This window comes from Mycobacterium szulgai (assembly GCF_002116635.1).
Lineage (GTDB): Bacteria > Actinomycetota > Actinomycetes > Mycobacteriales > Mycobacteriaceae > Mycobacterium > Mycobacterium szulgai.
In genome coordinates, this window is record NZ_LQPW01000158.1 from 1 (window position 1) to 57,621 (window position 57,621).

General features: G+C 65.0%; 55 protein-coding genes and 4 pseudogenes. 24 read left to right on the top strand and 35 right to left on the bottom strand.

The features are described from left to right. The coding region (locus AWC27_RS23910) for a glycoside hydrolase family 183 protein (RefSeq protein ID WP_139837182.1) at nt 1-1,081 on the top strand (1,081 nt) is incomplete at its 5' end. A 6-nt stretch (nt 1,082-1,087) separates the two neighbouring features. On the opposite strand, the gene AWC27_RS23915 is transcribed toward AWC27_RS23910, so the two are convergent. Then, on the bottom strand, nt 1,088-1,951 hold the full coding sequence (locus tag AWC27_RS23915; protein ID WP_085672793.1) for an oxygenase MpaB family protein: 864 nt from the start codon (nt 1,949-1,951) through the stop codon (nt 1,088-1,090). A 145-nt stretch (nt 1,952-2,096) separates the two neighbouring features. On the opposite strand from AWC27_RS23915, the gene AWC27_RS23920 reads away from it, so the two are divergent. From AWC27_RS23920 to AWC27_RS23935, 4 genes are read left to right on the top strand one after another with little or no spacing between them, the layout of a single operon-like run. Continuing rightward, nucleotides 2,097-2,672: a TetR/AcrR family transcriptional regulator gene (locus AWC27_RS23920; RefSeq protein WP_085672755.1), complete on the top strand. Its 576-nt coding sequence runs from the start codon at nt 2,097-2,099 to the stop codon at nt 2,670-2,672. A gap of 2 nt (nt 2,673-2,674) precedes the next feature. Then, nucleotides 2,675-4,096, top strand: a complete 1,422-nt coding sequence (locus tag AWC27_RS23925) for an adenylate/guanylate cyclase domain-containing protein (RefSeq protein ID WP_085672756.1) — start codon at nt 2,675-2,677, stop codon at nt 4,094-4,096. 19 nt (nt 4,097-4,115) lie between these two features. Next, nucleotides 4,116-6,353: a heavy metal translocating P-type ATPase gene (locus AWC27_RS23930; protein ID WP_085672794.1), complete on the top strand. Its 2,238-nt coding sequence runs from the start codon at nt 4,116-4,118 to the stop codon at nt 6,351-6,353. A 21-nt stretch (nt 6,354-6,374) separates the two neighbouring features. Beyond that, nucleotides 6,375-6,593, top strand: coding sequence for a heavy-metal-associated domain-containing protein (locus AWC27_RS23935; RefSeq protein ID WP_085672795.1), 219 nt, complete (start codon nt 6,375-6,377; stop codon nt 6,591-6,593). Here AWC27_RS23935 and AWC27_RS23940 read toward each other — a convergent pair. Continuing rightward, nucleotides 6,590-8,503, bottom strand: a complete 1,914-nt coding sequence (locus AWC27_RS23940; protein ID WP_245847498.1) for a cytochrome c oxidase assembly protein — start codon at nt 8,501-8,503, stop codon at nt 6,590-6,592. The two genes, AWC27_RS23935 and AWC27_RS23940, sit on opposite strands and share 4 nt — an antisense overlap. A 109-nt stretch (nt 8,504-8,612) precedes the next feature. Between AWC27_RS23940 and AWC27_RS23945 the strand changes: the two genes are divergently transcribed. Next, nucleotides 8,613-9,299, top strand: coding sequence for a DUF5134 domain-containing protein (locus tag AWC27_RS23945; RefSeq protein ID WP_169726853.1), 687 nt, complete (start codon nt 8,613-8,615; stop codon nt 9,297-9,299). Here AWC27_RS23945 and AWC27_RS23950 read toward each other — a convergent pair. The 6 genes from AWC27_RS23950 to AWC27_RS23975 form a co-directional block, all read right to left on the bottom strand. Continuing rightward, nucleotides 9,268-13,383 (bottom strand): AMP-binding protein, encoded by a 4,116-nt coding sequence (locus AWC27_RS23950; protein ID WP_085672758.1) that lies wholly within the window; start codon nt 13,381-13,383, stop codon nt 9,268-9,270. The two genes, AWC27_RS23945 and AWC27_RS23950, sit on opposite strands and share 32 nt — an antisense overlap. Continuing rightward, nucleotides 13,365-13,595 carry an acyl carrier protein gene (locus tag AWC27_RS23955; RefSeq protein ID WP_085672798.1) on the bottom strand — a complete coding sequence of 77 codons (231 nt, stop codon included), beginning with the start codon at nt 13,593-13,595 and terminating at the stop codon, nt 13,365-13,367. Before AWC27_RS23955 ends, AWC27_RS23950 begins: the two co-directional genes overlap by 19 nt. A gap of 4 nt (nt 13,596-13,599) precedes the next feature. After that, complete coding sequence (gene fadD10, locus AWC27_RS23960) at nt 13,600-15,180, bottom strand: fatty acid--CoA ligase FadD10 (protein ID WP_085672796.1); 1,581 nt, start codon at nt 15,178-15,180, stop codon at nt 13,600-13,602. Between the two features lie 14 nt (nt 15,181-15,194). Then, on the bottom strand, nt 15,195-15,749 hold the full coding sequence (locus tag AWC27_RS23965) for an FcoT family thioesterase (RefSeq protein WP_085672759.1): 555 nt from the start codon (nt 15,747-15,749) through the stop codon (nt 15,195-15,197). Continuing rightward, nucleotides 15,746-16,624 carry a (3R)-3-[(carboxymethyl)amino]fatty acid oxygenase/decarboxylase gene (gene scoE / locus AWC27_RS23970; protein ID WP_085672760.1) on the bottom strand — a complete coding sequence of 293 codons (879 nt, stop codon included), beginning with the start codon at nt 16,622-16,624 and terminating at the stop codon, nt 15,746-15,748. The genes AWC27_RS23965 and scoE overlap by 4 nt, the downstream gene beginning before the upstream one ends. 102 nt (nt 16,625-16,726) lie before the next feature. Next, nucleotides 16,727-18,142, bottom strand: a complete 1,416-nt coding sequence (locus tag AWC27_RS23975) for a PPE family protein (protein ID WP_085672761.1) — start codon at nt 18,140-18,142, stop codon at nt 16,727-16,729. Nucleotides 18,143-18,244: 102 nt separating this feature from the next. Here AWC27_RS23975 and AWC27_RS23980 point away from each other — a divergent pair, with 102 nt between their 5' ends. Next, nucleotides 18,245-19,054, top strand: a complete 810-nt coding sequence (locus AWC27_RS23980; protein ID WP_085672762.1) for a class I SAM-dependent methyltransferase — start codon at nt 18,245-18,247, stop codon at nt 19,052-19,054. Between the two features lie 7 nt (nt 19,055-19,061). Here the strand turns inward: AWC27_RS23980 and AWC27_RS23985 are convergent, their stop codons facing one another. After that, nucleotides 19,062-19,772 carry a zf-HC2 domain-containing protein gene (locus AWC27_RS23985; protein ID WP_085672763.1) on the bottom strand — a complete coding sequence of 237 codons (711 nt, stop codon included), beginning with the start codon at nt 19,770-19,772 and terminating at the stop codon, nt 19,062-19,064. Between the two features lie 3 nt (nt 19,773-19,775). Then, nucleotides 19,776-22,043, bottom strand: coding sequence for a heavy metal translocating P-type ATPase (locus tag AWC27_RS23990; RefSeq protein ID WP_211281706.1), 2,268 nt, complete (start codon nt 22,041-22,043; stop codon nt 19,776-19,778). A gap of 126 nt (nt 22,044-22,169) precedes the next feature. Here AWC27_RS23990 and sigC point away from each other — a divergent pair, with 126 nt between their 5' ends. After that, a complete protein-coding gene (gene sigC, locus AWC27_RS23995; protein WP_085672765.1) occupies nt 22,170-22,724 on the top strand; it encodes an RNA polymerase sigma factor SigC in 555 nt (184 codons plus the stop codon). Between the two features lie 10 nt (nt 22,725-22,734). On the opposite strand, the gene AWC27_RS24000 is transcribed toward sigC, so the two are convergent. Both AWC27_RS24000 and AWC27_RS24005 read right to left on the bottom strand, forming a co-directional pair. After that, nucleotides 22,735-23,541, bottom strand: coding sequence for an SDR family NAD(P)-dependent oxidoreductase (locus AWC27_RS24000; protein WP_085672766.1), 807 nt, complete (start codon nt 23,539-23,541; stop codon nt 22,735-22,737). 40 nt (nt 23,542-23,581) lie between these two features. Beyond that, nucleotides 23,582-24,274, bottom strand: a complete 693-nt coding sequence (locus tag AWC27_RS24005) for an SDR family oxidoreductase (protein ID WP_085672767.1) — start codon at nt 24,272-24,274, stop codon at nt 23,582-23,584. Nucleotides 24,275-24,360: 86 nt separating this feature from the next. Here AWC27_RS24005 and AWC27_RS24010 point away from each other — a divergent pair, with 86 nt between their 5' ends. Next, nucleotides 24,361-24,939 (top strand): CGNR zinc finger domain-containing protein, encoded by a 579-nt coding sequence (locus AWC27_RS24010; protein WP_245847469.1) that lies wholly within the window; start codon nt 24,361-24,363, stop codon nt 24,937-24,939. Here the strand turns inward: AWC27_RS24010 and AWC27_RS24015 are convergent. From AWC27_RS24015 to AWC27_RS33355, 6 genes and pseudogenes are all read right to left on the bottom strand, one after another. Beyond that, nucleotides 24,889-25,662 (bottom strand): 5'-methylthioadenosine/adenosylhomocysteine nucleosidase, encoded by a 774-nt coding sequence (locus AWC27_RS24015; RefSeq protein ID WP_085672768.1) that lies wholly within the window; start codon nt 25,660-25,662, stop codon nt 24,889-24,891. The two genes, AWC27_RS24010 and AWC27_RS24015, sit on opposite strands and share 51 nt — an antisense overlap. A 20-nt stretch (nt 25,663-25,682) precedes the next feature. Beyond that, on the bottom strand, nt 25,683-26,150 hold the full coding sequence (locus AWC27_RS24020; protein ID WP_085672769.1) for a winged helix-turn-helix transcriptional regulator: 468 nt from the start codon (nt 26,148-26,150) through the stop codon (nt 25,683-25,685). Beyond that, complete coding sequence (locus AWC27_RS24025) at nt 26,147-26,623, bottom strand: PaaI family thioesterase (RefSeq protein WP_211281302.1); 477 nt, start codon at nt 26,621-26,623, stop codon at nt 26,147-26,149. Before AWC27_RS24025 ends, AWC27_RS24020 begins: the two co-directional genes overlap by 4 nt. 76 nt (nt 26,624-26,699) lie before the next feature. Then, entirely contained in the window at nt 26,700-27,479 is a 780-nt protein-coding gene (locus tag AWC27_RS24030) for a DUF2127 domain-containing protein (protein WP_139837185.1), read from the bottom strand. A gap of 32 nt (nt 27,480-27,511) precedes the next feature. Then, entirely contained in the window at nt 27,512-28,216 is a 705-nt protein-coding gene (locus AWC27_RS33350) for an MmgE/PrpD family protein (RefSeq protein ID WP_372516833.1), read from the bottom strand. A gap of 30 nt (nt 28,217-28,246) precedes the next feature. After that, nucleotides 28,247-28,926, bottom strand: a pseudogene (locus tag AWC27_RS33355) (MmgE/PrpD family protein); the annotation flags it as partial. 219 nt (nt 28,927-29,145) lie between these two features. Between AWC27_RS33355 and AWC27_RS30510 the strand changes: the two are divergent. The 3 genes and pseudogenes from AWC27_RS30510 to ricR form a co-directional block, all read left to right on the top strand. Next, nucleotides 29,146-29,242: pseudogene (locus AWC27_RS30510) on the top strand (PPE domain-containing protein); the annotation flags it as partial. Nucleotides 29,243-29,646: 404 nt separating this feature from the next. Next, nucleotides 29,647-30,027 (top strand): PPW family C-terminal domain-containing PPE protein, encoded by a 381-nt coding sequence (locus AWC27_RS33360; RefSeq protein ID WP_372516834.1) that lies wholly within the window; start codon nt 29,647-29,649, stop codon nt 30,025-30,027. Between the two features lie 47 nt (nt 30,028-30,074). After that, on the top strand, nt 30,075-30,389 hold the full coding sequence (ricR, locus tag AWC27_RS24050; RefSeq protein ID WP_085672801.1) for a copper-sensing transcriptional repressor RicR: 315 nt from the start codon (nt 30,075-30,077) through the stop codon (nt 30,387-30,389). A 665-nt stretch (nt 30,390-31,054) separates the two neighbouring features. On the opposite strand, the gene AWC27_RS24055 is transcribed toward ricR, so the two are convergent. Genes AWC27_RS24055 through AWC27_RS24090 form a run of 8 tightly spaced genes read right to left on the bottom strand, consistent with a single transcriptional unit; the run spans nt 31,055 to nt 39,092 of the window. Beyond that, complete coding sequence (locus AWC27_RS24055; RefSeq protein WP_085672802.1) at nt 31,055-32,455, bottom strand: NADH-quinone oxidoreductase subunit N; 1,401 nt, start codon at nt 32,453-32,455, stop codon at nt 31,055-31,057. A gap of 21 nt (nt 32,456-32,476) precedes the next feature. Then, nucleotides 32,477-33,967, bottom strand: coding sequence for a complex I subunit 4 family protein (locus tag AWC27_RS24060; RefSeq protein ID WP_085672772.1), 1,491 nt, complete (start codon nt 33,965-33,967; stop codon nt 32,477-32,479). Between the two features lie 3 nt (nt 33,968-33,970). Continuing rightward, entirely contained in the window at nt 33,971-35,824 is a 1,854-nt protein-coding gene (locus AWC27_RS24065) for a proton-conducting transporter transmembrane domain-containing protein (RefSeq protein ID WP_245847477.1), read from the bottom strand. After that, nucleotides 35,821-36,123, bottom strand: coding sequence for an NADH-quinone oxidoreductase subunit NuoK (locus AWC27_RS24070; RefSeq protein ID WP_085672773.1), 303 nt, complete (start codon nt 36,121-36,123; stop codon nt 35,821-35,823). Before AWC27_RS24070 ends, AWC27_RS24065 begins: the two co-directional genes overlap by 4 nt. Beyond that, nucleotides 36,120-36,680, bottom strand: a complete 561-nt coding sequence (locus AWC27_RS24075) for an NADH-quinone oxidoreductase subunit J (RefSeq protein ID WP_085672774.1) — start codon at nt 36,678-36,680, stop codon at nt 36,120-36,122. Before AWC27_RS24075 ends, AWC27_RS24070 begins: the two co-directional genes overlap by 4 nt. A gap of 3 nt (nt 36,681-36,683) precedes the next feature. Next, entirely contained in the window at nt 36,684-37,616 is a 933-nt protein-coding gene (locus AWC27_RS24080) for a complex I subunit 1 family protein (RefSeq protein ID WP_085672775.1), read from the bottom strand. Continuing rightward, nucleotides 37,609-38,751, bottom strand: a complete 1,143-nt coding sequence (locus AWC27_RS24085; RefSeq protein WP_245847480.1) for a hypothetical protein — start codon at nt 38,749-38,751, stop codon at nt 37,609-37,611. Before AWC27_RS24085 ends, AWC27_RS24080 begins: the two co-directional genes overlap by 8 nt. Continuing rightward, on the bottom strand, nt 38,748-39,092 hold the full coding sequence (locus AWC27_RS24090; RefSeq protein WP_085672776.1) for an NADH-quinone oxidoreductase subunit A: 345 nt from the start codon (nt 39,090-39,092) through the stop codon (nt 38,748-38,750). The genes AWC27_RS24085 and AWC27_RS24090 overlap by 4 nt, the downstream gene beginning before the upstream one ends. Nucleotides 39,093-39,672: 580 nt before the next feature. On the opposite strand from AWC27_RS24090, the pseudogene AWC27_RS24095 reads away from it, so the two are divergent. The 10 genes and pseudogenes from AWC27_RS24095 to AWC27_RS24140 form a co-directional block, all read left to right on the top strand. Continuing rightward, a pseudogene (locus tag AWC27_RS24095) lies at nt 39,673-39,825 on the top strand (heavy-metal-associated domain-containing protein); the annotation flags it as partial. 313 nt (nt 39,826-40,138) lie between these two features. Further along, the gene (locus AWC27_RS24100; RefSeq protein ID WP_372516831.1) at nt 40,139-40,798 is read left to right on the top strand and encodes a DUF305 domain-containing protein; all 660 of its coding nucleotides are present in this window, start codon (nt 40,139-40,141) and stop codon (nt 40,796-40,798) included. 510 nt (nt 40,799-41,308) lie between these two features. Continuing rightward, nucleotides 41,309-41,758: a putative copper homeostasis (lipo)protein LpqS gene (gene lpqS / locus AWC27_RS33445; RefSeq protein ID WP_483869953.1), complete on the top strand. Its 450-nt coding sequence runs from the start codon at nt 41,309-41,311 to the stop codon at nt 41,756-41,758. A gap of 345 nt (nt 41,759-42,103) precedes the next feature. Continuing rightward, nucleotides 42,104-42,403: a PE family protein gene (locus AWC27_RS24110; protein ID WP_085672778.1), complete on the top strand. Its 300-nt coding sequence runs from the start codon at nt 42,104-42,106 to the stop codon at nt 42,401-42,403. A gap of 30 nt (nt 42,404-42,433) precedes the next feature. Then, nucleotides 42,434-43,585 (top strand): PPE family protein, encoded by a 1,152-nt coding sequence (locus tag AWC27_RS24115; protein ID WP_085672779.1) that lies wholly within the window; start codon nt 42,434-42,436, stop codon nt 43,583-43,585. 326 nt (nt 43,586-43,911) lie between these two features. Then, a complete protein-coding gene (lpqS, locus tag AWC27_RS24120) occupies nt 43,912-44,283 on the top strand; it encodes a putative copper homeostasis (lipo)protein LpqS (RefSeq protein WP_085672806.1) in 372 nt (123 codons plus the stop codon). A 268-nt stretch (nt 44,284-44,551) separates the two neighbouring features. After that, on the top strand, nt 44,552-45,580 hold the full coding sequence (locus AWC27_RS24125) for a PLP-dependent cysteine synthase family protein (RefSeq protein WP_372516835.1): 1,029 nt from the start codon (nt 44,552-44,554) through the stop codon (nt 45,578-45,580). Further along, the gene (locus AWC27_RS24130; RefSeq protein WP_085672781.1) at nt 45,580-46,866 is read left to right on the top strand and encodes an MFS transporter; all 1,287 of its coding nucleotides are present in this window, start codon (nt 45,580-45,582) and stop codon (nt 46,864-46,866) included. Before AWC27_RS24125 ends, AWC27_RS24130 begins: the two co-directional genes overlap by 1 nt. A 112-nt stretch (nt 46,867-46,978) precedes the next feature. Continuing rightward, on the top strand, nt 46,979-47,122 hold the full coding sequence (locus tag AWC27_RS24135) for a type II toxin-antitoxin system VapB family antitoxin (RefSeq protein ID WP_245847489.1): 144 nt from the start codon (nt 46,979-46,981) through the stop codon (nt 47,120-47,122). 53 nt (nt 47,123-47,175) lie between these two features. Beyond that, complete coding sequence (locus AWC27_RS24140; RefSeq protein WP_245847492.1) at nt 47,176-47,493, top strand: PIN domain-containing protein; 318 nt, start codon at nt 47,176-47,178, stop codon at nt 47,491-47,493. A gap of 211 nt (nt 47,494-47,704) precedes the next feature. Here the strand turns inward: AWC27_RS24140 and AWC27_RS24145 are convergent, their stop codons facing one another. From AWC27_RS24145 to AWC27_RS24180, 8 genes and pseudogenes are all read right to left on the bottom strand, one after another. Next, nucleotides 47,705-48,340, bottom strand: a complete 636-nt coding sequence (locus AWC27_RS24145; protein ID WP_085672782.1) for a DUF5134 domain-containing protein — start codon at nt 48,338-48,340, stop codon at nt 47,705-47,707. Nucleotides 48,341-48,419: 79 nt separating this feature from the next. Then, nucleotides 48,420-50,735, bottom strand: a complete 2,316-nt coding sequence (locus tag AWC27_RS24150; protein WP_139837187.1) for a copper-translocating P-type ATPase — start codon at nt 50,733-50,735, stop codon at nt 48,420-48,422. Nucleotides 50,736-50,794: 59 nt separating this feature from the next. Next, nucleotides 50,795-51,082 (bottom strand): DUF1490 family protein, encoded by a 288-nt coding sequence (locus AWC27_RS24155; RefSeq protein ID WP_085672807.1) that lies wholly within the window; start codon nt 51,080-51,082, stop codon nt 50,795-50,797. A 138-nt stretch (nt 51,083-51,220) separates the two neighbouring features. Further along, nucleotides 51,221-51,553, bottom strand: a pseudogene (locus tag AWC27_RS24160) (metal-sensitive transcriptional regulator); the annotation flags it as partial. A 76-nt stretch (nt 51,554-51,629) separates the two neighbouring features. Beyond that, entirely contained in the window at nt 51,630-52,592 is a 963-nt protein-coding gene (locus AWC27_RS24165) for a M56 family metallopeptidase (RefSeq protein WP_085672785.1), read from the bottom strand. Between the two features lie 14 nt (nt 52,593-52,606). Next, nucleotides 52,607-53,284 carry a cation transporter gene (locus AWC27_RS24170; RefSeq protein WP_169726854.1) on the bottom strand — a complete coding sequence of 226 codons (678 nt, stop codon included), beginning with the start codon at nt 53,282-53,284 and terminating at the stop codon, nt 52,607-52,609. A gap of 45 nt (nt 53,285-53,329) precedes the next feature. Then, nucleotides 53,330-53,770, bottom strand: a complete 441-nt coding sequence (locus AWC27_RS24175; RefSeq protein ID WP_085672787.1) for a DUF4189 domain-containing protein — start codon at nt 53,768-53,770, stop codon at nt 53,330-53,332. 122 nt (nt 53,771-53,892) lie between these two features. Beyond that, nucleotides 53,893-54,159 (bottom strand): hypothetical protein, encoded by a 267-nt coding sequence (locus AWC27_RS24180; protein ID WP_245847495.1) that lies wholly within the window; start codon nt 54,157-54,159, stop codon nt 53,893-53,895. A 728-nt stretch (nt 54,160-54,887) separates the two neighbouring features. Between AWC27_RS24180 and AWC27_RS24185 the strand changes: the two genes are divergently transcribed. Next, nucleotides 54,888-55,475, top strand: a complete 588-nt coding sequence (locus AWC27_RS24185; protein WP_085672789.1) for a hypothetical protein — start codon at nt 54,888-54,890, stop codon at nt 55,473-55,475. Between the two features lie 94 nt (nt 55,476-55,569). Here the strand turns inward: AWC27_RS24185 and AWC27_RS24190 are convergent, their stop codons facing one another. Beyond that, nucleotides 55,570-55,947, bottom strand: coding sequence for a BlaI/MecI/CopY family transcriptional regulator (locus tag AWC27_RS24190; protein WP_085672790.1), 378 nt, complete (start codon nt 55,945-55,947; stop codon nt 55,570-55,572). Between the two features lie 723 nt (nt 55,948-56,670). Between AWC27_RS24190 and AWC27_RS24195 the strand changes: the two genes are divergently transcribed. Next, on the top strand, nt 56,671-57,621 hold a 951-nt coding region (locus AWC27_RS24195), incomplete at its 3' end, for a DUF732 domain-containing protein (protein WP_085672791.1).

Sequence of the window (57,621 nt, forward strand, 5' to 3'; positions counted from 1 at the left end):
ACCCAGGCCGGCCCCGCCACCACCCCCGGACGGCGGTCCCGGCCTGGGTGGATCAACGACGTCGCTCGCTGAGTGGGTAACCGGGCCTGACAGCCCGAACAAGACCCTGGACCGCTTCGGCATCTCGGGCACCGACCTCGGAATCCTTTGGGACAACGGCGATCCCGCCAACCATCAGGCGCTGATGATCTTCGGCGATACCTTCGGCTATTGCGCCGTCAACGAACATCAATGGCGGTACAACGTGCTGTTCCGCAGCCAGGACCGCGATCTCGGTGACGGAATCAACGTCACACCCGGCGATCCCGCCAATAGATACTCCGGCTCACCAATGCGGCAAGCGGGCTTCGCCAAACAGCTGATCAGCAGCATCAAGTGGGCGCCGAAAGAGGACGGCATCATCCCAACCGCCGCTGTCTCGGTCGGCAAGACCCAATACGTGAACTTCATGTCCATCAGGGATTGGGGCCGCGACGGCGAATGGACGACGAACTACTCGGGCATCGCAGTGTCCAACGACAACGGCCAGAACTGGGGGGTCTATCCCAACACAATCCGCGCGTCCGGACCGGACAGCGGCAGAGCCAGATTCGTTGAGGGCAACGAGAATTTCCAGATGGGGGCGTTCCTCAAATCCAGCGATGGCTACCTCTACTCGTTCGGCACCCCACCCGGGCGCGGCGGTTCGGCGTTTCTGGCGCGGGTGCCTCAACGGTTCGTGCCGGACCTCACCAAATATGAGTACTGGAACGGAGATTCGAATTCCTGGGTCCCGAACAAGCCCTCGGCGGCCACCCCGGTCATCCCGGGCCCGGTGGGCGAAATGTCGGCCCAGTACAACACTTATCTCAAGCAATACCTGGTGATGTACACCAACGGAGCCAACGACGTGGTGGGCAGAACAGCGCCGTCGCCACAAGGACCGTGGAGCCCCGAGACGATGCTGGTGTCGTCCTGGCAGATGCCCGGCGGCATCTACGCGCCGATGATGCACCCCTGGTCAACGGGTAAGGACGTGTACTTCAACCTGTCGCTGTGGTCGGCGTACAACGTGATGCTGATGCACACCGTGTTGCCGTAGCGGGTGCTATGTGCGGCGCGGGTCGACGCCGGATCGGGCCCACGCGTCGGCTGCCCAGGGTGTGTAGATCAGCCGCAGGGGAAGGCGGCTGATCAACGGATTGAGCGCGCGCATCACCGCGGCAAAGCGTTGAAATCGCTTTTCCCGCTTGGCATTCCAGGGAAGGTCGCATACTTCGCGCATTTGCGGCGGCAAGGTGCCCACCACGACCAGGCGGGCGTAGGCGTTCAGCGGCCCGGACAGGATGCGCCAGATCTGTCCCGGCATCCGGCGGGGACCCGGTATCCCCTTGCGCAGATATCCGGTGCCGTACAGCACGGTTTTGTGCGGGACGAACCGGTCGAGCATGCCGTCCCAGTAGGCGACGAACTCGTCGTAGGTCTGCGGCTGGCCGCGGTCGCTGACGCCGTAGAGGCCGTACCAGACCTTGCTCTCGTTGAATATCTGCTCCTTCTCGGCGCGCGACAGCCGCCGGATGAACATGTCGGTGTTGTAGATCACCTGATCGACGAATGTGGCGTGTGCCCAATAGAACAACTCTGGGTTTAAGGCGTGGTACCTGGACCCGTCGCCGATGGTGCCCTTGATCGGCTTGTGGAAATCGCGGACCGTGCGGCCCCATTTGTACGGGTCGTCGGAGTAGATGGTCTTCATCAGCGGTGGCGCGGTGCGCTTGGCCCTGCCCAAGGTGTCGCTGAAGATCACCGAGTGATCGAACACGCCCTGGGCGAGTTGTTCGATGCAGTTCTCGGTGCCGGCCACCCGCTGGAAGCCGAACAGCTGAGTGCGGTTGTCGCCGTAGAACTTCCAGATCAGTGAGCCGGGACCGAGCCGTGCGACGTCCGCATCGGCACGGTCATCGAGCGGCATCGGCACCGCCTCGCGAACGCCGCTGTCGAAACTCAGTTCAGCCGTCACCGCGAACTCCCCACACGGTTGTGAAACAGTGAAACAAAAGCGTATCTTTGTTCCAGCCTAGCAGGTTGCATCCGATTGCCGTGGGGGTCGTTGATTGATGCCAGACCAAGGCCCGGACGGCAATCTCGACGAAAACATCCTGGACACCGCCCGCGCGATCTTCGAAACCTACGGCGTGCGCCGGGCCAACATCGAAGACGTCGCCGCACGCGCCGGTGTCAGCCGCAGCACCATCTACCGCCGCTTTCCCACCAAGGACGAGCTGTTCGCACAGGTCGTGCGGCGCGAGGGTGAACGGTTCTTCGCCACCCTGGACCAGGCCACTAAGAACCGCTCGGCACAGGAGGCGGTCATCGAGGCGTTCGCCCTCGGCGTGCGCCTGATCCAGGATTCGCCGCTGTATTCGCGCATCGCCGAAAGCGAGCCCGAACTCTTCGGCCTGTTCTCCAGCTCGCACGTATTCCCGATTACCCAATTCGCCGACGGCATCGCCCACACCCTGCGCCGCTGCGGCGCCGAGGTCGCCGACGCCGATCTCGCCAATGTCGCCGACATCCTGCTGCGCGTCGCCGTCGGCATCATCATGTTCCCCACCGACCGCCTCGACACCTCTGATCAGGCGGCGGTGCGGGCATATGCCGCGAGGTATCTGGTTCCGATCATTAGCCTGTAACCGTGGCGCAGGCCCCGAGAACTCGCTACGCCAGGTGCGGTGACGCCGAACAAAGCCTGGATATCGCCTACCAGGTTCTCGGCGAGGGTCCCATCGATCTGCTTGTCGTGCCCGGCCCGTCAATTCCGGTGGACACGATCGACGCCGAGCCGTCGATGTACCGCTTTCACCGGCGGCTGGCGTCCTTCAGCCGGTTGATCCGGTTCGACCATCGCGGCGTCGGTTTGTCGTCCCGGGTTCCTTCCCTCGACCTGCTCGGGCCGCGGTCCTGGGCCGAGGATGCGATCGCGGTGATGGATGCCGCGGGCTGTGAGCGGGCGGCTTTGCTCGGGTCCGGCTTCACCGCGACGACGGCTCTGGTTATCGCCGCCGAATATCCCGAGCGGGTGAGCAGCGTGGTGATCGTCAACGGCTCGGCGCGAACCCTGTGGGCGCCCGACTATGACATCGGAACCCAGCCGGATATCGCCGATCCCTTCATCAACATCGGGACCGAGCCGGACGCCGTCGAACGGGGCTTCGACGTGCTCGGCGTTCTGGCGCCCAGCGTCGTCGATGACGACGCTTTCCGCTCGTGGTGGGATCTGGCCGGCAACCGCGCCGCCTCGCCCAGCATGGCTCGCGCCTTCATCAATGCCGTGCGCAACTGTGACGCGCGCGACTGCCTGGACCGGATCACCGCGCCGACGTTGATCCTGCATCGCAACGACACCCGGTTCGTCCCGTTCACGCACGGTCGCTATCTCGCCGAACACATCGCCGGAGCGCGTTTCGTCGAGCTGGCCGGGGCCGACGCGCTGTACTGGGTCGGCGACAGCGCGGCGATGCTCGACGAGATCGAGGAGTTCATCACCGGCGTCCGGGGCGGCAGCGAGGCCGAGCGGGTGCTGACCACGATCATGTTCACCGACATCGTCGGCTCGACTGCGCGCGCGGCCGCCCTCGGGGACGAACGCTGGCGCGACCTGCTCGATAACCACGACAACCTGGTCCGACACGAGATCCAGCGCTTCGGCGGCCGTGAGGTCAACACCGCCGGTGACGGCTTCGTCATGACGTTCACCAGCCCCAGCGCTGCCATCGCGTGTGCCGACGCCATCGTCGACGCGGTTCACGTACTCGGCATCGAGGTCCGGGTGGGCATTCATGCCGGCGAGGTCGAGATACGCGGTGCCTTCAAGAGCGACGTTGCGGGTATGGCCGTGCACATCGGTGCGCGGGTCTCGGCGCTGGCCGGACCCAGCGAGGTGCTGGTGTCCGCCACGGTGCGCGACATCGTCACCGGCTCGCGCCACTGTTTCGCCGAACGTGGCGAGCATGAACTCAAGGGCGTGCCCGGCCGGTGGCGCGTATATGCGCTGAGCAGAGCAGATGCGGCCGGCGATCGGGCCGAGCTGCGCCGGTACCCTGGCGGTACCGAATAAGCCCGACCTGAGGAGAGCCGTGACGGCGCCGCTTGTAGAGGACTCCCACCTCGCCTCGGCGCGCCGCGTCCAGCTGGAAGTTTCGGGCATGTCCTGCGCGGCCTGCGCCAGCCGCGTCGAAACCAGGCTGAACAAGGTTCCGGGCGTACGCGCATCGGTCAACTTCGCCACCCGGGTGGCGACCATCGACGCCGTCGACATCGACGTCGACCGACTGTGCGACGTGGTGGAGAAAGCCGGATATCAGGCGGCCCCGCGCACGGCCGCAGACGCTCGGGAGGCCAAGGATCCCGACGCCGCGCACGCTCGCAGCCTGCTGCGTCGGCTCCTGGTCGCGGCGGTGTTGTTCGTGCCGCTGGCGGATCTGTCCACGATGTTCGCCATCGTGCCCAGCGCCAGATTCGCCGGCTGGGGCTATGTGCTGACCGCGCTGGCCGCCCCGATCGTGACCTGGGCCGCCTGGCCGTTCCACTCCGTCGCGCTGCGTAACGCGCGCCACCGCACCGCGTCCATGGAGACGCTGATCTCGGTGGGCATCGTGGCGGCCACCATCTGGTCGCTGTCGACGGTGTTGGTTCCTCGACAGCCGCGGCAAACCAACGGCATCTGGCAGGCGATCCTGCACAGCGACTCGATCTACCTCGAGGTAGCCGCCGGGGTCACCGTCTTCGTGCTCGCCGGCCGCTACTTCGAGGCCCGCGCCAAGTCCAAGGCCGGGGGCGCGCTGCGGGCCCTGGCTGCGCTGGGCGCCAAGGACGTCACCGTGCTGCTGCCCGATGGGGCCGAACTGGTGATCCCGGCCGGCGAACTCAAGAAGCAACAGCGCTTCGTGACGCGGCCGGGCGAGACCATCGCCGCCGACGGCATCGTCGTGGACGGCGCCGCGGCTATCGACATGAGCGCGATGACCGGCGAGGCCAAACCGGTGCGGGTCGGCCCGGATGCTGCCGTGGTGGGTGGCACCGTCGCGCTGGACGGCAGGCTGGTCATCGAGGCGACCGCGGTCGGCGCCGATACCCAATTCGCCGCGATGGTCCGGCTCGTCGAGGAGGCGCAGGCACAAAAGGCCCGCGCACAGCGGCTCGCCGACCGCATCTCCGCCGTCTTCGTGCCGGTGGTCTTCGCCATCGCGCTGGCCGCTGGGGCGGCCTGGCTGATCAGCGGGGCCGGCGCGGATCGCGCGTTCTCGGTGACACTCGGGGTGCTGGTGATCGCCTGCCCCTGTGCGCTCGGGCTGGCCACCCCGACGGCCATGATGGTCGCCTCCGGGCGGGGCGCGCAGCTTGGCATCTTCATCAAGGGCTACCGGGCGCTGGAGACGATCCGCGGCATCGACACCGTGGTGTTCGACAAGACGGGAACGCTGACGGTCGGGCAACTGACGGTGACCAACGTGACGGTGATCAGCGGATGGGATTCGCAGCGGGCCCTTGCATTGGCTTCCGCTGTCGAAGCGGCCTCCGAGCATGCGGTGGCGACGGCGATCGTTGCCGCTTCCGCGGACCCGGCTCCGGTGACCGAGTTCGTTGCGGTCGCCGGCCGGGGTGTCTCAGGAGTCGTGGAGGGTCACCGCGTCGAGGTCGGCAAGCCATCCTGGATCACCCGAGACCGGGCGGGCGAGGCGATACTGGAATCCGCCCGGCGCGACGGCGAATCCCGTGGCGAGACGGTGGTTTTGGCGTCGGTCGACGGTATCGCCTGCGCCGCCGTCGCGATCGCCGACACGGTCAAGGCTTCGGCGGCGGACGCCGTCGCCGCATTGCGCGCCCGCGGGCTGCGCACCATTCTGCTCACCGGCGACAACCAGGCCGCCGCCGATGCGGTTGCAGCGCAGGTCGGCATCGACACCGCCATCGCCGATGTGCTCCCGGAAGGCAAAGTCGAAGTGATTCAACGACTTCGCGCCGAGGGTCGAACCGTCGCCATGGTCGGCGACGGGATCAACGACGGGCCCGCGTTGGCCGGGGCGGATCTCGGTTTGGCGATCGGGCGTGGCACCGACGTCGCGATCGGCGCGGCCGACATCATCTTGGTGCGAGACGATCTGCACATCGTCCCGCAGGCCCTGGACTTGGCCCGCGCCACCATGCTGACGATCCGGATGAACATGGTCTGGGCGTTCGGCTACAACATCGCGGCAATACCCATTGCCGCCGCGGGGCTGCTCAACCCACTGATCGCCGGGGCCGCGATGGCGTTCTCGTCGTTCTTCGTGGTGTCAAACAGCCTGCGGCTGCGCAACTTTGCTTCTCACTAAGATGCGACGAAGGATGTGACGATGCCCGAACAGAGTTTCTCCGTCGACGGGCTGCGCTGCGGCGGCTGCGTAGAGACCATTACCAACGCGCTACTTGCGCTGCAACCGGTCAGCGCCGTCGACATCGACCTGGACACCAATGGCACTTCCACAGTGCGAATTTCGACCGATACCGAGCTGACGCGCGATCAGGTTCAGGCAGCCCTTAGCGGTGACGGCAACTTCTCGGTAGTGGGTTAGCGGCGCATCCGCGACAACTCGCGAAGCATCGCGTTGTACGCCTCCAAGTCATCATCGGCGTAGTCGCTGTCGGCGTGCCGGTCCTCGCGCGATGCGACTCGGCGATCCTGGCGCGCCCACTGCGTCACCAGCGCCACGATGACGATAACCACCGGCAATTCCGTTAGCGTCCAAGCGATTCCGCCGCCCAGATGCTGATCGGCGATGATGCTGCCCAGCCAGGGCAGGTTCACCGACCGGTAGAAGGTACCGCCTACCGGTGTGGACATCGTCATCAGCGCCACACCGAAGAACGCGTGGAACGGCATCACCGCGAACAGCAGACCGATCCGGCCGGGATAAGGCAGTCGTCGTGGTCCCGGATCGATGCCGATGATGGCCCAGTAGAAGAGGTATCCGACCAATAGGAAGTGAATGGCCATGAACTCGTGGCCCCAGTGATAGCGGACCAGGGTATCGAAAATCGGTGTGAAGTAGACGATGTACGGCGAGCCAACGAAGAGAACGAACGCAACGATCGGGTGTGAGAAGAACGCAGTCACCCGGGAATGCAGCAGCCAGGTCAGCCACTCCCTGGGACCGGGTGGCTGTCCTTCACCGGCGGCGGGCAATGCCCGCAGCGCCAGCGTGACCGGTCCACCGAGAACCAGCAAGACCGGGATGAACATGTTCAGCGTCATGTGTTCGGCCATGTGCACGCTGAACATCGCCGACCCGTAGCCACGCACACCCGAACTGCTGGTGAATACCAGTGCGGCGCAACCGATCAGCCACGACAGCAGGCGCCCGGCCGGCCACGAGTTGCCGGCCCGCCGCAGCCGGACGAAGCCCACCAGATAGACGAGCGCGAGAACCAGGCCGGCAGTTCCGATCAGACCGTCATAGCGCCAAACCGTAAGCACCGTAATGACGGTCGGCGGTTGCGGTAGTTGATAGCCCAGGAAGACATCCCAGGCCGTGAACTGGTGGGTGATCAGTCGCGGCGCGGTGGTAACGGCCATACCCGAGAGCGCCGCCCCGGCGGTCATCATCGCCAGCGCCGCGACGACAGCTGGAACAGAGCGCGCCGAACGGCCGAACATCCGCCAGCAGTCGGACAGCCACACCAGTGCCACCGCAACGCCCGCGGCAATGCCGAGGCGAGCGAAATCCGAACCGAGATCCCAGCCGGGGATCAATAGATAGAGCAGCGCCGTCCCGTACACCAGCGCCACTGCCCCACTGACAAGCTGCGTGACCTGCACGGCGCGGTTGGGCGTCGCCCCGGCCAAGGCGGCGGTGATCTTCAGCCCGGTCAACATGGCCAACGCGATCGCGAAGACGATGGCGGCGCTGGTCGCGTAGTCATGGTCGGGCCCCTGGCCGGGGTTGCCGGTCACCACCGTGGCGACGACGGCGACCGCGGTGGGGACCAGTAGCACGCAGTGACCAAGCCAACGCGTGCTGAACCGCATCGTCACCGTGACCAGCAGCGCACCGAGGGCTACCAGACACCACGCCGGGGCGGTCTCGGATGCACTGATGGCGTCGGGCAATGCGCCGCTGGACACCAGCCGCCCCGGCGACACCCCGCAGTCGTGCGATGCCTGAATCACCACCATCGCCAGGGCGACGACCAGCCACGCCGGCGAAACCCGCTCTAGCACAAGGTGAATGCGAAAGGCCGCAGGATCGATCAGGCCGTCTTGCTGTGGCCGTGCCGTCATGACCACGTAGCACAACGCGCCAAGAATGATTGCGCCCAGCAGGGAGCCGACGAAGTACCCCACCGGTTCGGCGATGCCGACGAAGGCGCCGGGGTAGGGATTGCCGGCCTCGGCGTAGCGGCCTGGTCCCGACACCAGGCCGTAGCCGGCAAGCGCCGCCGTGATGGCCAGAAAACCAACCAGTAGGCCAACCCGCGCCGCGATCGAGGGTCCGGCGACGTGCGCAGCCGGGGACGCGTCCTCGGCCGGCCGGTCATTCTTCACCCCTGCAGCTTACGGCCGTGCAGCGTCGGTCACCGAACGCATAGTCTTGGTGACCGCTCTATTCGGCACGGTATCCGAACCGCGAAAGCAGGCCCACCACGTGATCGCTGACCTAGCGCTTCGTTGGCTGGTCACCGGCCTGTCCCTGCTCAGTGGCACCGGATTCCTGGTGCTCATCGACCGCCGCTCGTGGATTTCGGTGCTGAGCCACGGTTGGCATGTCGCGATGGCAGTCGCGATGGCGGTGATGGCCTGGCCGCAGGGACTTCAACTGCCCGTGCAGCTGCCTGAGGCCTTTTTCCTGGTCGGTGGGCTCTGGTTTGTCATGACGGCTGTGGTTGCCGCACGGCGGCTGGCCCAGCGACTGTTGTGCGGATACGGCGCGGCGACGATGTTCGCGATGACTTGGATGTATGCCGTGCACGGCCAGCTGGGGCCCGGCCACGTCAGCGTCCCCGAGCAGCACCACGGACATCACCACATGGTGCCGGGCGAGGAAATGACCGCGACAGACGTGCACGCCGCCGGGGATTGGCCGAGCTGGATCGACGCCGGCAACGGGATCTGGACGGCCGTCTTCGTGTGCGCCGCGCTGGCGTGGGGCTACTGGTTCGTCACGCAACGCGGTGCCCGGCGGCGCCGGCGCGTCTGGCGCCTGTCGCTGGGAACTGCGGTTCAGGCGATGATGGCCGCCGCGATGGCGATCATGTTCGGCACGACGCTGCTACAGGGCTGAGGCCGTGGGTTAAGAGCGCCCGCAACGACACTGGAGTCGCGACGAGCTCACCGACAACTACGACGCCGAGGTCGATGGCGGGGTATTGCGCCAAATGCTCGGCGTAAGAGCGCGGCCCCAGCATCCTGCCCAAGCTGGCCCACGCATCCACCACGGACCACCGGCGCGGGTTGCGCTTTGCCCAATCGCTTTGATCCAGCAGGCATTTCCACTGTGTGACGTCGAGTTCATCCAGCCCGTAGCCACTGAGCAGTTCCGCGTAGGCCAGCACTTCCCCGTGAACTACGGTGATGCCGCGGCCCAGCTCCCCCCGAGCCGTCACCTCCGGCAGCAGGCCCAGGATGGTTGTTGCCGCCGCTCGGCCGGTGGTGACCTCTTCGCTCAATGTCAGCTGCGGGTACGCCCCTATCGAGGTACAGGCATCCAAGACTGAGACCAGAACGTCGGAGGTGTCGCGCAATTGATAGTCCTCGCCGAGCACGCGCGGCAGGCGCACGATGGTGAAATCGACCGGTGAGGCGGCTACGACCAGCTCCGCGAGCGACTTGGCGGCCGCATACGGATACGGCGACTCGCGGGGGTCGGTTACTCGCGGCGCGGTGACATCCGCATTGACGACGAACGACGACAACTGCACCAATCTGGTGCCACGGTCCGCGCATGCCTCGGCGAGGGCCGAGACCAGTGCCACGTTCGCCTGGCGTAGTTCGCGGTAGGGCACAACCACATTGGTGTTGCCGATGCAGTTGACGACGGTTCCGGCGTTCCTTAATAGCGCGTCCAGTTCAGCAGCACCGACATCGGCGGGGAGCGTAACGATCCGGACCCCGTCGGCCGACTGGAGCGCGGTCCACGGACCACATTGCGGGAGTCGGGATCTGGTGGCAAAGACCACATCCGGCAGCAGTACACCTGAATGTTTGAGGTCGAGCACCGCTCGAGCGAATCCAGTCCCGAGAATTCCGGACGCGCCGAGTACAACGATTGCCTGCCCGCCGGCAGTGTTCGGCGCCGCCGGGGCCCGCGGCCGCGACAGTGCCGCAAGGTCACACTCGATCTCGGCCGTTATACCAGACCCCCACTCGCAGAGCAGGTTCGAAGCGGTGTCAGCGCTGATCAGATCCAGAATGGAGAGCTGCCGGCCCAGGTACCGCCGAGTTTCGGGCAGAATTCTGATCAGGTCGAGCGAGCCGATCCCCTCATCGAACAGCGATGATTCCGGCCGGATCGTCCGGCCGAGATGCAGGCTCCACACTTCGGCGAGCCCGGTAGCCATCGCGTCCGTCTCGTCGCCTCGTATCGGGGTTGGAGGACCGAATGCGGTGTGCAGACCGTCGCTGTTCACCTTTCCGTTGGGCTTCCTCGGGATATTCGCAACCGCCACAACGAAGAACGACGACACACCCAGACCCACCAGCCTGCGCCTGATACGCGCGGCCACCGCGTCGTCCTCGGCACCCTCCCGAGTTAGCGGGGTTTCGAACCACACCGCGAGACGGCCTCCGTGCAGCTCGACGGCGACATCGGACACCGCAGGATCCGCTGCGATGCGCCGGGCCACCTCGGCGGTATCGACCCGCTTGCCGGAAACCTTGACGATGGCGTCTTTGCGTCCCGCGAACACCGGAAAACCACTGGCGTCAAACGTCACTCGGTCTGCTGTGGCGAACACACGGCGCCGCGAGCCGTCGCCGGCCGTGATGGTGCCGAAGCCGCCGTCGCTGCCGAGATAGCCCCTGGACACCAGGTTTCCGACGATGACGATCTCACCGAAGACGACGAACACCGTGTTCGCTATCATCGGCCGGCCCAGTCTGAGCCAAGTCTCCGCCGCGCCGGCCACCCGGTCGCCGATGACCGGCAAGTGGGTGGCTACGACGGTGGCCTCAGTCGGGCCGTAGCTGGAAATCAGTACAATCCGGTGCCCGGCAACGGTGTTCCACTTTTCGACCGCGCTGGGGCGGATCGCTTCACCGCCGACGACCACCTGCCGCAGGCCGGAGCGGCAGAGCGCCGAGACGGCATCGGCATCTTCGCACAGCAGGTGCCACACCGCGGTCGGCAGATCGACGACGGTCGCCTGGTTGGCGACGACGTCACGCGCGAGTGCCTGCACGTCTCCCGTTTTGGTGGCCGACGAGCGAATCACGTGCGACCCGCAGAACACGGCGCAGAAGATCTCCTCCACACTGATGTCCGACGTCAGCGGTGCGCATTGCAGGATGGTGTCATTCGGACCCCACCCATAGGCACGGCGGGCCGCGTCGCAGAAGAGGGCTAGCGACCCGTGGCTGATCGGGACGAGTTTGGGTGCTCCGGTCGATCCCGACGTCGGCATGATGTATGCAGTGTTGGCGGCCAGCGAGTTGTCTCGGGCCACTTGGGCGATGCGCGCATCGGCCAGCGCTCGCAGCTCATCGCCGATACTCGCCGGGACCCGGGCGGCAGCGATGTCAACCGTGCAAGTCGAAATACCCTGCGCTTCCAGCGACTCCACTCGATCGGGGATCTCCTCGACGGCGTCACAGACGCTGTAGCCACAACCCGCAAGGTGTGCCGCCAACAGCAGGTCGACGGCCTTGTCGGTGTGGTCGTCCGTGCACACCACGACATCGCCGGGCACCGCGCCAATGCGCACCAACCAGGCGACCCATGGATAGACATGGCGGCGCCGCGCAAGGGTGAGCTGGACGCCGGCTGCCGGATCCAGAAACCAGGCGGGAGCCCGGGGCTGGTCTGCGACTGCCCAATCAGCTTGGCAACGCGCCCCTTCCGGGCCGATGCCGATCCACTCGTCGACGGTCATGGCGATCGGCAGCTGCCACATCGTCGCCATCGCTTCCAGCGCCGCGGCGATCCGATGCGCAACCTGGCGCTGTGTCGTTGTCGCGGGCAGATCCGCCCGATCCCAGATTCCGATGTCGAGGGTGCGCTGGCCTTCGTCCAGAACACACGCCACCGTCATGCCTTCGACCGGACCGATATCCGTCGCAACCGGCATTTGCGCCAGGAACGGCCGAAGCCCCGGCGCGCATGGTTCGCGGATGAAGTTGAGCGTCAACGCCTCCACCGCAGACGTACGATTGATCGCCGAATACATTCGGCGGTAATGCTCTTCACGAAGCCACCGGCGCCGTACCGCTTTGACATAGCCACGGTCAAGCGTTCGAACGACATCGCGCACCGAGGCGAATGCAGGGAACCGGACAGAATGCGCAACCGAATTGACCAGACAGGTCGCGACATTCAGCTCAGGATCGCCGAACCTGTTGTCCACCGCGTGCACCAGCAGGCTGGTGGTGTGCTGCCGGAGGCTGGCGTGCACGGCCACCGCGGCGGTGGCCACCAGCACGTTGAGCGGCACCTGCTCGGCATCGGAGAGCTCGCCGAGTGCGTCAAAAGCTCTGCCGGAGAACCGCACCGACTCACACAGCACGCCCCTGGCCGCTGACCCCGGAACCTCGCTCGGCACGTGGTCGCCGTCGCGCGCCTGGTCGACAAGCTCACGTTGCACCACATCGGTCAGGCGCAGTAGCGAGTCCTGCACCTTCGCCGACTCACGGCGATGCGCCTGCTCCAACTTGACCAGTCCGTCTGCACTACAGGGGCTCTCGGACGCGGTCCCGGCCGCGAGGTGCCGGGCCAGGCCGGCCTCCACGATTCCCGTCGCGCCGCCATCGAGCAGGATGTGATGCGTGTAGACGTCCAAGCCCGACACACGACCGTCCTGGTTGGTTCGTACGACATAGCGCACGAGAGGCTGCGCGAGAATCCCGGCCGACCACCCGCGGGTAAGTTCGTCACGGTCCGTTCGGCAGCGATCGTCTGGTCGCACGCCCACGATGTCGTCGAAGTCCAACGACGGCACCAGATCCGGATAGTCAGTTTCGGCCCCAGCAGCCTGGAGCTCACAAAGGTGTACCGGGTTCTCTAGTATCGTCGCCGCCAGCGCGCTCAAGAATGCCGTGAGCTCCAGTGGGTGCAACCGATAGCTCTTGCCGATCAGATACAGCTCGGGATCACTATCCTGCAGTACGCCACGGTAGATGTTCTGTTGCGACCTACTCAGCGGGATCCGTTGCACGCCAACTCCCGAACCCAGCCCGCGATCGACAGGTCTTCGGCTAGGCGGGACGGCAATTCCGATTCCCGGTCGACGCCGAGCCGCTTCATCAGCAGTACGAACCGAACAGAATCCAGTCCGAGCTCCCTCAGATCGGTCGAGTCACCATCAAAAAGATCCGCTTCGTCGACGTACAACACCTCGCATACAGCGGCGAACACCCTGTCCCGCACTGTTTCAACCAGCAACGGTTGCTCCGTTTATCGCCGCCGCCAATGACACCCGCATGACCTTGCCTGACTGCGTTCGTGGGATTTCGGCGACGAGGACGATTGTCGACGGGCGGGCCATCGACTCCGATTCATTGCGGTAGCGTGCCGCGATCGCCTGCTTGAGCTTGCGCGTCGCTGCCTCGTCCAGCTCTGTTGATGCGACCACGGCCAGACCCACCAGGGCACCGAACTCCGGGTCGGGGATCTCGTAACACGCGGCCTCGCGGACCCCCTTGACACCTTCGGCGATGCGGTCCACCTCATCGGGCGCGATGTTCACGCCACCGGAGATGATCATTTCCGACGATCTGCCCTTGATGTAGAAGAAGCCGTCCTCGCGGCGCTCCAGCAGATCGCCGGTGTTCACCCAGCCGTCAACGAGAACCTCTCGGGAGCGTTCGGGATTGTTCCAGTACCCCAGCATGTTCGCCGGTGACTTTATCCACAAGGTTCCGAAGGCAGCCGGCGGCGGTGCTCCAGGTGCGGTTGGGCCGCCACCCTGGGTGCCGGCCAGATACACTTCGACGCCGGGGTACGGGCGGCCTACCGCACCCGCCTCGATCTTGGTGATCGAGGCGGAGTCGGTCGGTAAACACAGTGCGGTGCAACCCGTTTCGCTCAACCCGTAGACTTGAGCGGTACGAACCCCAGTGGACTCGATGAGTCGCACATCGGCGGCAATGGCCCGCGAACCCCCGTAGCCAACCAGGCGCAGCGTCGGTGGAATCGCGGCGTCGCCGGACTTCAATTCGGAAACCAGCTTCGAAAGCAGCGTCGGCACCAGGCATGTGGTCGCCACCGCGTTCACGCTCAGCAACTCCAGCAGGGACGTCGTGTTCTCACCTCCGGTGATACACAACCCGCCGCGCATCAAACAGGTGAGAATCCACCACAATCCGCCGATGTGCGTCGCCGGCAATGGGGAGTAGGTGGTTTCGCCGTCGACCCAGGTGATCCAGTCCAGTTCCGCGTTGCGAAGAATATCGGGGATGGCGTAGAACGTGCGGTTGGCCAGCAGCACCGCCTTCGGCTCCCCCGTTGTGCCGCTGGTGAAGATCATTGCCAGCGGGTGCTCGGCGCCCAGTTCCGCGGACCACGCCAGCTCGACAGGCGAGCCGGGACCCGCTGTGGCAGCGGTCAAATCGACGGTGAGGGCGGGCAACGACCGTAACCCGTCGGGCAGCGCGGTGGCGCCGATTCTGCTCCCTCGCGTAATGAGAACCGCCGCGGGCCCGGTGATTTCACCGAATCGCGCGATGGTGGCGGCTGGCAGGTTGCCGTCCGCCATGACGGCGATGGCGCCAATCCTCGCGCAGGCCAGCACCGACAGGTATGTCTCTGGGCCGTTGTCCGAGATGACGAGGACCCGTGATCCACGGGAAACCGATCGAGCATGAAGATCGGCAGCCAGCCGCTGCGCTTCAGCGACGAGCCGTCCATACGGTACTGCGCTTGTTCCATCGCAGCGGCGCAACGCGGTTGCTTCGGGCCGTTGCTGCGCCTGGTCGTAGATCCGTTCCCACACGGTCGGCCCAGAGTGCGACATGGTGAAGGGATTCCTCACGGGATGTTCAGGGCCGCTAGTTCGATCTCACCGCACGCGGAGCCGCCGTCCTCGTCCCAGAACTCGATGGCACAGGGGACCAGCAGATAGCGCAACGCCCGCTCGATGACTCGAAAGTCCTTGCACAACAGGCGTGCGGAGAACTTCTGCGCGTTGATCGGCCTGCGGAAGCGCGTCGCCGTGGTCTTGATCAGCATGCTGGGCAGCTGGTAGTCGAAGTAGTCCGCGATCGACCAACCCCGAAGCACCGGAATCTCCTCATTGAGGATAGCCGGGGCAAAAGCGCTGTAGGCAAGCTGGTTGAAGCACAGGATCAGCTCCGCAGCGTTGAAGTGCCCGGTGCTGCGAATGTAGGCGGATTCGGCGATGGTGAAATTTCCATATGCCAGAACCGAATCGGCGGTGGCTCGGTATTGCGCGTCGAGCAGGTAGCGACATCCCTTGTAGGAATAGGGCTCCAGGACCCGGCGAAGTAGTTCCTCGGTGATCGGGGCTGTCTTGGCGGATTCCTGCTGCACCGGCGTCGCGTCGGTCAGGTCGGTGGTGCTCATACCGCGTACCCCGGCGTTTTGAGGCCATCCAGCATGGTGAGGCGATGGGTGGTCAGGGTGCCACTGGCGGTGCCGTGCTTAGCGCGATGCATGAGAACCCTGTTGTCCCACAGAATGATGTCGCCCACTTCGTAGTGCTGGGTGTGGATGAACGGCGACCTGTATTCGGTGTCGAGCTGGCCGGTTGCGGCCATGAGCCCTTGCAGCACTGACGGATCCAGCAGATTGCCGTCTTTGTCCTCGATCGACGTGGTACCCGTCGCACAGATGTAGAGGATTTCCTGCCCGGTCTTGGGATGACGAATCACCGTGGGCCACTTGATCGGTGGTGTGGTCCGGTTGATCTCATCCCACACTTCGCCGATGGGCTTGTACACGTCGCGTGGGCGGATCTTGATGTGGCGGCGCGGATCGTGGGTGCTGAACGTTCCGCGGGCCGGGTCTTGCTGTGCGGCAGGCAGCGACTCCCACACCTTGTTCAGGTCGATGAAGTACGTCCCGCGGTCGGGCCCGGGCACCGCCAGCGGCAACACCATGGAAAACGCGAACGGTTCCGGCATGAACATGTAGTCGATGTGCCAGAACGCGCCGGTCCTCGGCACGCCCTGGCCTTCCTCTGTGGACGAGACGAAGATCTGTGGATATTCCTTGTGGTGGTAGACCGGCTCGTAATAGGTGACGATTTCACCGATGATGTTGCCGAGCTTGATGAATTCCTCCGGCGATGGATGCACGTCTTTGAGAACGACGAGTTTGTGTTCGTAGACGATGTCGCGGATCTCGGCCGTGGTGATGTTGTCCAGGTTCTTGGGATCAATGCCGGTGACTTGCGCCCCGAGCCCCTCGCCTTTCACGTTGAGCGTCCTGAGCGTCATGGACTGTCTTCTCCTCGGTCATTTTCGTGGGAGTACGGCGCACCGACATCGGCGCAGCCTCGGGCACTACGAGAACAGTCGGACACGGCGGCGAAAAGTTCCCTATCCGGCTTCGGCCGGCTGGTCCGCGCCGCCTGGCCAGGTAGCGGGAAGCACCGGGACGGTGATGCCGGCGCTGTCGGACTGTCGCTGCATGATTCCGGCGGCAGCCGCACTGGCGCTGGGCGCGGTGCCGGTGAAACCGAGCGCGCCGGCGCCCTGGCTACCGGCCAACAGGGTGTCGAATTCAGCGGTACTGAGCGCGTCGGCCTCGTCGCCCATGGTGGCGGCCGCGTCCAGGAATTCGTCACGGTAACCACGCGCCCCGGACGTGCTCCTGTCGCGCCGCCGGCGCCGCTCCCGGGCGGGGACGCCCAGTCGGCCTGCGGCAGCGGCCGCGACGGTGTCGGTGGCGTGCGCGGCCGTTTCGGTCCCGGCCTTAGGGCCGCAGCCCACCCCGGGGGGCGTCAGACCCGGTATTGCGTAGCCGATGCTGACCGAAGGCGCAGTACTGCCCGCCGTAGCCGAAGCCGGGGTGCCCGGTGCTGTGCTGCTGGTTTGCGACCCCGCGGTGAAGGCGGCCGATCCGCCCGAGGCCGCCACCACCTGGGCGCTCGAACCAGCCTGGTGGCCGGAATTCGGCTCTGCGACAACCGGAATCGATCCGGCCGCGGGCGCTGAGTTCAGCAACAGCGCCAGAGCGCTCAGTGCACTCAATGCGGGCGCGAAAAATGGCAGCAGCAACAAGCCGTACGACGCGTAGTACGGGTACCAGAGAAAGTCGTACAACTGTAGGGCGACGATGGCGAGGACGACGGCAACGGCGGGGCTGAATCCCATTCGCTGGAAGAATTCGAGAAAATATCTATATGGATTTGCGATGAAATCCAGGATGTCCTTGAAGAGCTGAACGAGCCAATTCGGAAGGGCCTGCGGGACGCTTTCGGCTTCGGCTCCGGGCGCCAGGATGGTTGGCGCCGGCTGGGTGGGTGGTATTGCCGACGCCGCCGCCGCACTGACGGCCTGGTAGGCGGCCATGGCTTCGGCGGCTTGCAGCCACATCCGGACGTAATCGGCCTCGTTGAGGGCGATCGGGATGGTGTTTATCCCGAAGAAGTTCGTGGCAGTCAGGACGCCGTGGGCGACGTGATTGGCGGCCAATTCCACCAAAGTCGGCATGACCGCCAGGGCACTGCTGTACGCGGCTGCGACGGTTTCGTGTTGTACGGCGGTGACCGCGCTGTCCATCGAGGCCCGTTCCAGCCAGCCCAGGTAGGGGCCATGCGCGGCCACGTACTGGGCGCCGCTGGTGCCCTGCCAGCTACTGGCCGCGACCTCCGCCAGCAGCTGACTCAATTCCGCAGCTGCAGCCGCGTATTGACTGCTGAGTTCGTGCCACTGCGCAGCGGCAGCGAGCAGCGATCCCGGGCCTTGCCCGGCGCTCAACAGAGTCGAGTGCACCTCGGGAGGCAAAGCCATCCACATCGGGGCTATCTTGAACCTCCTCGCCCTCCATTACTTGCCGTGTAGTCGGCTACTGGAGGGCGAAAGTTCCGGCCGGGCGCTATATATAGTTCATCCGTGCCAGTCATCGATGCCCGTCATCTCGACGGCATATCCGAAACCGCGCTGCTCACACTGCATCAACGGGCCACCGAAGCCGCACGCCCCGACGGGATCATCGTCGACGCGGCGGCCATCGCCCTGCGTGACGGCCTCGGTTACGACTACCAGCACTTCGGCCGGACGCACCAGGCTACTGCCCTGCGGGCCTTGGCATTTGACGATGCGACCCGCCGATACCTGGCCATCAATCCGCGCGCCAGTGTGGTTGCCCTCGCCGAGGGACTGCAGACCAGCTTCTGGCGCCTCGACAACGGCCGGCTGAACTGGCTTTCGGTGGACCTCGAACCCATCGTGCAACTGCGCCGGCAGCTGCTGCCGCCGTCGGACCGGCTGCGTTACTGCGCCCAGTCTGCGCTGGAGTACTCGTGGATGGACCAGGTCGACGACACCAACGGGGTGTTGATCACCGCCGAGGGGTTGTTCCAGTACCTGCAGCGCGAGGCGGTGTTCGATCTGATCGCCGAATGCGCTAAGCGGTTTCCCGACGGCCAGTTGGTATTTGACAGCATCCCGTGGTTCTTGAGCGTGTATTCGCAGCGCCGCGGCTTCCGGCTCAGTGAGCACTACACAGCACCGGCGATGCCATTCTGGTTCACCGCCAACCAATATGACCAACTGCGCGCCATCGACGGCGTCCGCACAGTGCGTGAACTGCCCGCTCCGCCCGGGCGCGGCAAGGTGGCGCGCCCCGTTATTTCATTGCTGTACAAGCTGCGTGCGCTCGACCGGTTGCGAGCGCCGGTGACGGTCGTCGAATTCGGTTGATCCGCCGCTAGGCCGCAGACCCGTCGGTCGGCCACAGATGTCCACGCCGACGCCCGCGAGATGCGTTGGGCGGCAACACGATATCGGCATCGTCGGCCACCCCGTCCAGCGGCGGCCGGGGAGCCGAACCGCTTCGCCACACCGCGATCGCCAGCACCGCGCCAATCAGCACGGGGACGTGGGTCAGGATCCGCGCGGCGGTGACGGCGCCCGACATGGCATCCACGACGACATAGACCGACAGGACACCGACGAACACCGCCAGGACGCCGGCCAGGCCGGCAGCCGCGCGTGGCCACAACGCCGTACCGATCATCACCACGGCCAGTGCCACCGACCACGAGGTGGATTCGTTGAGCAGATGGCTCGCCGAACCGGCCGGGTGCACATGCGCCAGCCCCACTCTCAGCCCGAGCCCCTGTACAACCGCGAGGACCAGCTGCGCGACGCCCACGCCGAGCAACGCCCAGCGCGACCAGCTCATCCGCACCCGCCGCCGCGGCGGGACTCGCCCGATCTCGATGGGACCCAGAGACGTGATCACCGGCCGCGATTCGACCAGTCGGCGCAGCGAGTGAGCCTGGTCTGCTGCCTGATCAAACCAATTGCGGCAGTCGGCACACTCCTCGAGGTGCTCGTCAACGCGCGCCGAGGGCACCGGCTCCCGCTCGCCGTCGAGCCGGGCCGACAACGCTTCGCGCGCCACCTCGCAATCCATGCCTTAATAGTCGCGCATTCGCGGCGAAATGTTCCCGGGATTTCGCGCCCCGAAGTTGCGCAATCGCAAGCTGTTTGACACGACGAAGAATGACGAGAGCGCCATGGCCGCACCGGCGATCAGCGGGTTGAGCAGCCCCGCGGCGGCGATCGGGATCGCGGCAACGTTATAGCCGAACGCCCACAGCATATTCACCTTGATCGTGCGCATCGTCGCGGCGGCCAGACCGAGCGCCAGGGGCACCACGTCGAGGTTGTCGCGAACGAGGATGATGTCGGCGGCGCCGATTGCGACATCGGTGCCACGCCCGATCGCCATGCCCAGATCGGCGCACGCCAGCGCCGGTCCGTCGTTGATGCCGTCGCCGACCATGGCGACGACCCGCCCATGCTCACGCAGCTGCTCGATGACGTCGACCTTGCCTTCGGGCAGGATGTCGGCGATCACCTCGTCGATGCCGACGCGCGCGGCCACCGCGGCTGCCGAGGCCGGGTTGTCACCGGTCAACAGCACGGTTCGAAAGCCACGATCGTGAAGTGCCACCAGCGCGGCGGCGGCCGAGTCCTTCACCTCGTCGGCCACCGCGACGACACCGCACAGGTCATCGTCTACCTCGACGAAAACCGCCGTCTCACCACGGGATTCGGCAAGCCGGCGCGCCGTGACAAGGGCCGGTGAGCCAGATGAGGGAGCGACCCATGACGGTTTGCCGACGCGGACCGTCCGTCCGGCGACGCTGCCGCTGACGCCGCGGCCCGCCACGGCACGGAAGTTGGCCACCGTTCCCCGCTGCTGCGCTGCGGCGGCGATCGTCAGCCCCACCGCGTGCTCGGACGCCGCCTCCACCGTCGCCGCCAGTTCGAGTACCTCCGCGGCATCCCAGCCTGGTGCGGCCGTCACCGCGCTCACCGTCAACTGGCCGGTCGTCAGCGTGCCGGTCTTGTCGAACACGACCGTGTCCACCGCGCGAGTGGCCTCCAACGAGCGATGGCCCTTGAGGAAGATCCCGAGTTGGGCCCCGCGGCCGGAGGCGACCATCATGGCGGTCGGGGTCGCCAGCCCGAGCGCGCACGGGCAGGCGATGACCAGCACGGCGAGTGCGGCCGAGAAGGCCCGGTCGGCGCCGCCGCCGGCGATCAGCCAGCCCGCGGCGGTCACTGCCGCCACCAGGAAAACGCAGGGAACGAACACCGAGGCGATCCGGTCCGCCAGTCGCTGGGTGTCGGCCTTTTGCGCCTGCGCGTGCTCGACCAACCGGACCATGCCGGCGAACTGGGTGTCGGCACCGACGGCCGCGGCCTCCACGATCAGCCTGCCGTCGAGCACGGTGGTGCCGCCGATCGCCTGTGAACCAGGTTCCACCCGGATCGGTTTGGCTTCGCCGGTCATCGCGCTCAGGTCGACGCTGGCCGATCCTTCGACCACCAGGCCGTCGGCGGCGATCGTCTGACCTGGGCGGACCACAAAGCGCTGCTGTTCTTCGAGTTCGTCGGCCGGGATGACCAGTTCCGAGCCGTCGGGCTGCAGCACGGCGACATCCTTGGCACTCAGTGCGGCCAAAGCCCGCAACGCACCGCCCGCCTTGGATTTGGCCCGCGCCTCGAAATAGCGCCCCGCCAGCACGAACACCGTGACACCCGCTGCGACTTCGAAGTAGATGGCATCGCTGCCCAGCAACGCCTGCCATACGCCCCGGCGCTCGGCGACCCGATGCTGGCCGAACACCGTGTACACCGACCAGATGGTGGCCGCGGTGATGCCGACCGAGATCAGCGATTCCATGGTTGCGCTGCAGGTATGCAGGTTGCGCAGCGCCACCTTGTGGAACGGCCAGGCCGCCCAGACCACCACCGGTAGCGCCAGTGCGGTGAGCACCCCCTCCCAGCCGGTGAAACGCGTGCTGGGCACCACCGCGAGCATCACCGACAGATGAGCCAGCGGCACGAAGAACACGGCCGCTACGCCCAGCCGAAGCAAGAGGTACCGGGCGTGCCGGGCGTCGGGATCGCTGTCGTAACTGCCGCCGGCGGTGTGCACCTGGGCCTGGTAGCCGGCCCGCTCGATTGCCTCGCACAGCGCGGCGGTGCTGGTCTGCTCGTCGACGTCGATGGTTGCCACCCGGGTGGCGAAGTTCACCGAGGCCCGCACGCCGGGCAGCGCGTTGAGCGTCGATTCGACCCGGTTGGCGCAGGACGCACACGACATCCCCGTGATCTCGAGCTGTACCAGCTGCTCATGCACCGAATGTGCGTCATTCGCCGCGATCGTCATCGACATCCTGGGCCCTCACCTCCTGCCAACCTCGTCCCGCATAGAGAACTCACATACAAGAGTCGTCACGGCCCGGCAATGAGTTCCCTGCATACTCTCAGCCGTCATGGCCTAGGCTCAACACCCGTGGCGACAGGCGGCGATGACGACCGAATTACTTCCCTCGCCAAATCAGCCGGCCGGGGCGACCGGGCCGCGCTCACGGAATTCATCCGCGCCACCCAGCGCGATGTCTGGCGGACGGTCGCCTATCTCGCCGATCCGGCCAGCGCCGACGACCTGACCCAGGAAACATTCCTGCGCGCGATCGACGCGCTGCCGCGCTTTGCCGGTCGTTCCACCGCGCGCACCTGGCTGTTGTCGATCGCGCGACGGGTGGTAGTCGATCAGATTCGCTACAACAAGAGCAGGCCCCGCCTGTCCCACGTGGCCGACCTCGACGATGCGTTCGGGCGCGACCGGCGTGGCACTCGCATCGAGAACATGGTGGAGATCCGCATATTGCTGGACGGGCTGGAGGCCAACCGCCGCGAAGCCCTGGTGCTCACGCAGGTCCTGGGCCTGTCTTACGCCGAAGCGGCCGAGGTCTGCGGATGTCCCATCGGCACGGTACGGTCCCGGGTCGCCAGGGCCCGCGACGACCTGCTGCGTGCGGCCAGCGAGAGCGACTGCGCCGGCTAATTCGCTTGCACTACTTGCGTTTTAACGCCGGGTGGTTGCGCGCCAGGAAAGGCAGCATCAATTCCGGTGGCGCCACCCGGAACAGCGACGACGAGATCCGGTTGGCCAGACCCGGGACAACGACGGCCTTGCCAGCCGCCAGCCCGTCGATTCCGGCCTGGGCGACTTTGTCCGCGGGGAGCCACATGATCTTGGGCAGCGCGGCATCGGCTTCCTCTTTACTGAAGCCGGCCGCCTCTCCGAATCCGGTGTCCACCGGTCCCGGACATAACGCGGTCGCACTGACGCCGGTGCCGCGCAGTTCACCACGAAGACTGTGGGTGTAGGACAACACGAACGCTTTGGCGGCGCCGTACGCCGCTTGTCCGGGCAGCGGGCCGAAGGCGGCTACCGACGCCACGTTGAGCACGGCACCCCGGTGCCGTTCGACCATTCCCGGCAGGAACCTGCTGCACAGATCGACCACCGCGGCGACGTCGACTTCGACCAGGTTGAGTTCTTTCTCCGGAACCGATTTCGCGACCACTCCGGTGGTGGACAGCCCCGCGTTGTTGACCAGTATGTCGGGGACCAGGCCCAGCGCCGTGACGCGATCCAGCAGGCTCGCCCGGTCGTTTCGGTCGGACAGATCGCCGGGTAGCGGGTGCGCATCGGCACCCAGCCGCCCGGCGATCTCCTCGAGCTTTTCGACGCTACGGGCTACCAGGACAACCTGATAGCCGCGCTGGGCAAGTATTCGGGCGAATTCCTCCCCGATGCCTGACGAGGCCCCGGTGACAATGGCAGCGCGGTCTTTTCCTGGTGGTGGGAGAGCCATACGTGGACCGTACTCGCCAGGCCCCGCGGTCGCACCGGCCTCAGCTCGCCCGCAGTGCTTCGACCGGACCGGACAGGGCGGCCTTGACATTGCGGGTCAGGTCGTCGGCGAGCACCTCGGCCGCGCCGCGCTCGATGCCGTCGAGGATCTCGCTTGCCACCCGCCGGGGGTCGTTCTTGGGCACGTCGTACCCGGACACCATGTCGGTGTCGGTGTAGCCCAAGTGAACTCCGGTGACCAGGGTGCCCTGCGGTTGCAGCTCGATGCGCAAGGAGTTGGTGGCCGACCAGAAGGCCGCTTTGGACGCGCCGTAGCCACCGAACCCACCCACCCACGACAAGACGGAGTGGATGTCGACCAGGGCGCCGCCGCCGTTGCGGGCCAGGATCGGCGCGAACGCCTGAGCTATCCGCAGCGCACCGAAGTAGTTGGTTTCGAACACCGCCCGAACCTCCTCGATGTCGCTGCTGAGCAGCTTCGGCGCGCCAAGGGTGCCGGCGTTGTTGATGACGATCTCAGCGTCGCTTGCCGTATTCGCCAGGGCAGCAACCGATTCGGCTTCCGTCACATCGAGTGGGACACTCACCACGCGAGGATCGTCGCTGGGCTGGGGAGCCCTCGCGGTGGCGTACACCTTGGCGGCGCCGCGGTTCAGCAGCTCCGCCACGATGGCCTTGCCGAGGCCACGCTGCCCGCCGGTAACCACGACTGTCGACCCCTGAATGTTGACCATGATCCGTGCTCCTTGACTTAGGTGAAATGCGTTTGCCTATGTCACCGTAGTTGACCGGCTGCGACATAGGCAAGTAGTCTTTGATTATGTCTGAATGGTTTGCGTCACACCGGTACGGGCTGGCGCCGGCACCCGGCGGACTGGGTCTGGTTCAGGACTTGCTGAACACCGTCGGCATCGGTGACTACGGCCCTGACCTGCTGTCCGATCCGGCGCTTGCGCGCAGCTGGGCGGCCAAGTCCGTACGGACCTGGTCGGCGCTGCGCGGCACGCCGGCCGACCCGCCGAAACTGAGCGACGCGGACGTGCCGAAGCTGCGCGCGTTGCGTGCCGCCGTCGCCGGCCTGGTCGCCGGGGAACCGGCGGCCATCGGCTCCGTCTCGGCATCGTTTGCCCTGACCGACGCCGGACGGGTACGGCTGGAGCCCGAGGGCCGGGGCTGGCGCTGGTTTGCTTCGGCGGTCTGGGCGGAGATTCTGCTGAGTCAGCAAGAGGGCACCTGGCGGCGCGTCAAGCGATGCCACAACCACCAGTGCGATTCCACGTTCTATGACCGCTCCAAGAACAACAGCGGAGTCTGGCACGACGTGAAGACGTGCGGGAATGCGGCGAACCTACGCGCTTCCCGGGCCCGCCGGCGTGAGCGCGGGCAGCACGCACAGTAGGACGCGCGCCGACCTGCCCGCGACGTCTTTGAGGAAGCGCTGGAAATCCAGACCGGAGTCGGTACCGGCCAGATCGGACAGCCCGCGGATGACGAGCCAAGGGACGCCGAAGGATTCGCAGACTTGCGCCAGCGCACCACTTTCCATGTCGACCGCGACACCGCCGAGGTCGTTGTGCAGCCGGATACGAGTCGGTTCGCAATGCAGGTACTGGTCGCCGGTCAGGACGGTGCCGTAGGTGATGCGCGGTGGTCCGCCGTCGCTCGGGAAATTCGACAAGGCCGGCAGCGTGAGACCGGCGAGGCGGCGTTTGACGCGCTCCAGGAGCTCGGGATCGGGCTCATAGCCAAGCCGCTCGGTCCGGTTTATGAAGGGAATGTGGCCGGGCTGATACGTATGCAGCTGCTCGTTCATGGTCAGGCCGAAATCGTGCTGCACCACCCGGTCGGCGATCACAATGTCGCCGATGCGCAGTCGCGGGTCGAGCCCTCCGGCGACTCCGGTGAAAACTATTGCGCTGCAACCGAACCGATCGGCGAGCAGCGTAGCGACCAGCCCCATGTTGACTTTGCCCATGCCCGAGGCGACCAACACCACCGGTTGCCCGTCGAGTTGCCCGCTGTCGAAGGCATAATCGGCGACCGTCGTGCGTCCGGTGTTGCGCAGACGGCCGCGCAGATACGTCAACTCCGGCGGAATTGCGCAGATGATGCCGATCGCCACTCGCGTGATTGTACGGCGTATCAGCGCTTCACAATTCGCGCTGTCGCGTAGGCGGACGCGACGTCGTGTCCAGCGGTGCACCGGACGAAGGGAACCAGGGGTGCACCGCAGCCTTCGTGAACCAGTTCCATCGCGCTGGCGTCGCCTTGTAGCTGCCTGCCGAACTCGATCAGGCTGACCAGTACCGGATAAAGGTCACTGCCGCGGTCGGTGAGAACGTACTCATAGCGGGTGCGCTGCCCTGGCTGCTGATATGGCTGCTTGATCAGCAGCCCGGCGTCGACAAGCTGGCGCAGCCGCTTGGCCGCGATCTGCTCGGTCACCCCGGCGCGGCGGGCCAGTTCGTCGAAACGCCTAGCGCCCCAAAATGCTTCGCGAAGCAACACCATCGCCGAGTGGGTGCCGATCAGTTGCAGTGCCCGCTCCATCGGGCACCAATCGGCGACCGTCCAGCGATCCCGGTAGGCAAGCGGGCCCGACAGGTTCATGGCGCGGGATTGAGAATGAGGCAGTTGCTCGTCGCGGTCGCCAGCAGCTTGCCGGTGTGACTGGTCAGCACCGCTTCCGCCAAGGCGGTGCGCCGCCCCAGGTGCTTGACGGTTCCCGTGCAGCTGACCGGCCCGGTGTCGACGCTGATCGCGCCGATGAACCGAACCGACAGGTCCAGGCTCGTGTAGGCGACGCCGGCCGCCAGCATGCTGTGCACCGCGCACGCCGCAGCCGAGTCCAGCAGCGTGGCATACACACCGCCGTGCACCGAGCCGATCGGGTTGTAGTGCGACTCGGTCGGCGTCATCGTGAAGACCGCTTCGCCCTTGGCGACCGATTCCAGCCGCGCCCCCAGCGTCTGCATGATCGGCGGTGGCGGTAACTCCCCATCGACCATCGCCTGCAGAAACTCCAGGCCACTGCGGCCAGGGGCCGCCCGGGCCGTGATCGTGGGATCCGCCCATTCGATCAACCGGGTTCGTTCAATATTCGTTGTGCCGCAAGCCGTGTTGCCCATGCACACATACTTACGGCTGACTAAACGAGGGTCAAGTCAGGTCGGTCGTCATGGCCGCACGCTCCAGGTCGAGCAGCTGCTCGCCGTGGCGTTCCTCGTCGTAGGCCTTGCGTCCACCCCGCAGGCCGAACAATCGCTTGGAGACCAACAGGTAGATCACCGCGGCGACATTGATGCTGAAGGTCACCACCCGGGTCATCGTGATGCCCTTGGCCAGGTCATGGATTTCCAGCGGCAGGAAGATGGATGTCGCAATCACCGCGAAGTACTCACCCCAGCGTTTCAGCAGCCACAGGCCGACGCCCTCGATGACTTGCAGAACCGCATAGCAGGCCAGCATCGCGGTGATCAGAGCCAGCGTGGAAGGCTTTGCTGCCAGTGCTTTTTCCAGCTCGTGTATCGCCGACATCTGGTCGACCTTGAAGCCGGCCGCGCGGAACACCGGCAGGTCGCGGTCGAGCGTCGCCTGGATCGCACCGCGAGCACCGCGAAACTCCCATACCGCCCAGGCCGCAAGCGCCAGCACCAGTGCCCGCAGCAGCCGCTCGACGCCGAGCGCACGGAGGATGAGGGCCTGACGTAATGCCTTGCCGCGCATGATCATTGGCGCATCTTCCGGGTGGCCACGACCATGCGGTTCACCCAGGGCGAAGTCGCCGCAGCGCAGGCAGCGCCACACTTCACCGAGCTTCGTCTTGGCGTGCAGCCGATCGGCGAGTTCCTCATCGTCGGGTGCATAGGTCGCGTGCCCGCTGATCGCGCAGGTGATCAACTCCCACCGGTTGGTGCCACGATTGTCATGCTTGGCCACTTGCGCTCCTTCGCTGGCGAGCGATGCGCCGATCATTCTTTCATCAGTCGCAGCGTGCTACGTGGACGTTGGGCGGTGCGGTTCACCGCGCCGAGCAGGCTGGTGAGTTCGGCGATCGGGATCTCGTCGATGCGGTCGATCGCGGCGATGATGTCAGTGCGCAGCTCGTCGTCGCAGAACGGCTCGGCCAGCCAGTGAAACTTCTCGACAACACGGTCCCAGGACAGCGGCCGGGTGGGCGACCCCTCGTACTCCGCTTCCTCGCGGCTGAACTCGCGCCCGTCGCGCATCCCGACGCACACCCGCGCCGCGGTGCGACCCGGATAGCCGGCCGTCAGGTCGGCTGCCGGCCTCACGTCGACGCGCGCCAGCAGGTCTTGGACGTCGGTGCGCCGGACTCGCTCGGTTTCGAGCTGCTCGGGGCCGACGCCGCCGTCCAGCAGTGCGACGGCTGCCAGGTATTTGAGGTTGTAGTCGGCCTGCTCCTTGGTCCACGGATGTTCTTTGCCGCCGTATGCTCCCCCGCCGGCGAAGTCGTACGCGCCCTGAAACACCTCGAGGGTGATCCGCTCGACGTCGTCGCCGCGGATGTCGTTGGCGTCGCGGATGGCCAGCGTGGTGTCGATGATGACCTGTCCATGGATCAGCGCGCAGTACTGCTTGAGATAGGTCCGTTCGACGGCGGTCAGCGCTTTGTCGTCGGTGTGGAAATCGATCTGTTGATCGAAGAGCTGCACCAAACCGTGTGGTCCCTCGAATAAGGATTTGGGACCGGTAACGCCGCGAGCGGCCAAGACCGTCGTGTAAACCGCGCGCATACCGGTGATGGCCGGCGAGATGCCTTTCCAGTTGGACACCGGTTCGGCGTGCACCGTGGCAAGCGAGACGTTGTCGGCCGCGGCGCCAGCGATCGCATCGGCGGTCTGTTGGGCGTCCAGTCCAAGCAGCTTGGCCGAGCCGGCCGCAACCGACATCGCCAGCTGCAGCGCGTGATTGAGCCCCCGCGCCATGACCGGAACCTGGGCACTGAACCGGCATTGCACTTCGTAAGCCACGGCGAGTGCCAGCAGGAAATCCGCTCCGTCGGCGTTGTCTTGTTCGGCCACGGCCAGGATGGCACCGAGATTGTCGGCCGGGTGACACAGGCCGCCCACCGTCAGATAGGTGTCGAGCAGATCGGGGTAACGGACCAGCACCGCGTTGAAGAATGGGCCTGATCCACCGAGACACGCCCGCCGCCGACCAGCGTTGCGGTGGGGCGGCCGCTGAATTGCTGGGTGTGCTCGCGGATGGCCGGGATGAGCTCGCTGCCAAGTGCGCCGATCGCGCAGGCGACGCTGTCCAGCACGTTGCGCTTCATCAAGGCCCGCGCCCGCCCGGCCAGATCCGCCGGTCCGGCGGCGACGACAAAACCGGCCAGGTCGTCAACAACGTAGTTATCCGCCATGAATCGACTCGAGCGCCGCAACCACCCACCGTCCAGTTTTGACTCACACTAATCACACTGGCATCGCCGTCTTCGATAACCAAGCGGCAGCTGTGATGGCGCCCGCGATATCAAACATTCGACGGCAATACGGCCCCGACGTAGCGAAGGGCGCGGCGGTAGCCGAGCGGGGCGAGGCACTCAGCGCGGCCGCCCCTATCTGGGTATGAGCGGATGACGATGACGGCGCCGAAATGGATGGCGTTTCCGCCTGAAGTTCATTCGGCCTTGCTGCGCAGCGGCCCGGGGTCGGGGTCGCTGTTGGCGGCGGCGGGGAGCCGACCGCCGCTCGTGGTCGTTGCCGTCGGAACGAAACGGTGCGGCAGTTGGCCGACGCGCAGGCTGGAATATGGCAGGGGCCGAGTGCGCAGAGCCGACTGCGGCTACAGGTATGCGAGGTTTGTGCCCCCTGCGTGATGGCCCCTCCGGGCGGGCTCGGCTCCGGAATGACTACCAGCGGCCAGCTTCAGCACTAAAAGAAGGGCACGGATCCAAACACGGCTGCCGCGGCGACAGCAGCGGCACGAGAACAGACGCGTGCACGGCCGTGCCGACGTGCCAAGCATCAGCGTGACTACGGCGAAGAGCCCATGGATATGAATGTCGACCGACCCAGACTGTGCCGCGCCCTCAGGTTAGCAGCCCGTAGCGCCGACGGTGGCCTCGGATCAGGGCCCCGGAGTGTTGGGATTCGCCAGGGCCGCAAGGAAATCCGGTGTCACCCAGGCAGCGGGCTTGACCACGCTAGCCGGCGATGAGTTCGGCGACGCGCCGACAATTCCGATGGTGCCAGGCACCTGGGGTCGCGGACCCCGGCAAGCCTGCCGAGCCCCGGGATGTAGAAGACGACTCCTGATGAGAAGCCGTACGGCAAAACCCCAAATCAGTGGTCAGCAACACCAACCATCTATCCGTTTCACGTACCCCCGCGGGGCGGCTAGGTATAGTGGCTGTATCAATTGCCGCGATAGGTTGTGGCAGTCAGTGATCAGTCACCCGTGGCGGTGTCGAGGTGGCCAAGTCCAAGATCGGCGGCGACGACGACCGCGATGGCAGCGGTGATGTCCGGCGTCGGCGTCACCATGAGCAGGAAGGCCGAGGTCGATCCGATGACAAAGACGCCGGAAGGCCAGGCGACAGCCACCTACGGATACGTAGCGCACAAGGACAGCTACGCCAAGCGGCTGCGCAAAATAGAGGGTCAGATCCGTGGCATCGCGAAGATGATCGAAGAGGACAAGTACTGCATCGACGTCCTCACCCAGATCAGCGCCGCCAATAGCGCCTTACGGTCAGTGGCGTTGAACCTGATCGATGAACACCTCGACCATTGCGTAAGTCACGCGCTCGCCGAGGGTGGCGAGCAGGCCGAGGTGAAGCTCGCCGAAGCCTCCGCTGCCATCGCACGACTCGTTCGTTCCTGATCGCGACCGCTGATTGAGCCGGGCTGTTTGGCAGAAGCGCCGCGACAACCGTGTCGCCTAAAATGCCTTGAGCTACTTCATCTCCCGGCCAGCAAACATGTATGCCCCTTGACGCTAATACCCTACCCCGGTACTGTTATATGCGTGAACGAACCTAAATCCTGCCAATGCAAGTCCACCGGCTGTAAGTGTGGTAACTCGGCTTGCACCCAAGCACCGGGGTGCAACTGCGGTCACCCGGACTGCACCTGCAACGACTGATTACCTATAGCCACGGCCGCGACTCCCCTTGCGGCCATGGCTATTTCGCGGGAACGCGACTGAAGGTCGGCCGCATGCTAGCGCCCGGCGCAGCGCGGCGCGTCGCCTATATCGCGATGTTTCATATCGTGATCGGTGACCCGCGCTGCTCTGGATTGTCACTATCATGGTCGGGCGTCCGCATCGCAACATGGGTGTACATCCTTCGCGCAGAGTGCGCGACCGGGTGCGCAAGATAGGCGCCTGGTTACCGCCAGAAACGGTGGATGAGGCGCTGTAAGCCGATTCAACCTTCCTTTCACTCCGGTGCTCGACCGCCCGCCCCGGCGCTGGCCCGACCAGCCGCCGCGCGCTTCGGAGACGCTGCCAGTAGGGCTGCAGCACGCCCTGATTCGTGATGTCGGTTACTTCATCGACGCTGCAGCGAGCAATTCCCAGACCGGACCGGCTGCGACGCCGATCCCGAGGCTTAGGCCGGCGGCAAATATCGCGGTCCCGGTGGACCATCGTTTGGGCGCCAAGCCCGTCGGTGTGGCTTGAGATGGTTGAAATAAAGGGATGATCCAGCGCAGGTAGTAGAACAGACTGATCAGGCTGTTGATGAACACCACCACCGCTAGCCACGCCTGACCGCCGTCCCAAGCAGCCGTGGCCGTCGTGAGTTTTCCGAGAAAGACGGTCGTCGGCGGGGTGCCGACCAAGCCGAGTAGGGCGACTATTAGCGCTCCCGCCAGCCAGGGCCGGGCGTGAGTCAGGCCACGGTATGCGTTGAGATCACGTCGATCGGGCAGCGCGGTGCTTACCGCGAATGCGGCACTGTTAGTCAGGGTGTAGCCGACTAGATAAAACAACAAGGACGCAAGGGCAAGCTCGCTGCGGCCGGCGACGCTTACCGGCACCAGTAGATAGCCGACCTGGCTCACAGTCGACCAGCCCAAAAGTCGGCGGCAGTCCTGCTGCCAGTACGCCGTCAGGTTGCCCAACGTCATACTCGCAACGGCAAATACCGCGATCAGCAGCGGCCACGCCACTGTATGCGGCAAAACGCTAGCCACGCGATACAGCGCAACCAAGGCGCCGACCTTGGGAACCGTGGTCAAGAAGATGGCCGCTACGCCGTTGGCGCCTTGAGCGGCGTCGGGAACCCAGAAGTGCGCAGGCACGGCGCCGGCTTCAAACATCAGCCCTGCCAGGACGGCCACGAGGCCAGCCGCGACCACCGCCGCCGGTGCCCCGCCCAGTTGCGTGGCGAGTTCGTCGTAGCGGGTGGCCCCGGTGATCCCGTAGACAATGGTGATCCCCAGCAGCAGGGTGATGCTGAACAGCGCACCGAGCAGGTAGGTCTTCATCACTGCCTCGGATGCCAGCGCTGTGCGCACTAGTCCGATCAGTCCGTACAGCGGGATGCTGGCGAGCAGAAATCCGGCGGCCAGGACCAGCAGGTCGCGAGCTCCGGCCAGCACCAGGATGCCCGCGGTCGAAAACAGAAGCAGCGCATAGCTTTCACTTTCCCGCGCCGATGCTGCGAGTTCATCGCCGGCTATCGCGAGAACCATCAGCACCCCAAATGCCGCGGTGATCCGGGCCACCGCGGTGGCGGTGTCAACGGCGAACGTGCCCTCGAATGCGGTCTGATCTGAGGCCGCCGTGCCGATGACCGCGACTGCGATCACACCGGTAAGGGTTGCGGCTGCAGCTATACGGGCCCACCACTGTCGTTTCCGGGGCAGAAATGATCCGCCGATCAGCACCACCAGGCCGCCGCCGAATGTCAGCATCTCCGGCAACATCAGCAGCGGATGCATCCCGGTCTCGGCGTCCACCGGCTATCTCCCGACCAACCCGATGAGCGTGTGGGAGGCCGGCTCGATCAGATCCAGCAAGGGGCGCGGGAAGACGCCGATTAGGGCTGAAAGCGTCAGGAGCGTTCCTGCCGACCCGATTTCGGATGCATGCAGATCAATGAAGCCCTGCGAGTGGCACCGGGTTTCGCCGGTGAAGATGCGTTGCAAGGCACGCAAAAACAATGCCGCGGTGATTACGATGCCCGGCAATGCGATCGCAGTGAGCGGCGCAGCCGCGATGCTGCCGGCGAAAATCTGGAATTCGGCGACAAAGCCGGAAAGTCCCGGCAACCCTAGGGAGGCGAACGCGCCGACCGTAAACAGCGCAGCCAGTTTCGGGGCCGGTGCGGCCAGACCGCCGTAGGCGCCCATGTCGTAGCTGGCGGCGCGCCCGTACAACACCCCGGCGAGCAAGAACAGCGCCCCGGTGATCAGACCGTGGCTGACCATTTGTGTGACCGCTCCGGTGATCGCCACCGCGCGCGCATCGGGGGTGCTCGCTGACACCAGGCCGGCGGCGCCGACAGCCAGCACGATATAGCCCATGTGGTTGACCGAGGTGTAGGCCACCATGCGCTTAAAGTCATTCTGCGCCAACGCGACCAGCGCGCCGTAAAGCACCGACACAACGCCGACGACGATGATCACCCAAGCCCAAGCGCGCCAGGCGTGCGGGAGCATCGGCATCGCGATCCGCACGAACCCGTAGGTGCCCATCTTCAGCAGCACCCCGGCCAGCACCGCCGAGCCGATGGCCGGCGCATCGGTATGCGCAGGCGGAAGCCAGGTATGGAACGGAACCGTCGGGGTCTTGACCGCCAATCCGATCAGGATCGCCGCAAGAACCAGCCCACCGGCCAGCGGGCGACCGGCCAGCGGGGTAGTGGCGACCAGCTCGACCATGTCGAACGTGTGTGGATCGGCGGCGATGTACAGGCCGATGAAGCCCACCAGCAGCGCCAATGACCCCAGAAACGTATAGAGGAAAAACTTCAGCGCCGAGCGGCCGGCGTCACCATGGCCCCAGCCGGCGATCACGAAGTACATCGCCGCAATCGACAAGTCGAAGAACACAAAGAACAAAATGAGGTCCGCGGCCACGAACAACCCCAGACTCACAGTCTGCAGAAACAGAAACAGGGCCGCCTGCGCGCGGGATCGGTCGCGCCCGCGCAGCCCATAAATCGCGCAGGCCAGAAAGATCACTGCGGTCATGACCACCAGCGGCAAGGACAAGCCGTCGACACCCACGTGGTAGCTGCTGTTGACCCCCGGGATCCACGGCGCGCGCTCCTCGAAAGCCAGCCCGTTGGCACCCGGTGACTTGTACCGTGCCCACGCCACCACCGTCAGCACCAAATCGACGGCTGTGCTCGCGACCCATCCCCAGCGGGCCGCAATCTCCCAATTGCCCGGTAGCACAAGCACACCCAATGCGGCGGCCAATGGCAGAAAGACGATCAGAGTGAGCACTTTTCACCTCACCGCCACAAGAAGCAAGACACCGAGTACGAGCACCGCCACCGCGGCGAAATAGTACTGGTGTAGTTGGCCGGTTTGCGGTCTGCGCGCCAGCTCCCCAAGCTGACGCATCCGCTTTGCCACCCCCTCCACCGCGGGATCCAGGACACGGTCATCGATGCCGGCCGCCGATCTGGCGGCTCGCAGCGATCCGACGGCGATCCGATCTACGGCCCGGTCCAAAACGTGGTCATCGAAACGGGCCAGCACCGCGGCCAGGCGCATCGTTGGCTGTACGAAAGCCGCATTGGCGGCGCGTTCCAGCCCGAGCCAACTCGCAGCCCACCGCGGCTGGGGCACCCCCCAGCGCAGCACCGCCGCCACCACCACAAGCGCCAACAACGCTGACGCCGCGAGTTCAGGTACCGCCGGGTATGTGGCGAGCCCGTTATCGAGAGCACGGCTCAACGTTGGCGCGACAGGCGCCATCACCAGCAGCCCCGCCACGGCGGCGCCCATAGCTAACACAACAAGCGGCACCTGCTCAAAAGTGTTGAGTGCTTTGGGAGTCGATTGTTCTGCCGCCGCGGCCGGGGTCGGCGTGCCCCACACGGCAACGAGGATCTTCGCCGCATAGGCCGCCGACAGCGTGGCTGCCACCAGCCCGGTCGCATATAGGCCGACCGAGTGATCAAGGGCGACCGTCAGCACTGCGTCCTTTGTCGCCCATAGGGATAACGGCGCGATGCCCGCCAAGGCGGCCGCGCCGACCGTGGCGCTCCAGCCGAGGACTGGCCATCGCCGGGCGACACCGCGCAGCTGGTCAAGCTGCTTGGTGTCCAGGAGTAAAAGCCATGCCCCGGCTACAAGAAACAGCCCTGCCTTAGTGAAGGCATGGGCGATGAGCTGCGCGGCTCCGCCACTTACTGCACCGACCCCGGCTGCCATCACCACGAACCCAAGCTGTGCGGCGGTGGAGGCGGCGAGCAACTGTTTAAGGTCGCGTTGGGCCACTGCGACCACGCCCAGCAGCACTGCGGTCACCGCGCCGGTCCAGGCCGTCGCGACGGCGGCCCATCCGGTGGCGGCCAGCAGCGGCTCAACGCGCAGCAACAAATACGCACCCATGGCGACCATGGCCGCCGAGTGCAATAGCGCGCTGACCGCGCTGGGGCCCTCCATCGCCCGGGAGAGCCAAAACGAGAACGGCAGCTGCGCGGCCTTACCCAGGGCGGCGATGAGCAGCCCGCAAGCAATCACATTGCGCCACACCGTGGTTGCGTGAGGCAGATTTGCCAGCGCTAGACCGGCGCCGCCCGCAAGGGCCGCGCCGGCGGCCAGATACAGCCCCAGGTCCGCGGTGCGCGTGGTGAGAAAGGCAACAAGCCCGGCCGACATTCGAAAGTCATCACGCCACCAGAACCCGATCAGACCATAGGACGCCGCTCCCATGAGCTCCCACGCCAGCAGCAGCGCCGGCAGCGTCGCGGCGGTCGCCGTCAAGATCGCGGCCGCCGCGAACAACAGCATCAAACCGCCGAATCGGCCTGCAGCAACCCGAATCTCAGCAGCAGCGAACACCAGCACGAGCAGGGTGACGGCCGCGACGGCGGGAACCACCACCGCCGCCAGGGTATCCACGGTCAGCGCGAACTGCGCACCGGCGACAAAAGCGACGCTCACATCCGGCCGCGTAGTCGCCGCCACGATCGACAGCGCCACCACCACCGCCGCCGCCGCCGCCGCTACAGATATCGCGTTGGCGAATCGGTCCGCACGTCCGATTAGCAGCAATGCCGCACCGCATATGGCCGGAAGCACAATCAGCAGCCACAAGACCAGTTGCGATGTCGCGTCCACCGGGTTCACCCGGCCAGGTCAGCGGCCATGTCGGTCATGTCGGCGCGGCGCTCGCGATGCAGCAACGTGGCCACCGCGAATCCCATCGCCATCTCCACCGTCATGGCCGCGATGATCACCAGCAGCAGCACCTGTCCAGCCGGTGCGGGTGCACAAAACCACCAAAAGCTGCCGGCGGCAAGGATAACCGCGTTGATCATCAACTCCAGGCCCATCATCACCATGACCACGACCTGTTGGGACAGTGCGCCGTAGAGTCCGACGCTGAACAGCGCCGCGGCGACCAACAGCACGGTCTGCAGCGTCATCGCCCCACCCCTCCCGGTTGCGGATCGAGGGATCTGTGTTTGAGGTCATCGCCGAACCGGTCGTAGCGGCTGCGGTGGGCTGCCAGGACAATCCCAGCGACGATGGTGGCGACCATGACCGGGCTGATCACCGCCATGGCCAGCATCTGGGGTCCCATCAATGCCTCGCCGAGCGCAACGGTGACCTCCTGCGGCGGTGTGGCGCGCCGCGACGGCCAGTCGGCCAGCAGTATCCCGCACGCCAGCAGGGCAAAGGTTCCGACGGCCGCGGCCAGGGCGCGTCGCTTGTCGTGCACCATACTCATCGGCATCAGCGCCGGGTTCATGCCCATGAACATGACCATGTAGACCGCCATGACCGCCATCTCCATCACCATCATCAAGATGATGACGACGCCGATGTAATTCTGCTGCAACAGCAAAACCACGACGCCGACCGCGATGAACGACACAGCAAGGGCATAGGTGGCCCGCGCCATCGAATTGACGATGAACACGGCTGCCCCGGCTAGGACGGCGATGACGGCGATGGTCCAAAACACGATGTCAACGATCATGTGTCAGTTCCTTACTGCGAGGATGGCCACGACGAGGTCTTGCACGAGTGTGAGCGGCAACAGCACCATCCAGCCGATCTCCATGAACTTGTCGGGCCGCAACACTGGCAAACGTCCCCGCGCCCACACGAAAACCGATAGCAGCGCGATGGTCTTGACGAGAACCCACAGCCAACCCGGCAATAGCGGTCCCGCGCCGCCCCCGAGGAACGTCGGCACCGCAAACGCGGCACCGGCGGCCAGCAGGGCGTAGCGGCCGGCCTGGAATACGAGGCGATCCACGCCGGACAGCTCCGCGGTGACACCGCCGGCGATATCGGCGCCCAGCGCCGGGGAAAACGGGCCCCAGACTGAAAAAGCGACCGCGCCAACGCAATACACGACGAATGCGACCGGCATCCACACCGCGAACCACAAGCCATGCTGAGCCCAGACCACATCGGCGACCCGCAAACTTTGCGCCGCGATGGCTGGTGCAACCAGAGCGAACATCAGCGGCAGTTCGTAGCCCAGGCCGTGGGCGAGAAAGCGATAGCCGCCGACGAGGCAATGCGCGGAGTTGGGGCCCCAACCGGCAAGCCACACCAGCGCCCACACCATCACATCCATCGCGTTGAACCACACCACGCCGACGTCAAAGTCGAACAAAGTCCAGCGCCCCAGTGGCACTACCGTCACCATCAGCGATGCCACGACAACCAGCCCCGCCGCACCGATGCGCCACAGCACCGCGTCGGCAGCCACAGTGGTGCGCCGACGTTGCCGCATCAACCGTGCCACCTCGGCGACCGGTGCACTTTTGCCGCCGCGCACACCAGCCCCACGAGCCGCGAGCACGCCGTCAAGGGTCGCCGCATATAAACTGAGGACCATTACCAGCGCCGCCCCGGCCAACGCCCACACACCGGGCACCGCCGTGACCGAAGTGTCAGCCATCACGACCGCCCGCCTCCACGGGCGCGGTGTCGATGCCAAGGCTGGCAATCAGCAGCCGCGCCGTCGCGAGGTCGAGACCATCCACCAAATGAGGCAGCGTGTCGACGATACCGGCTGCAGCTACGCGCAATACGTTGGGCTCCAACGGTTCTGACAACGCCCGCCGCACGATGTCGACCCGTGCGAGCAGCCGGTCATAGCAATCGCCGGCCAGAGCAGCCGGCAATCCGAGACCGTCGCAGTCCTTGACGGTCAGCGATGCGATGTCGCGCAACGACCAGCGCAACACCCGAGACCGGCGAAGCTTGCGGTGCAGGGTGTCGAGCACAGACCGCCCGCGCGCACTGTTCGGTTCGCGCAGCAGGGTGTCGCGCGCCGTGCGCGCTATCGTCGCCGCACATGGCCAGCCAGCTAACTCCAGCACATCAACGACGTGATCACAGTGCCGCGCCGCGCCGTCACGCAAATCCGACGGCGGACGGCAATTGCCGAGGTTGCTATCGAGCATCCAAGCCTGGGTTCCTGCGAGCACATCTCCGTGCAGAGCCCACCGAACCACTAGTCCCGCAGGCCAATAGCGCAGCACTGGGCCCACACGCACATGCAACTCATCCATTTCCAAACCGTCGCGATCCTCGCCACCTTCGGCCAGTGCGATTCCGACCGGCGCCATGTCCATGGCGCCGTGGTCCATGTGCTGATGTTCGCCGTAGCCGCCGTGCGCGTGCTGAGCGTGGTCTTGCTGGTGGGGCCTTCCATGATCGGCGTGGTCGTGATCACCGCTCAGGTTTGGCGATTGGATGCGTTCACGAGCATCGTTGCGGTGCATGTCGATATCGACCAACTCCGCAGCGGCCCGCTCCAGGGCCGAATCCACTGTTTGCAGATCGGGCACGTCGATGCGGACCCGCGGCCCCGGTAGTTGATCCCACACCCGGCCGGTCGCCTCGCTTAACTCGGGGCCGGGGACACCACAGACTGCCAACACATCTGCGTCGGCCGGCGATGTCGCCGCGCACCACCGGCGAGCGCGAAATCGTAATTCGGTCTCGGCGCGCACCACCCAGTAACCCGGCGCCTCCACGGTGAGAACATGTGCCCGCCGGGCCGCGCATCGGGCCAACAGCTGCGTCATACCCAACGTAGTGCGCCTTCGCGCCATGCCCACACCACGGCCACCAGCAGCGCCGCCAAAAACAGGGACATCTCAACGATCGCGCCAACACCCATCTTTGCTACGACCAACGCCCACGGGTACATGAACAACATCTCGACGTCGAAGGCCAGGAAGATCAGTGTCGCCAGATACCAGCGCACGTGATACCGCGACAAGGCATGCTCCTGGGCGACCCATCCCGACTGAAACGGCCACACGATCAACGCGCTTGCTGCCGTCGCCGTCCATCGGTGCAGCCCGTAAAGCATCACGACCCCAGCCACGCTGAACACCAGCATCCACCCCAGGCCCGTATACATTGCCGCTCCTAACCCAATTGGATCGCAGTTAGTTCGAGCGCCATCGATCGCGCTGCCGTGTAAGCCAAGTCGCCAACCACTCTTCTTCAATCAGGGTCGATGCGGTGCTGTTTCTATCCCAAGATTCCCGTCCTCCCGGTACCTAAACTGTGCGATTGCTTGCGCAGGCCGCCCGCGCCGACGATTGGGTTACCGCGCGCCGAGGCACGCCCCAGGGGGCAACGCGCGATCGTGCGCACAACAGGATTCGCGGCGATGCGTAGCACAATCAAGGGCATTTTTCGACTCCCAAATCGATACACGTTGCCCGGCGGTTTGTACGGTACCCCGCTAAGGTATTAAGGAACAGATGTCAACCGACCTCCGATAAGGTCCGCTTCGTTCCCACCGAGCTAGTCGCCGAGCCCACCCCGAGGCGGATCATCGCTAGCCGCTCAATCCCTCAATCCCGGCTTTGATACCCTTTGGGGGTAGGGGGTATATTGCCTATGTCGGTCCGCGACGCTCAACACAGAAGGGGAGCCAAACGAGCACTATGACAGCCGCCGTCGTCGGGATGTCGTGCTGACATTGTGCGTCTTCGGTGCGTGAAGAGCTCGGCCATGTTTCCCACGTAAAGGCAGTGGATGTCGATTTGGCCAGTGGCACGGTGACCATCGACAGCGACGGCCCAGTCGACACCGGTGCGATCAAGAATGCGGTCGAAGCGGCTGGCTACCAGTTGGCCGGCTGACCACACGCCATTTGCATTAACGGGAATAGCCCGAATACCGCCACCGGATGCCTACGGCATATCGACCTGCAGATCGGCGGAATGACATGCGCCTCGTGTGGCCCGAATCCAGAAGAAGCTCAACAAGCTCGACGGGGTGGCGTTGGCCAGCACTTCATAGCCCCATGAAACATGCTTATTCTGCCGCGGTGGTGATCGTGTTCCATCGTTGAGCTCCTTTGGCCCGCGCAACTGCGTGCAATATGCTGGTTACGGCGTACCCGTATTGGGTATATGGAAACGGCCGGATGTTTGAGTCGAAAAGGAAGTCATTGTGTTGAGGCGACGATTACTAATCACCACAGCAGCTGCAGGTGCGGCCCTATTGACCTTGACCGCCTGCGGAGCCTCAGGCAATCAGGCCGGCTCCAGCACCACCGTAGCGCGAAGTTCCGGCGCGTCTAGTTCGCCCGCTGCAACGTCGGCACACAATGGCGAAGACGTCATGTTCGCCCAGCATATGATTGCCCACCACCAGCAGGCCATCCAGATGAGCGACATCATCCAAGCTAAGCAGGGCATCGACGCGCGCGTGATCGACTTGGCCAACCAGATCAAGGCAGCACAGGGACCCGAAATTCAACAGATGCAGACCTGGCTGACCCAGTGGGGACAGCCGACGACGATGCCTAGCAGCATGCCCTCTGAGAGCACGATGCCAGGGATGCCAAGTCACAGCAGCATGCCTGGAATGACCGGGACTGAAGGAATGATGTCCGAACAGGACATGCGGGCGCTGCAGAACGCGCAAGGCGTTGACGCCAGCAAGCTTTTCCTCACCCAAATGATTCAGCACCATCAGGGCGCAATCACCATGGCGCAGAACGAAATCAAATCCGGCCAATACTCGCCCGCTATCGGATTGGCACACTCGGTCGTCACCAACCAGCAACAGGAGATCACTACCATGCAGACCATTCTGAACTCGCTGTAGCGCGCCTCTGCCCGCGCAAAGAGGGAACGCGAAAAGTGCCCGCTCACACCCATAGGACTAAATCGACGTCACAACCCAGCAGAACCGATCACTCAGGCACGTCCTGGCCGAACCCGCGTGCGTTCCAATGCATTCAGGCTCAGCGCTGAACTATTCGACGCTGATCGGGTCAAACACAGCTCCACGTTCCGAATCCGGGGCTTCGGAGGCAAGGACAAAACCCGGCGCCGCAGCGCGTCACACCAACGCCCTGCAACCACCGGAGACGACGCCCAATCAACATCCTCGAAACGAGGGAGCCAGCCAAAAATGTGTCCCCGGCGCGCTCACAGCACCAGGACTGCGGCGGCTAGTCACAACGGACGCCACAGACCACGCGACTTTTCGAGCCGATACCGGTCAGGTGGCGATTCCTTGACCTATCGAAGCGGGCTCCTGGCGACGCCATCACCGAACTGAGCCCGTCGATGTCGTTGGGCCGGAAGCCTCCGTGGTGTACCGTGTGGGGGTATGGGGCACGTCCGGTTATGGTCGGATGTCCGACGTATCCCGTCATGCAGGCGGTCGCGCGTGCGGTTGGCTGTCGTTTTGACGGCCGCGGTGGCTGGGCTTGCGATCGTTGGCCACTGTGGATTTGTTCGCGCCGCGGATTCCCCTTCATATCCATCGCAACCATCGATGTCGACATCGCTGACCAATGCCCTCGCCGCAAAATCGGATCAACCCCAACTTGGTCAAGGGCTACCGATCTGCAAGGGATCCAAGGTTTTCGCGATCGCTGCGCTGCCCAAATCTGCGGTTACCGCGCTAATTGTGCTTGGCGTCGTCGTAGCGGGACTCATCGGCAGCGGTTGGTTGGCTCAGCTCGTGGTGCCGGCCGGGCGGGGCCCCCCGCGCGCGCCGGCTGCCTCCCTCACCGGTCAAGACCTCTTGACCCTGTTCTGCTTAGCTCGTCGCTGACTGGTCAGCATCAGGCCGTAGTGCTATGCCACGACGGCCGGTGACTGCCGGCCCACGTTAACCCCGCGCTGTATGGCGCGGCCTCGATCGAAGCGACGATCGCATGAACCATTTCGTGTCTGTGGACACCTTGGGCTTGCACAGCCCATCTGCACCATGCAGCTCTTGGCAACCCCGCCGCGGCAGGTGGCACCACCACCCAGCAAGCCTTGCGGTCGCTGACCGCTGCGACGGCCGCCATCCCCGCGCCGTACCTGCCTCCGCGGATTCTGAGCCAACCTACCCATCCATCGCGCAACGACGCGCCGTCGGCAGTGGTGCCGAGGTTTTCAACGGAGGCAACACATGTCATTTGTGAGTACGCAGCCTGAAGCGCTGGCGTCAGCGGCCCAAGCACTGCAGGCCGTCGGTTCGGCGATCAGCGCGCAAACCGAGGCCTCAGCAGTCCCGACGACCGGGGTGGTCCCGGCGGCCACCGACGAAGTATCGGCGCTCACCGCGGCCCAATTCGCCGCGCACGCACAGCTGTACCAGGCGGTGGCTGCTCAGGCCACAGCCATCCACGACCAGTTTGTCGCCGCCTTGGCGACCAGCGCCGGTTCCTATGCCGACACCGAGGCCGCCAACGCGGCTGCGACCGGCTGAAGCGGCCGAGGCGACTGAAGGGATAAGCGAATGGATTTCGGGGCACTCCCACCAGAGATCAACTCCGCCAGCATGTATTCAGGTCCCGGCTCAGGGCCGATGCTGGCTGCTGCGACCGGCTGGGATGGGTTGGCCGCCGAATTGGCTTCGGCGGCAACCTCTTACGCGGCGGTGATCTCGCGATTGACCGCCTTGTCGTGGCATGGTCCGGCGGCAGCATGGATGAGCGCCGCAGCCACACCATATGTGGCGTGGATGAGCAACGCCGCCACCGAGGCTGAGCAGGCGGCCAATCAGGCCCGAGCCGCGGCCGGCGCCTATGCGGCCGCGTTCGCCGCAACAGTGCCCCCACCGGTGATCGCGGCCAACCGCAGCCTGCTGATGTCGCTGATCGCGACCAACATCTTCGGGCAAAACACCCCGGCGATCGCGGCCGCTGAGGCCCAATACGCCGAGATGTGGGCGCAGGACGCAGCCGCAATGTATGGCTACGCGGGCTCATCTGCGGCCGCGTCGACGTTGCCGCCGTTCACCTCGCCGCCGCAGATCACCAACCCGACCGGGCTGGCTGCGCAAGGCTCCGTCGTATCCCAGATCACCGGTAGCTCGCTGGCGACCGACACGCAGGCGGCACTGAACCAGCTGGCCTCCGCGCTGCCAACGGCGCTGCAACAACTCACCTCCCCGCTATCGTCCGGGTCAGCGATGTCGGCCCTAAGCTCGCTAAGTCCGCTGCTGTCCGTGACGAGCTCGACGGCGTGGATAGCCAGTGCCGGCTTATCGACCGGAGAGAAGCTGAAAGGCCTGCTACCTGCGGCCACCGCCGCGCTGGCCCCAGCTATCGCCGACGGCTTGGGTTCCGGCGTGCTCGGATCAGGCCTAGCGGGGTTGTCAGGCTTCGGCGGCACCGGTGCGGCAGTCTCGGCGGGTATGGGCCGGGCCGGATTGGTCGGGTCGCTGTCGGTGCCACAGACCTGGACCACCGCTGCCCCGGCCAGAGCGGCCGCGGCGCTGGCAGGCACAGGCCTCGGCGCCGCCCCGGCGGCCGACGCAGACGGGCTAGGCGGCATGCTGGGCGGATTGCCATTGGCCGGAACAGGCGGGCGCGGGATAGCCGGTATCGTGCCCGATGCTCGATTCCTGGAACGCCCCCCGATGGTTCCACGCTGGTCCATCGGATAGAGGAAGTCATCACGATGATCGGGCGTCCAGACAACCCCAGTGCGTTGGGGTCGACCACGCGCACATCAACTCGACTGCCCGACCCAGCCCTGCCCAGTTGTGAGTACCACTACCACGGCGTACCCTTTAGGGGTATGAGGTACCTGTGGGAACGGATGGCTCCGTCTCATGACGCCTCGCTTCCGGTTACTGCATGTGATGTTTGGCAAGAGCCAGTCACTCGGCGTGTGGAGGCACCCCATCCGGCTTCCGGCATGCGTCCCTATCGCGCCCGTCGAGGCTTTGTGCCGCTCAGCAACGCATCTGCGCTGCCGCGGTGGCGGTCGATGATCGTCGTGGCGACAGTGGCGTTCCTTGTTGCACTCGTCGGCCACTCCGCCATGCTGCATTCCGAGAGCCATACCTCGCATCCTGCCCATGCTTTGCTTTCCACCCTGGGCGGTGAGTTCGCCGTCAACGCCGACCATCCCCATGTTTTCGACGGCTCGTCGACCCACTGCCACAACGTGTTCGCGACCGCGGTGTTGCCGCGGCCGGCTACCACGTTGGTAGCACTTGGAACCGTGGCCGCAGTTGTCGCGATTACTGCCGTGCTGGCCAGCCTGGTAATATCAGCTGGGCGTGGGCCGCCCCAAGGACGGTTTAGCGCCCTGAGTGGTCAAGATCTTTTGACACGATTCTGCTTGGCTCGTCGCTGATCGATCAGCGTCAGGTCGTTGTGCCATGTGCCGACGGCCGGTGCCCGCTGACCGACGTTCACCGCCGCCCATTGCGGCACACGCGTGAAAGCGATGATCAATGAACAATCTTCTGTCTGTGGCAACCTGCGAACGCTTCGAACTCGCCAGTGACGACAGTGCCGAACTGGAGCGCTCGTGGCGCTCGATGCCAAACCGGCACACCCTGCGCCAACTCAGGTCGCCCGGATGCGCCGCCACCGCCGGTAAACATCGCGAACCCCGCAGCCTGGTGGGTAATACACCGGTGCTGTGGATTTCAGATCCCTTTGGTGCCGAGGGCCGTGGTTTTTGGGCCAAGCTGGAAGGAGCTAACCCCGGAGGCATGAAGGACCGCCCGGCCCTGCACATGGTGGAATGCGCTCGGGCGCGTGGCGACTTGCAACCCGGCGCGCAAATCATTGAATCCACCAGCGGCACTTTGGGTTTGGGTATGGCGCTGGCGGGACAGGTATATCGGCATCCCGTGACGGTGGTCACTGACCCCGGGATGGAACCTATCGTGCAACACATGCTGACCGCCTACGGGGCGCGCGTCGACATCGTCACCGAACCGCATCCCACCGGAGGGTGGCAGCAGGCCCGCAAAGACCGAGTGGCCGAATTGATGGCCGCCGACCCGCAATCCTGGAACCCCGACCAGTACAACAACCCCGACAACGTCGACAGCTACCGGTCGCTGGCGCTAGAACTGCTTGATCAGCTGGGAAGCATCGACGTTTTGGTGTGCTCGGTGGGAACCGGCGGCCATTCAGCTGGTGTGGCGCGCGTGCTGCGCCAAGTCAACCCAGACCTGAAGCTCATCGGCGTGGACACCATCGGCTCGACGATCTTCGGACAACCGGCGGCCGCCAAGCGGTTAATGCGCGGACTGGGATCAAGCATTTACCCGCGCAACGTCGACTACCCGGCGTTCGCCGAGGCACATTGGGTAGCCCCGGCCGAAGCGGTCTGGGCATGCCGCACCCTCGCGAACACCTACTACGCCAGCGGGGGATGGAGTGTGGGTGCCGTTGCGCTGGTCGCCGGCTGGGCGGCCCGGAACCACGAGCCCGGCGCCAAGATTGCCGCGGTGTTTCCCGATGGGCCGCTGCGCTACTTCGACACCATCTACAACGACGATTACTGTCGCCAGCACGAACTACTCGATGCGCCTGCTCCGATCCAACCCGCGGTCATCGATGACCCGACCGAGCAGGTGGTGCAATCCTGGACGCGGTGCACCAATGTGGTGGATCCAGCGCTGGTTAGGCAGTAATGGCGTTTCTCGCACAGTTCCGCAGCTTCGACGGGCCCAGCCGGATGCTGATGGTCAACCAGTTCGGCATCAACATCGGCTTCTACATGCTGATGCCGTATCTGGCCGATTATCTGGCTGGCCCGCTCGGGCTCGCCGCTTGGGCCGTCGGTCTGGTTCTTGGGGTGCGCAATTTCTCTCAACAGGGCATGTTCATTGTCGGCGGCACGCTGGCCGACCGGCTTGGCTACAAGCCGTTGATCGTCGCCGGTTGCCTGCTGCGCACCGGCGGGTTCGCTCTGCTGATCGTGGCCCACTCGCTGCCCATGGTGCTCATCGCCTCAGCGGCCACTGGTTTCGCCGGCGCGCTGTTCAACCCGGCGGTGAGGGCCTACCTGGCCGCCGAAACCGGTGATCGCCGCGTCGAAGCCTTTGCTGTGTTCAACATCTTCTACCAGGCCGGGATCCTGCTGGGTCCCGTGCTTGGAGTTATGTTGGTAGCCATCGACTTTCGCATCACCGCAGCCGTGGCCGCCGCGGTCTTCGCTATACTGACCGTTGGCCAGCTCTTGGTGCTGCCCCAACACACCGCCGATGCGGCAGTGGCAAAGACGTCATTTTTCGATGACTGGCGCCACGTCATGGCGAACCGGTCTTTCCTGCTGTTCGCCGTGGCCATGATCGGCTCCTACGTGCTGTCTTTCCAGGTCTATCTTGCTTTGCCGCTGCAGGCTTCGATCCTGACGCCGCGTTACCACTCCGTCTTAGTGGCAGGCGTTTTTGTGGTTTCGGGTCTGGTCGCTGTCGCCGGACAATTGCGCATTACCCGCTGGTTCGCCGCACGGTGGGGACCTGGGCGCAGCCTGGCGATCGGATTGACCGTCCTGGCTGCCTCATTCGCGCCGCTGACACTCATCCCCGATAGTCAGCGCTTCGGGATCGTTGCTGCTGTCGTTGCGCTGCTGGCTTCCTCGGCGATGCTTGCCCTCGGCTCGGCCGCGGTATTTCCCTTCGAGATGGACATGGTCATGACGCTAGCCCGAGGCCGGCTCATCGCTACCCACTACGGGTTTTACAACACCATCGTCGGAATCGGGATCCTGCTCGGCAACCTTGCCACTGGTGCAATCATGGGCGCGGCTAAACAAGCCGGCGTCGGCGAAATCGTTTGGGCAGGAATGATTCTCGTCGGCATCGTTGCGGCTTTGGCACTGCATCGCCTCGACCGCGGCGGCCACTTCGCCACCCAAGACACAGCAAACACCGCGCACGAGGACGCATCAAAAATGGCCACGAGGACCACATGACTGGTGGATGTTTTCCGACCGCATGACCGGCCGACTCGTCTCGCAGGCCTGCGCCACCCAAAGTTTGTATATACAAAATTGCAGGAAATAAATGCGGGTGGAGGCTTGAGAGATGACAAAGCGCTTTATCGACCTCGACGACGACCTGTTGGCTGCTGCGCAGAAGCAGCTCAACGCATCTGGCGTATCCGACACGGTTCGCCTCGCATTGCAGCAAGCCGCAGCATCGTCTGCGCGGACACATCACGTCCCGTAGTTGAAGGCTGGCGATCTAGGGAAGATGGCTGATCGCGATCAAGGTGGTGAGGTGTGGCGATAATCGCTCGGCACGTCATCGACACAAGCGCCGCGGCGCGAATGCGGCACCCGCAGGTCGCCGCCCGACTTGCACCGCTGATCGAGGGCGGATTAGTAGCAACCACAGCTCTGCTCGACGCCGATGCGCTGTACAACGCACGGGCCAGTGCTGACTATGCACAGATCTGCTCAGACCGCCGCTTGGCATACGAATATTCGCCAACCAACGACGTTATCGTCGAATCAGTCGCCGCGACGTTACGCGGTGACCCCCACCCCGTCTCTCAAAACGGCCGCGCTACGAGCTATCTGGCTAGCATGGCGCGCTAGCGGTGACGACGGCGTCACCGTTCGGATGCTCGAGGACGACCACATGCTGTCGATCGCCGCATCGATCAGCGAGCCACGCCTTTCGGCGTTAGCGATAGCCAAGATCCTGCGTTTGCTTGGCCATTGCCGTGGCGATCACTCACTCAGCCACCGCGACTATCCAGGATGACGCTGGCGACACATGACGTAAGGGCGAGGCAGCGGTACTGCCTCAGATTCGAAATAGCGTGGCGGAGAACAGAATAGCCATGCCAATAGCCATCCCTGCCTGACTTAGGTTACCCAGCGATCTGGAGTGGGACGTTTCATGCTGGCGTCGGACGCAGTACCAGTACGTCCAGAAGACTGCCGCGACAGCGAAGCCGACGGTGCCGAGCCAGCTCACTGCGCTGAACCAGAGGAGCGAACCGCTGCTTGCCGGCATGTCTGTGCCCGCCATGTCCATGCCCGGCATTGACGACATAGCCGGCTCAGCGGTGCTCTGGGTGCTCGATCGAGCTGGAAACAACTGGGCGTTCATGATGGCATACATCCAGCCGGTGGCCAGCATCATCACAGCGTGGTAGCCGTAGCGGACTCGTAGGGCGGGTGTTCGGGCCACGACGACGGACATCGTCACGAAGGTCATGGCCGCCAGCAGGAAAAACGCTGCCGGTCCAGTTGACGGCAGTTGCACACCCCAGGGCCAGGCCATTACCACCATGGCTACGGCCATGACGAAATGCAGCCCGTGGCTCACGACCCAGCTCCAAGGTCGGCGCTTGGTGGCGATCGCGAGCACACATTCCGCGGCGGTCAATAAGAAGAGACCGGTGACCACCCAACGAAGCACCAGGTCATCGATCACGCGACACCAGGCCGTTCAGATCCGTCGGAAACCATGACGTTGCTGTGCGCTCGGCTAACGCTGGCGATGTGAGCCCCGATCATGTATCGCGACCGAACCGGCGTAGCCGCAGCGAGTTGGTCACCACACTGACCGAGGAGAAACCCATCGCCGCGCCCGCCACGACCGGGTTCAACATGCCCAGCGCGGCAAGGGGGATCGCGGCGGTGTTGTAGCCGAACGCCCAGCCAAGGTTCTGGTAAATCGTGCGCAAGGTCTGCCGCGAGAGCCCGAGCGCACGCACGACCCCATCGAGGTGGTCGGACATCAGCGTAATGTCGGAGGCCTCAATGGCCACGTCGGTACCGGTGCCGATCGCAATGCCCAGATCGGCCTGCACCAGGGCCGGTGCGTCGTTGACGCCGTCGCCCACCATCGCGACCACCTTGCCCTCGTCCTGGAGCCGCCGCACCTCGATGACCTTTTCTTCTGGCAACACTTCGGCCAGCACACGGTCAATGCCCACCTGCTTTGCGATCGCATGAGCGGTGCGGGTGTTGTCGCCGGTGATCATGGCGACCTGCAACCCCATGGCATGTAGCTGACGGACCACGTCGACAGCGTCATCCTTGACCGTGTCGGCCACCGCGAGCACGCCCACAACTTGGTCATCCCGGCCGACGAAAACCGCGGTGCGGCCCTTCTCTTCCAGCTCCGCGGCGGCCGCAGCTAGGTGCTCTGGCAGCTGTAGATCCTGTTCGTCGACCAGCTTGCGGCGCCCGACCAGCACCGACTTGCCGTCGACCTCCGCGCGCACCCCGTGCCCCGCGACATTGGTAAACGCCGTGGCCACCGGAATCTCCAACCCCCGCTCCCGTGCACTGGCGACGATCGCCGCGCCGATCGGGTGTTCGGAACCCGACTCGACCGCGGCGGCGATCCGCAGCACCAGATCAGGCTGGCGCCGCTTGCCGCCAACGACATCGGTCACCCGCATCTGGGCACGCGTGAGAGTGCCGGTCTTGTCGAACACCACCGTGTCAACCTTCTTCGAAGCTTCCAGCACCTCGCCGCCCTTGACCAGGATCCCGAGGTCCGCGCCGCGGCCGGTGCCGACCATGATCGCCGTCGGGGTGGCCAGACCGAGCGCACAGGGGCAGGCGATGATCAGCACGGCGACCGCCGCGGTCATGCCACCGATTGGGTCGCCGGCGAGCATCGTCCATCCTGCGAAAGTCGCCACGGCAACGCCAACGACGGCCGGGACAAACACCGCCGACACCCGGTCGGCAAGCCTCTGGACCGGGGCCTTGCCGCCTTGCGCCTGCTCGACCAGTCGCACGATGTGCGCCAGCGCGGTATCGGCCCCGACCGCGGTGGCGCGCACGGTCAGCACACCATCGGTGTTGACCGTTGCCCCGGCCACATGGTCACCCACCGTTTTCTCGACCGGGACCGATTCGCCGGTGAGCATCGACTCGTCGACGGCGGCACGGCCATCGATGACCTCGCCGTCAACCGGGACCTTCTCTCCCGGGCGCACCCGCACTAGATCACCGACTCGGACCTGATCAACCGGCACGAGTAGCTCCGCGCCGTCCACCAGCAGGGTGGCATCCTTGGCGCCCATCTCCAGCAGCTTGCTGATCGCCTCGCGCGCCTTGCCCTGCGCTCTGACCTCGAAATAGCGGCCCAGCACCACGAACGCGATGATCAGCGCCGAGGTGTCGAAGAACAGCGGCCCGCCGGCAAACAACTGGTAGGTGGAGTAGATGAATGCGGTCAACGTGCCCAGCGCGATCAGCGTGTCCATGTTCGAGCTCAACGCGCGCGCCTGCTGCACCGCCCCCTTGAGGAACGGCCAACCGGCGACGAATTGCACCGGCACCGTCGCGGCGAAAGCCAACCATCCCGCCCACGGATAAGCGCCGAAAAGCATGGTTGAACCCATCGCCACCAGCCCCAGTGGGAAGGCCACCAAGACCCGGCGCGACCACTTGCGCCGCTCGCGTCGATTCTGCTCGTCCAGCGATAACCCGCTCCCAGTGACCGGCCCGGACCCGCAGGCGCCACCGCCGCAATTCGTGACCTCCGACGCACGGTCATGCGTGCCGCGGCGCAGACCAAACAGCGCCAACCCGATCCCGCTGGCAATTCTGCGCACGACACCGATGTTGGGGATGTCGGCCGAGTGCGGGGCACGCGCAGGCACCGATTCTGCAGGGATGTGCTCGGCGTCGGCGATCGCCGTCAGCACGTCGGCGGTGTCGCAGTGCTGCGGCGAATACCAGATCACGACGGATGCGGTTCGTGGATAGGCTTGCACGGCTTGCACGCCGGCGACCTTGCCGACCGTCTCCTCGATCGCGACCGCCCGAACCGCGTCCACTCCAAACCCGTTGATGCACACACGCATCCGCCCCGACGCGTTGGAAACAACCTTGAGCTTGACGTCTGCGTCAAGGACAGCCGTGGTCATTTGTCGCCCGAGTCCACTACGGTCAGCGGTGCAGCGTGCTCACCGGCGCGCTCCTTCGCTTCGGCCACCACGTCGGCGACCGTCAGTCGAGCCTGCTCAGTGCTGGCCCCGGCCTTGCGTTCGGCCTCGCGGGCAACGCGGATGCCCCAGGCAGTAGCGATGACCGTTGCCTTGCGCAGCGGAGCCCTGGCCGCCACCCTGCGCAGCACCTCAAACGCCGCAACCCCCACCACGCCGGTCACCACAGTGGGCGCTGCCTTCGCCATCAACCCATGCAAAGCCATCTCGAACACTCCCTTTCATATCGTTGCCCGCCCCGCGCGGGCGGTAGCCTTAACTCACCGATGCTGCACTCCCCGTGCCCTCAAGCCGTGACCGCTGGCTTCACGCGTCGGCGAAGTTTCCTCATACGGATCACCCGCCGGCGCGGGCTCATTACTCGTCCGATCGCCCATCATGGCCCCACCCAGTTGTACTTGCGGACCGCTCAATGCGGGCGTGAACTTGACGGCATCAATCAGCTCTTCAATGGCCGCTTGCCCGCGGCAATCCAACACCGCCGAAAAGCACGTCTCTAGGCGGTTGTGCAACATCACCCGGTTGGCCCGCTCCAGCGAGGACTGAACCGCAGAGATCTGCTTCATCAAGTCGACGCCGTCGGCGTCGGACTCCAGCATTCGAATGATCCCATCGAGGTGACCCCGAACCGTCTTCAGCGGGTTGAGCGCCGCTTGCCTTTTCGTCGTCAATTCCATGTCCCCGCTCACAACCCGTACCAACACCCGACCGATTCACCCCCTTTTACCCCACACCCGTGGGGCGGGGTAAGCACTAGGTCGCTGCTCCCTGGTAGCAGCACATTGCACCGGCCACCTTCATGCTCGTCCACGTCAGCGGCCCTCCAATGATGAAAAGCGTTGTGGCGGTAAGCAATACCCCGGCGGCCCACTGGTGGCGCGCCTCACTTTGCGTGGCCAGACGTTCGGCGCGGTCGAGCATGTCGACGCCGGACGCCCCGACGGCGCCAATCGGTGTCGCGGCACCAATGGACAACGCCAGCAACGCGTCCAGCACCGTCTGGGTGCCGAAGCGGCGGGCCGCTGCGTCGTCGGCGGACATCTCCAACAACCGGGCGATCTCTCGGGCCCCCGTGCTGAACAAAGCCACCTGGGGAACGGCCGCCGACAACGCGCGGACGAACGCCAGGACATGGTGGTGACGCCCGTTCAAATGGGCGCGCTCATGCGCCAGCACCGCTTGAAGGTGGCGATCGCTGAGCGCATCTAGCGCGGCGCTGGTCACGACGATGGTGTCCGGGCGCCCGGCCACGCAGTAGGCGGCCCGCTCGGGTGCATCCACCACGACCGCATCCACGCCACCGATTCGGCGCCCGACTACGCGGGCTCTTTCAGCATGCTCACGGCCGCACACCCGCGCCCGCCACAGTGATCTACCCAACCGCCAACCCAGAATGCCTAGTGCGATGGCTGCGACTCCGGCCAGCGCCACGATCCCGGCGTGCACCACTGGCCCGAGTCCTCCGTCGAAAAGCCGTCGCAGCGCCGCGAAACACGCGATGGCGAGCCGGTCCGGCTGGCGCCAATGCTGGGCCAGAGCCGCGATTAGGAAACCCGCCGCGCCCAGCCATGAACCGACGACGCTGACCATCGCCGCTAACCACGCAACCACTCCCAACAGCGGTAAGGCGCCGGCTCGAGTCAAGCGCATCAGCGCCCAAGGCGAGAACACCGCCACCACACAGCTGTACACCAGCAGACACATCGCGACGCTCATCAGGGCGTCCTTTCCTACCGCTCGAACTGCAACAGGCACAGGGAGTTGGTGACCACGCCGGCCGAGGAGAAGCCCCTCGCCGCGCCGGAGATTATCGGGTTGAGCAAACCAGCCGCGGCCAGCGGGACCGCCACAATGTTGCAGCCGAACGCCCAGTAAAGGGTGTGCACTATCGTGCGATAGATGCGGCGCGACAACGAAATCGCAGTGGGAATGCGCGCCAGATCGGCGGGCATCAGGGCCAGGTCGCGGGACTGAATCGCGACATCAGTGCCGGTGCCAATCGCGCTACCCAGGTCGTCCTGCACGAGCGCCGGCGCATCGTTGATTCCATCGCCAACGACGGCAACTACCTCACCGGCAGCTTCCAGGGCGGCTACCTCGGCCTGCTTGTCGGCCAGCAGCACCTGCGCCAGCACCCGCTGGACGCCCAGCCGGCGGCCGACGACGACGCCGGCCTCACGCGGTGTCAGCCAATACCCGAGGTGCTCGACCGGGGCGAGCAGTGCATCGGGATCGGCGAGCCGCTCGCCAAGCACGACGTGCGCGGTCGACGTGGCATAGTTGACGATCGCGGATTCGACACCCACCTGCCTGCTGAGGATCCGCTGAACGAACATCGCGCACGACCCACGGACCATCCCGCCGACCGCAAGATCGAGACTCGCCGGTGCAGCCGTAGTTTGACTCATAGCTTCAGCCGTTCGTAGGAACCGCATAACCCAGGCCGCCGAGACTTAGCTATTGCACGCCCAGTTGACGATTCGCCCACCTCCGAGCTTGTTGATGGCGTCCTCTTGCGCCGCCCCGAGCGGGAAGCCACTTCCGCCTTGGTAATTCGAGCCGTCATAGGCGATCGCGCCGCATTGCGGTTGTCTGAAGCTAATGAGTACCTTGCAGGTATCCAGACCGCACGCCGCCAATGCGGCTTGGTTCGCTCCAGCCTGACTTGTGTAACGCAGCCCTTTACCCCATTTGCCGGTCGGTGCATAGGCGATCGCGCCGTAATGCCTAATCGGTACAACAGGCCCTTCGGGCACCATGCCCATTTCGGACATCGCGGCGTAGTCAAGGTCGGCAGTTCCCCGCGGAATCGAGGGCAGCGCACTAATCATCAGTGCAGCAGTAGCCCCCAGGGTTGCGGCTACGATCGCGATCCGCCTACGTGTTGTCACCATTTCCTGACTCCTTTTTGCGGTCGAAGGTTCAGCGAGTGAGTGGGTCACCCGACCTTGGGAAAGCGATTGCACTGAAGGCTAGACAAGCTGGGTGTTGTGGTGCTTCCGCGTTGGCGCGGGTGCTATGGGTGCGGCACAGGCGGTGCTGTCGTGCTAACCGTTTGCTGAGGACCCATTGATCCCCCCGGACCCATGCCGCCGGGCCCCATCATTCCGCCGGGCCCCATCATTCCGCCCGATTCCATCATCGAGCAGCCACCATCGCGTCCACCATTGGAAGTCGAGTTTCCCCCGTAGGGACCGTGTGTAGCCCGACCCAAAAAGAATCCGGAGAAGAAGACCAGGGCCACGACGAACATGACACCGGCGATGATGCCGACCCAACTCAACAGTTGATCCGTCCGGCTAGGGCGATCAGAACGATCGACATACCGGAGCTGCCCTGTCGCGGTGGCCGATTCGGTAGATTCTGGTGATTCCGTCATATTTGGCATGCTGCCACAATATACCCCACAGGGGTAGTGACTAAAGTCCCTAAAGCGCCCACCACCGCTTGGCAGGGCGGTCGGGAGCGACATTCGTGCATCTCGACTCGGCCCCTTGCGTCCTCATCGACAAAGCATGTGGCGCCGCCCCTCGAAGGCCTCTACTATCTGTGTACGTAGATAGTAGAGGCCTGGATGCAGACTGAGGCATCCCATGCAACCGATGGCGGAAAGTGAGCGGCACTGCAACGCCGGTTTCGGCTACCCGCTGATGCGCAGCAATGCAACCGGTGACGAGTTTTGGAGGTAATGCGATGATGATGTGGCACAGCGGGCACGGCTGGGGTTGGTACGGCGTGATTGTCAATGTTCCGACGATGGCAGCGTTCTGGGGTGCCGTCTTAACAGCCATCGTCCTTGCGACCGTTTGGCCTCAAAGGAGGAAGCCAACCACCGGTCCCGGCGCACAGGGGGTTCCACCAGAGCCGAAGGCGTGCCGCAGGCACACCTTCCCCGCCACGAACTAGTCAATGACGAGTTCTACCGCCGACTGACGTAGCTCTGCGAATGCTACTGGCTGCGAAGGCCTTTCACCACGGACTGAATGACGGAGATGCATGAGAGGTCATCACATGGCTAGGTTCACCCGACGAACGGCGCTCGCTACACTTGGCGCGACTGCATTGGTGGCGGTCGGGTACGCGATTCGCGGCGGTGGAGGACCACCCGACCTACGAATCCGCCTGACTGACGGCGGGATGATGGGCGCCAGCGCGGCGGACATGAGCCTCTACATGGAGATGTTCAACCGGCACGCCGAGATCACCCGCACCGTCGAGGAAATCCCCGGTGGCGTGCGCACCACCACCCAGTCAGGCTCACCCGATCTCGCGGCGAAGCTGCGCGCGCACGTGTCAACCATGTACTCGCACATCGACCAGGGCGCAGAGGTGATGTGTATGAGCCAGAGCCTGCCGACTCTGTTCGACAACCCCGGAGGCTACCGTCGCCAGTTGACTCTCACACCGAAGGGCGTAACTGCAGAGGAAACTTCTGACGACCCCGCCCTCACCGAAGCCATCCGTGCCCACGCCCGTGAGGTAACCGGATTCGTGCACGACGGAATGCCCGCGATCATGCAAGGCATGATGGGCGGTTCCGGGGGCATGATGGGACCCGGGGGCATGATGGGACCCGGGGGCATGATGGGCCCCCGTTAGCCGCCGACTCGAGCGTGAAAAGAACTGTATTGCAGGCTATGGACTACTGCGGTTGACGCCAACACGCGCAAGGTTATCCCGACCCTGCAATGGGTCACTTGCGTCGCGCGCGTCTGGCCAACCGCCGCAACTCATCGCGCAACCGAGCGGATTCTTCAGGGCTGATCTGTTCAACGAAGTGGCTCAGCACCAACTCCGAGCGGCCCCCGCCGTCCAGCGCCTCACACATGAGCTGTGCGCTGTGCTGCTCGCGTGTCAGCGTTGGCCAGTACCGGTAAGCCTTGCGTTCACGTTCACGCGCTAGCCACCCCTTGGTGTGCAGGTTGTCCATAGTTGACATTACTGTGGTGTAAGCGATCTCACGTTCAACAGCGAGTTCCTCAAAGATCTCGCGGACCGTCGTAGTTTCCCCCCGGCTCCAGATGCGGTCCATCACTACCGCTTCCAACTCCCCGAATCCACGTACTCGCACCCTACGCCTCCGATCAATGCCACACTGCCGCGCACGCCTGCATTCGAGGACACCATAAAGCACCACGTACTACCTACGTACACATATAGTAGATGGACGCCACATGGCCCACAATTTCACACCTTTGATAACTCGCCGCCTCCCCGCCCCCAAGCGGGGTCGACCATAACTGAGTCGGCCGCTAAAGTACGCGGGGCGACCTCGGTGCCAAACCGGAACATTTCGATGCGATCTGGCGGCGGCAACCGCGGGCCGTCGGCCCCGCGCCGTCAGCGAACACAGCACCAGCGATGCCGCCGCCGCGTGGATGCTGGCGTCGCAGGCAGGGGAAGCGCCGTCGCACGCCGCCCATTACGTGAACCGCCAGATCAGCCCGTTCTGCGGCGGCTTGGACCAACGCGCAGTGCATCGCCGGGCTCGGCCTCAACCACCTGGGGAACTGCGTGGGGATAGTGTCCGAAATTCGCCTGTTACCAGCTCCGATTTCGATCACCCGGGCGCTCAACCCCGTCAGCGCGCGATCACGGTGCTGGGCAGCTCCCGCTGTTCCGACTCGGCGCTGATCCGTTCATACATCCACGCAAAACGGGGATGCTGAAACCGCGTTAGATGCCCAGTAACAGTGCTCTGCAACACTTGCCAAATTACTAACCTACTAAGTAGGATAGTAGATGGTGCGCATCGTGTAAACCCCTACTGGCCTCACAGAAGGGAAACCCTGCCATGTTCGCCGGCATCACTAGCCACGCCGGCGCCCTGGTTACCGTCATCGCAGTGCTCACCGGCACGGCAATTCTGCGCGGCGGCGCAGCAGCGGCCGACCCGAACCAGGACGACCAGTTTCTAGCACTGCTCGTTGAAAAAGAGATTCCCGCCCTCCAGAACGTGCCAAGCATCATCGCCACAGCCCACAAAGTTTGTCGCAAGCTCGATGGTGGCTGGTCGGTGGATGACGTAGTGGACGCGATGCGGGACAATGCTTTCAACGTAGACCCGACTGCGCACCGATACCCCGCGGAGCGCCTCACGCGCACGCTTACCCGATTTATTACTGCGGCAGTAGAGGTCTACTGCCCGTACGATCAACCCAAGATTGTATCCATCATGGCCATGGCTAACCCCGTGCCGGGATCAAATGAACCGCCGCACCCGATACCCGCGTACACGCGCAACCTGGTCAACTCAGCAACCAGTCTACGCGAGCCGCCGTCGGCGTTGGACATGATCAACACGCGGGCGGCGTGGCAGAAACTGACAGGCATCAGTGTGGTGCGGCTTCCACATTCGACGGAAGGCGGCTTTTTTATGGTGGGCCGCTACGGGTACGACCGGTCCGGCCGTTACTTGCCTGGCAAAGTTTACGGCTCGCTGATCGGAACGGTTCCGCAGGGAGATCCCGACCTACCGAACCCGCCGCAGATTCCGGCACCACCCCCGCCGCCGCCGGCCCACGTCCTGATGCCGCCCCGGCCAATCGCGGCACCGCCACCGCCCAAACTATCGCCGCCACCACCGGAACAGCCGCCACCACCGGAACAGGCGCCGCCACCGCAAGAGCCGCCACCGCCACCCCAAGAGCCGCCACCGCAACAAGTGGAGCCTCCGGCTGCTGGTCCTCAGCCGGGGGGCGCTACCGGCAGTGGTGGCACTGGCGGTGGCGGGAACGGTGGGGGC

Coding starts and splice junctions, on each gene's coding strand:
- AWC27_RS23915 (WP_085672793.1), bottom strand. CDS start 1,951: ATGCCGCTCGATGACCGTGCCGATGCGGACGTCGCACGGCTCGGTCCC.
- AWC27_RS23920 (WP_085672755.1), top strand. CDS start 2,097: ATGCCAGACCAAGGCCCGGACGGCAATCTCGACGAAAACATCCTGGAC.
- AWC27_RS23935 (WP_085672795.1), top strand. CDS start 6,375: ATGCCCGAACAGAGTTTCTCCGTCGACGGGCTGCGCTGCGGCGGCTGC.
- fadD10 (WP_085672796.1), bottom strand. CDS start 15,180: ATGTCGCACTCTGGGCCGACCGTGTGGGAACGGATCTACGACCAGGCG.
- AWC27_RS23965 (WP_085672759.1), bottom strand. CDS start 15,749: ATGAGCACCACCGACCTGACCGACGCGACGCCGGTGCAGCAGGAATCC.
- scoE (WP_085672760.1), bottom strand. CDS start 16,624: ATGACGCTCAGGACGCTCAACGTGAAAGGCGAGGGGCTCGGGGCGCAA.
- AWC27_RS23975 (WP_085672761.1), bottom strand. CDS start 18,142: ATGGCTTTGCCTCCCGAGGTGCACTCGACTCTGTTGAGCGCCGGGCAA.
- AWC27_RS23985 (WP_085672763.1), bottom strand. CDS start 19,772: ATGGATTGCGAGGTGGCGCGCGAAGCGTTGTCGGCCCGGCTCGACGGC.
- AWC27_RS23990 (WP_211281706.1), bottom strand. CDS start 22,043: ATGACGATCGCGGCGAATGACGCACATTCGGTGCATGAGCAGCTGGTA.
- AWC27_RS24000 (WP_085672766.1), bottom strand. CDS start 23,541: ATGGCTCTCCCACCACCAGGAAAAGACCGCGCTGCCATTGTCACCGGG.
- AWC27_RS24005 (WP_085672767.1), bottom strand. CDS start 24,274: ATGGTCAACATTCAGGGGTCGACAGTCGTGGTTACCGGCGGGCAGCGT.
- AWC27_RS24010 (WP_245847469.1), top strand. CDS start 24,361: ATGTCTGAATGGTTTGCGTCACACCGGTACGGGCTGGCGCCGGCACCC.
- AWC27_RS24020 (WP_085672769.1), bottom strand. CDS start 26,150: ATGAACCTGTCGGGCCCGCTTGCCTACCGGGATCGCTGGACGGTCGCC.
- ricR (WP_085672801.1), top strand. CDS start 30,075: ATGACAAAGACGCCGGAAGGCCAGGCGACAGCCACCTACGGATACGTA.
- AWC27_RS24055 (WP_085672802.1), bottom strand. CDS start 32,455: ATGCATCCGCTGCTGATGTTGCCGGAGATGCTGACATTCGGCGGCGGC.
- AWC27_RS24070 (WP_085672773.1), bottom strand. CDS start 36,123: ATGACGCTGCAGACCGTGCTGTTGGTCGCCGCGGCGCTGTTCAGCGTC.
- AWC27_RS24075 (WP_085672774.1), bottom strand. CDS start 36,680: ATGATCGTTGACATCGTGTTTTGGACCATCGCCGTCATCGCCGTCCTA.
- AWC27_RS24080 (WP_085672775.1), bottom strand. CDS start 37,616: ATGGCTGACACTTCGGTCACGGCGGTGCCCGGTGTGTGGGCGTTGGCC.
- AWC27_RS24085 (WP_245847480.1), bottom strand. CDS start 38,751: ATGACGCAGCTGTTGGCCCGATGCGCGGCCCGGCGGGCACATGTTCTC.
- AWC27_RS24090 (WP_085672776.1), bottom strand. CDS start 39,092: ATGTATACGGGCCTGGGGTGGATGCTGGTGTTCAGCGTGGCTGGGGTC.
- lpqS (WP_483869953.1), top strand. CDS start 41,309: ATGGGGCACGTCCGGTTATGGTCGGATGTCCGACGTATCCCGTCATGC.
- AWC27_RS24110 (WP_085672778.1), top strand. CDS start 42,104: ATGTCATTTGTGAGTACGCAGCCTGAAGCGCTGGCGTCAGCGGCCCAA.
- AWC27_RS24115 (WP_085672779.1), top strand. CDS start 42,434: ATGGATTTCGGGGCACTCCCACCAGAGATCAACTCCGCCAGCATGTAT.
- lpqS (WP_085672806.1), top strand. CDS start 43,912: ATGATCGTCGTGGCGACAGTGGCGTTCCTTGTTGCACTCGTCGGCCAC.
- AWC27_RS24130 (WP_085672781.1), top strand. CDS start 45,580: ATGGCGTTTCTCGCACAGTTCCGCAGCTTCGACGGGCCCAGCCGGATG.
- AWC27_RS24135 (WP_245847489.1), top strand. CDS start 46,979: ATGACAAAGCGCTTTATCGACCTCGACGACGACCTGTTGGCTGCTGCG.
- AWC27_RS24150 (WP_139837187.1), bottom strand. CDS start 50,735: ATGCGTGTGTGCATCAACGGGTTTGGAGTGGACGCGGTTCGGGCGGTC.
- AWC27_RS24155 (WP_085672807.1), bottom strand. CDS start 51,082: ATGGCTTTGCATGGGTTGATGGCGAAGGCAGCGCCCACTGTGGTGACC.
- AWC27_RS24165 (WP_085672785.1), bottom strand. CDS start 52,592: ATGAGCGTCGCGATGTGTCTGCTGGTGTACAGCTGTGTGGTGGCGGTG.
- AWC27_RS24170 (WP_169726854.1), bottom strand. CDS start 53,284: ATGAGTCAAACTACGGCTGCACCGGCGAGTCTCGATCTTGCGGTCGGC.
- AWC27_RS24175 (WP_085672787.1), bottom strand. CDS start 53,770: ATGGTGACAACACGTAGGCGGATCGCGATCGTAGCCGCAACCCTGGGG.
- AWC27_RS24185 (WP_085672789.1), top strand. CDS start 54,888: ATGGCTAGGTTCACCCGACGAACGGCGCTCGCTACACTTGGCGCGACT.